Annotated in this window: 56 protein-coding genes, 1 other RNA gene and 3 pseudogenes (2 of these 60 only partly in view); 20 read left to right on the forward strand and 40 right to left on the reverse strand. The window is 64.0% G+C overall.

The window, feature by feature from the left end; translation table 11 throughout:
- The 4 genes from trhA to LB553_RS04025 form a co-directional block, all read left to right on the forward strand.
- Nucleotides 1-540, forward strand: the 3' portion of a protein-coding gene (trhA, locus tag LB553_RS04010) for a PAQR family membrane homeostasis protein TrhA (protein ID WP_224510873.1). 153 nt of this gene lie to the left of the window's left edge; only the last 540 of its 693 coding nucleotides appear in the window; the start codon falls outside the window, past its left edge; it ends in the stop codon at nt 538-540.
- Between the two features lie 112 nt (nt 541-652).
- A complete protein-coding gene (locus LB553_RS04015) occupies nt 653-1675 on the forward strand; it encodes a MotA/TolQ/ExbB proton channel family protein (RefSeq protein WP_224510875.1) in 1023 nt (340 codons plus the stop codon).
- 1 nt (nt 1676) lies between these two features.
- Entirely contained in the window at nt 1677-2705 is a 1029-nt protein-coding gene (locus LB553_RS04020; RefSeq protein WP_224510877.1) for a peptidoglycan -binding protein, read from the forward strand.
- Between the two features lie 251 nt (nt 2706-2956).
- Nucleotides 2957-3382, forward strand: coding sequence for a hypothetical protein (locus LB553_RS04025; protein WP_224510879.1), 426 nt, complete (start codon nt 2957-2959; stop codon nt 3380-3382).
- Between the two features lie 166 nt (nt 3383-3548).
- On the opposite strand, the gene LB553_RS04030 is transcribed toward LB553_RS04025, so the two are convergent.
- Nucleotides 3549-3902, reverse strand: a complete 354-nt coding sequence (locus LB553_RS04030; RefSeq protein ID WP_224510881.1) for a DUF1304 domain-containing protein — start codon at nt 3900-3902, stop codon at nt 3549-3551.
- 146 nt (nt 3903-4048) lie between these two features.
- Between LB553_RS04030 and LB553_RS04035 the strand changes: the two genes are divergently transcribed.
- Nucleotides 4049-5533, forward strand: a complete 1485-nt coding sequence (locus tag LB553_RS04035) for a carboxypeptidase M32 (RefSeq protein ID WP_224510882.1) — start codon at nt 4049-4051, stop codon at nt 5531-5533.
- Between the two features lie 36 nt (nt 5534-5569).
- Here the strand turns inward: LB553_RS04035 and LB553_RS04040 are convergent, their stop codons facing one another.
- Nucleotides 5570-7372 carry an ABC transporter transmembrane domain-containing protein gene (locus tag LB553_RS04040; RefSeq protein ID WP_224510884.1) on the reverse strand — a complete coding sequence of 601 codons (1803 nt, stop codon included), beginning with the start codon at nt 7370-7372 and terminating at the stop codon, nt 5570-5572.
- A 206-nt stretch (nt 7373-7578) separates the two neighbouring features.
- Between LB553_RS04040 and rpmE the strand changes: the two genes are divergently transcribed.
- Nucleotides 7579-7800, forward strand: a complete 222-nt coding sequence (gene rpmE / locus LB553_RS04045; protein ID WP_040974396.1) for a 50S ribosomal protein L31 — start codon at nt 7579-7581, stop codon at nt 7798-7800.
- A 195-nt stretch (nt 7801-7995) separates the two neighbouring features.
- On the opposite strand, the gene LB553_RS04050 is transcribed toward rpmE, so the two are convergent.
- Entirely contained in the window at nt 7996-8637 is a 642-nt protein-coding gene (locus LB553_RS04050) for a TetR/AcrR family transcriptional regulator (RefSeq protein ID WP_224510886.1), read from the reverse strand.
- Between the two features lie 117 nt (nt 8638-8754).
- Between LB553_RS04050 and LB553_RS04055 the strand changes: the two are divergent.
- A pseudogene (locus tag LB553_RS04055) lies at nt 8755-9230 on the forward strand (DUF1772 domain-containing protein).
- A gap of 35 nt (nt 9231-9265) precedes the next feature.
- Here the strand turns inward: LB553_RS04055 and LB553_RS04060 are convergent.
- The 3 genes from LB553_RS04060 to LB553_RS04070 all read right to left on the reverse strand — a co-directional run bounded on the left by LB553_RS04060 (nt 9266) and on the right by LB553_RS04070 (nt 10872).
- Nucleotides 9266-9577: a SelT/SelW/SelH family protein gene (locus tag LB553_RS04060; protein ID WP_224510888.1), complete on the reverse strand. Its 312-nt coding sequence runs from the start codon at nt 9575-9577 to the stop codon at nt 9266-9268.
- An 18-nt stretch (nt 9578-9595) separates the two neighbouring features.
- The gene (locus LB553_RS04065) at nt 9596-10345 is read right to left on the reverse strand and encodes a YebC/PmpR family DNA-binding transcriptional regulator (RefSeq protein WP_140841722.1); all 750 of its coding nucleotides are present in this window, start codon (nt 10343-10345) and stop codon (nt 9596-9598) included.
- A gap of 203 nt (nt 10346-10548) precedes the next feature.
- Entirely contained in the window at nt 10549-10872 is a 324-nt protein-coding gene (locus tag LB553_RS04070; RefSeq protein ID WP_224510890.1) for an ArsR/SmtB family transcription factor, read from the reverse strand.
- A gap of 51 nt (nt 10873-10923) precedes the next feature.
- Here LB553_RS04070 and LB553_RS04075 point away from each other — a divergent pair, with 51 nt between their 5' ends.
- From LB553_RS04075 to LB553_RS04090, 4 genes and pseudogenes are all read left to right on the forward strand, one after another.
- Entirely contained in the window at nt 10924-11406 is a 483-nt protein-coding gene (locus LB553_RS04075; RefSeq protein ID WP_224510892.1) for an SRPBCC domain-containing protein, read from the forward strand.
- 43 nt (nt 11407-11449) lie between these two features.
- The gene (locus LB553_RS04080) at nt 11450-11842 is read left to right on the forward strand and encodes a VOC family protein (protein WP_224510894.1); all 393 of its coding nucleotides are present in this window, start codon (nt 11450-11452) and stop codon (nt 11840-11842) included.
- 30 nt (nt 11843-11872) lie between these two features.
- Entirely contained in the window at nt 11873-12235 is a 363-nt protein-coding gene (locus LB553_RS04085) for a hypothetical protein (RefSeq protein ID WP_224510895.1), read from the forward strand.
- Between the two features lie 23 nt (nt 12236-12258).
- Nucleotides 12259-12670: pseudogene (locus tag LB553_RS04090) on the forward strand (SRPBCC family protein); the annotation flags it as partial.
- Between the two features lie 53 nt (nt 12671-12723).
- Here the strand turns inward: LB553_RS04090 and LB553_RS04095 are convergent.
- From LB553_RS04095 to ssrS, 4 genes are all read right to left on the reverse strand, one after another.
- Nucleotides 12724-13491, reverse strand: a complete 768-nt coding sequence (locus LB553_RS04095; RefSeq protein WP_224510896.1) for a TerC family protein — start codon at nt 13489-13491, stop codon at nt 12724-12726.
- An 80-nt stretch (nt 13492-13571) separates the two neighbouring features.
- Entirely contained in the window at nt 13572-14396 is an 825-nt protein-coding gene (locus tag LB553_RS04100) for a YmdB family metallophosphoesterase (protein ID WP_140546534.1), read from the reverse strand.
- Nucleotides 14397-14462: 66 nt separating this feature from the next.
- A complete protein-coding gene (locus tag LB553_RS04105) occupies nt 14463-15050 on the reverse strand; it encodes a 5-formyltetrahydrofolate cyclo-ligase (protein ID WP_224510898.1) in 588 nt (195 codons plus the stop codon).
- Nucleotides 15051-15194: 144 nt separating this feature from the next.
- Nucleotides 15195-15350: non-coding RNA, 6S RNA (gene ssrS, locus LB553_RS04110), on the reverse strand.
- Nucleotides 15351-15498: 148 nt separating this feature from the next.
- Here ssrS and LB553_RS04115 point away from each other — a divergent pair.
- The 4 genes from LB553_RS04115 to msrB all read left to right on the forward strand — a co-directional run bounded on the left by LB553_RS04115 (nt 15499) and on the right by msrB (nt 18568).
- Nucleotides 15499-16338 carry an AAA family ATPase gene (locus tag LB553_RS04115; protein ID WP_224510900.1) on the forward strand — a complete coding sequence of 280 codons (840 nt, stop codon included), beginning with the start codon at nt 15499-15501 and terminating at the stop codon, nt 16336-16338.
- Nucleotides 16339-16426: 88 nt separating this feature from the next.
- The gene (locus LB553_RS04120) at nt 16427-16873 is read left to right on the forward strand and encodes a GNAT family N-acetyltransferase (protein WP_224510902.1); all 447 of its coding nucleotides are present in this window, start codon (nt 16427-16429) and stop codon (nt 16871-16873) included.
- A 6-nt stretch (nt 16874-16879) separates the two neighbouring features.
- Nucleotides 16880-18070: a vWA domain-containing protein gene (locus tag LB553_RS04125; RefSeq protein WP_224510904.1), complete on the forward strand. Its 1191-nt coding sequence runs from the start codon at nt 16880-16882 to the stop codon at nt 18068-18070.
- Nucleotides 18071-18163: 93 nt separating this feature from the next.
- The gene (gene msrB / locus LB553_RS04130) at nt 18164-18568 is read left to right on the forward strand and encodes a peptide-methionine (R)-S-oxide reductase MsrB (protein WP_041004627.1); all 405 of its coding nucleotides are present in this window, start codon (nt 18164-18166) and stop codon (nt 18566-18568) included.
- A gap of 53 nt (nt 18569-18621) precedes the next feature.
- On the opposite strand, the gene LB553_RS04135 is transcribed toward msrB, so the two are convergent.
- The 13 genes and pseudogenes from LB553_RS04135 to LB553_RS04195 form a co-directional block, all read right to left on the reverse strand.
- A complete protein-coding gene (locus LB553_RS04135) occupies nt 18622-18918 on the reverse strand; it encodes a hypothetical protein (RefSeq protein ID WP_224510906.1) in 297 nt (98 codons plus the stop codon).
- A 10-nt stretch (nt 18919-18928) separates the two neighbouring features.
- Complete coding sequence (locus tag LB553_RS04140; protein WP_224510908.1) at nt 18929-19369, reverse strand: hypothetical protein; 441 nt, start codon at nt 19367-19369, stop codon at nt 18929-18931.
- A gap of 22 nt (nt 19370-19391) precedes the next feature.
- Nucleotides 19392-19652, reverse strand: a complete 261-nt coding sequence (locus LB553_RS04145) for a DUF2312 domain-containing protein (RefSeq protein ID WP_095767239.1) — start codon at nt 19650-19652, stop codon at nt 19392-19394.
- Between the two features lie 150 nt (nt 19653-19802).
- Nucleotides 19803-23261, reverse strand: coding sequence for a pyruvate carboxylase (gene pyc / locus LB553_RS04150; RefSeq protein WP_224510910.1), 3459 nt, complete (start codon nt 23259-23261; stop codon nt 19803-19805).
- 270 nt (nt 23262-23531) lie between these two features.
- Complete coding sequence (locus LB553_RS04155) at nt 23532-24647, reverse strand: branched-chain amino acid ABC transporter substrate-binding protein (protein WP_224510912.1); 1116 nt, start codon at nt 24645-24647, stop codon at nt 23532-23534.
- 136 nt (nt 24648-24783) lie between these two features.
- Nucleotides 24784-25131: a DUF6867 family protein gene (locus tag LB553_RS04160; protein ID WP_224510914.1), complete on the reverse strand. Its 348-nt coding sequence runs from the start codon at nt 25129-25131 to the stop codon at nt 24784-24786.
- A 117-nt stretch (nt 25132-25248) separates the two neighbouring features.
- Nucleotides 25249-25977, reverse strand: coding sequence for an ABC transporter ATP-binding protein (locus LB553_RS04165; RefSeq protein WP_224510916.1), 729 nt, complete (start codon nt 25975-25977; stop codon nt 25249-25251).
- A gap of 17 nt (nt 25978-25994) precedes the next feature.
- Nucleotides 25995-27170 (reverse strand): annotated as a pseudogene (locus LB553_RS04170) (ABC transporter ATP-binding protein); the annotation flags it as partial.
- Nucleotides 27170-28765, reverse strand: a complete 1596-nt coding sequence (gene livM, locus LB553_RS04175; protein ID WP_224510918.1) for a high-affinity branched-chain amino acid ABC transporter permease LivM — start codon at nt 28763-28765, stop codon at nt 27170-27172. The pseudogene LB553_RS04170 and the gene livM, both read right to left, overlap by 1 nt.
- A gap of 5 nt (nt 28766-28770) precedes the next feature.
- Nucleotides 28771-29673 carry a branched-chain amino acid ABC transporter permease gene (locus tag LB553_RS04180; RefSeq protein ID WP_140841756.1) on the reverse strand — a complete coding sequence of 301 codons (903 nt, stop codon included), beginning with the start codon at nt 29671-29673 and terminating at the stop codon, nt 28771-28773.
- A 335-nt stretch (nt 29674-30008) separates the two neighbouring features.
- Nucleotides 30009-31010, reverse strand: coding sequence for a 4-hydroxyproline epimerase (locus tag LB553_RS04185; protein ID WP_224510921.1), 1002 nt, complete (start codon nt 31008-31010; stop codon nt 30009-30011).
- A gap of 13 nt (nt 31011-31023) precedes the next feature.
- Entirely contained in the window at nt 31024-32334 is a 1311-nt protein-coding gene (locus tag LB553_RS04190) for an NAD(P)/FAD-dependent oxidoreductase (protein WP_224510922.1), read from the reverse strand.
- 14 nt (nt 32335-32348) lie between these two features.
- Nucleotides 32349-33284, reverse strand: coding sequence for a dihydrodipicolinate synthase family protein (locus tag LB553_RS04195; protein WP_224510925.1), 936 nt, complete (start codon nt 33282-33284; stop codon nt 32349-32351).
- Nucleotides 33285-33353: 69 nt separating this feature from the next.
- Between LB553_RS04195 and LB553_RS04200 the strand changes: the two genes are divergently transcribed.
- A complete protein-coding gene (locus LB553_RS04200; protein WP_224510927.1) occupies nt 33354-34058 on the forward strand; it encodes a GntR family transcriptional regulator in 705 nt (234 codons plus the stop codon).
- 26 nt (nt 34059-34084) lie between these two features.
- On the opposite strand, the gene LB553_RS04205 is transcribed toward LB553_RS04200, so the two are convergent.
- From LB553_RS04205 to LB553_RS04215, 3 genes are all read right to left on the reverse strand, one after another.
- Nucleotides 34085-34402 carry a hypothetical protein gene (locus LB553_RS04205; protein ID WP_224510929.1) on the reverse strand — a complete coding sequence of 106 codons (318 nt, stop codon included), beginning with the start codon at nt 34400-34402 and terminating at the stop codon, nt 34085-34087.
- A gap of 265 nt (nt 34403-34667) precedes the next feature.
- Nucleotides 34668-34970, reverse strand: a complete 303-nt coding sequence (locus LB553_RS04210; RefSeq protein WP_224510931.1) for a hypothetical protein — start codon at nt 34968-34970, stop codon at nt 34668-34670.
- A gap of 417 nt (nt 34971-35387) precedes the next feature.
- Nucleotides 35388-36884: a CoA-acylating methylmalonate-semialdehyde dehydrogenase gene (locus tag LB553_RS04215; protein WP_224510933.1), complete on the reverse strand. Its 1497-nt coding sequence runs from the start codon at nt 36882-36884 to the stop codon at nt 35388-35390.
- Nucleotides 36885-37248: 364 nt separating this feature from the next.
- Here LB553_RS04215 and LB553_RS04220 point away from each other — a divergent pair, with 364 nt between their 5' ends.
- The 3 genes from LB553_RS04220 to LB553_RS04230 all read left to right on the forward strand — a co-directional run bounded on the left by LB553_RS04220 (nt 37249) and on the right by LB553_RS04230 (nt 41095).
- Nucleotides 37249-38130 carry a LysR family transcriptional regulator gene (locus LB553_RS04220; protein ID WP_224510935.1) on the forward strand — a complete coding sequence of 294 codons (882 nt, stop codon included), beginning with the start codon at nt 37249-37251 and terminating at the stop codon, nt 38128-38130.
- 365 nt (nt 38131-38495) lie between these two features.
- Complete coding sequence (locus LB553_RS04225) at nt 38496-38936, forward strand: hypothetical protein (protein WP_224510937.1); 441 nt, start codon at nt 38496-38498, stop codon at nt 38934-38936.
- A complete protein-coding gene (locus LB553_RS04230) occupies nt 38933-41095 on the forward strand; it encodes a phospholipase D-like domain-containing protein (protein WP_224510939.1) in 2163 nt (720 codons plus the stop codon). The genes LB553_RS04225 and LB553_RS04230 overlap by 4 nt, the downstream gene beginning before the upstream one ends.
- 230 nt (nt 41096-41325) lie before the next feature.
- Here the strand turns inward: LB553_RS04230 and LB553_RS04235 are convergent, their stop codons facing one another.
- The 10 genes from LB553_RS04235 to rsfS form a co-directional block, all read right to left on the reverse strand.
- Nucleotides 41326-42588: a D-amino acid dehydrogenase gene (locus tag LB553_RS04235; RefSeq protein WP_224510941.1), complete on the reverse strand. Its 1263-nt coding sequence runs from the start codon at nt 42586-42588 to the stop codon at nt 41326-41328.
- 22 nt (nt 42589-42610) lie between these two features.
- Entirely contained in the window at nt 42611-43147 is a 537-nt protein-coding gene (locus LB553_RS04240; protein ID WP_224510942.1) for a nucleoside-diphosphate kinase, read from the reverse strand.
- Nucleotides 43144-43557 (reverse strand): nucleoside diphosphate kinase regulator, encoded by a 414-nt coding sequence (rnk, locus tag LB553_RS04245; protein ID WP_224510944.1) that lies wholly within the window; start codon nt 43555-43557, stop codon nt 43144-43146. Before rnk ends, LB553_RS04240 begins: the two co-directional genes overlap by 4 nt.
- Before the next feature lie 272 nt (nt 43558-43829).
- Complete coding sequence (gene alr / locus LB553_RS04250) at nt 43830-44981, reverse strand: alanine racemase (RefSeq protein ID WP_224510946.1); 1152 nt, start codon at nt 44979-44981, stop codon at nt 43830-43832.
- 64 nt (nt 44982-45045) lie between these two features.
- Entirely contained in the window at nt 45046-45561 is a 516-nt protein-coding gene (locus tag LB553_RS04255) for an RNA pyrophosphohydrolase (protein WP_263483916.1), read from the reverse strand.
- 49 nt (nt 45562-45610) lie between these two features.
- On the reverse strand, nt 45611-46801 hold the full coding sequence (locus tag LB553_RS04260; protein ID WP_224510948.1) for a divergent polysaccharide deacetylase family protein: 1191 nt from the start codon (nt 46799-46801) through the stop codon (nt 45611-45613).
- Between the two features lie 181 nt (nt 46802-46982).
- Entirely contained in the window at nt 46983-48314 is a 1332-nt protein-coding gene (locus LB553_RS04265) for a S41 family peptidase (RefSeq protein WP_224510950.1), read from the reverse strand.
- Between the two features lies 1 nt (nt 48315).
- The gene (locus tag LB553_RS04270) at nt 48316-49650 is read right to left on the reverse strand and encodes a murein hydrolase activator EnvC family protein (RefSeq protein WP_224510953.1); all 1335 of its coding nucleotides are present in this window, start codon (nt 49648-49650) and stop codon (nt 48316-48318) included.
- 202 nt (nt 49651-49852) lie between these two features.
- The gene (rlmH, locus tag LB553_RS04275) at nt 49853-50335 is read right to left on the reverse strand and encodes a 23S rRNA (pseudouridine(1915)-N(3))-methyltransferase RlmH (RefSeq protein ID WP_224510955.1); all 483 of its coding nucleotides are present in this window, start codon (nt 50333-50335) and stop codon (nt 49853-49855) included.
- Between the two features lie 60 nt (nt 50336-50395).
- Nucleotides 50396-50773 carry a ribosome silencing factor gene (gene rsfS / locus LB553_RS04280; RefSeq protein WP_224510956.1) on the reverse strand — a complete coding sequence of 126 codons (378 nt, stop codon included), beginning with the start codon at nt 50771-50773 and terminating at the stop codon, nt 50396-50398.
- A 245-nt stretch (nt 50774-51018) separates the two neighbouring features.
- Here rsfS and LB553_RS04285 point away from each other — a divergent pair, with 245 nt between their 5' ends.
- Entirely contained in the window at nt 51019-51870 is an 852-nt protein-coding gene (locus LB553_RS04285; protein WP_224510957.1) for a mechanosensitive ion channel family protein, read from the forward strand.
- A 20-nt stretch (nt 51871-51890) separates the two neighbouring features.
- On the opposite strand, the gene LB553_RS04290 is transcribed toward LB553_RS04285, so the two are convergent.
- The 4 genes from LB553_RS04290 to proB all read right to left on the reverse strand — a co-directional run.
- The gene (locus LB553_RS04290) at nt 51891-53177 is read right to left on the reverse strand and encodes an MFS transporter (protein WP_224510958.1); all 1287 of its coding nucleotides are present in this window, start codon (nt 53175-53177) and stop codon (nt 51891-51893) included.
- A gap of 93 nt (nt 53178-53270) precedes the next feature.
- Nucleotides 53271-53858, reverse strand: a complete 588-nt coding sequence (locus LB553_RS04295; protein ID WP_224510999.1) for a nicotinate-nucleotide adenylyltransferase — start codon at nt 53856-53858, stop codon at nt 53271-53273.
- Nucleotides 53859-54105: 247 nt separating this feature from the next.
- A complete protein-coding gene (locus LB553_RS04300; RefSeq protein WP_224510959.1) occupies nt 54106-55392 on the reverse strand; it encodes a glutamate-5-semialdehyde dehydrogenase in 1287 nt (428 codons plus the stop codon).
- A 78-nt stretch (nt 55393-55470) separates the two neighbouring features.
- A protein-coding gene (gene proB / locus LB553_RS04305) for a glutamate 5-kinase (RefSeq protein ID WP_224510960.1) crosses the window boundary here: on the reverse strand, nt 55471-55474 show its end. It continues 1136 nt past the right edge of the window; the window shows 4 of its 1140 coding nt (coding positions 1137-1140); its start codon lies beyond the right edge, outside the window; it ends in the stop codon at nt 55471-55473.

Consider the following 55474-nt stretch of genomic DNA (forward strand, 5'->3'; position numbering starts at 1 on the left):
TTCCACTCTGGCCCGGGCGAATATGTCGCCGCGGTGTTCTATGTGGTGTCACTGCTCACCGTGCTCTCGGTTTCGCTGGCCTATAATCTGTGGCCGGTGTCTTGGCCGGCGAAATGGATCCTGCGCCGTTTCGATCATGCCGCGATCTATCTTTTGATCGCCGCCACCTATACGCCCTTCCTCGCCCAGCTCGACAACTCGCCCCTGGCGCTGCCCATGATCATCGTCGTATGGAGCGCGGCGGCGGCCGGCATCGCCATCAAGATGTTCCTGCCCGGCCGCTACGACCGGCTGGCCATCGTCTTTTATCTCGCCATCGGCTGGAGCGGCGTCGTGCTCGCCGGACCGCTGGTCCAGACGCTGCCGACGACCTCGGTGGCGCTGCTCGTCGCCGGCGGCATCGTCTATTCCTTGGGCGTCATCTTCTTCGCCTGGAAGGGCCTGCGCTTCCACAATGCCGTCTGGCACGGCTTCGTCGTCACCGGCGCCGGCCTCCACCTGGCCGCCATGGTCGACTGCCTAGTCGTCAACCGGTTCTAGGCCTGTGGCGCGGGCCCTATCGGGCCATATTGCCAAGCGCCATTCAATTTGGTCACAATTCCGTTTAGAGTCGCGGCAATTCTGCGGCGGTGGCATCGGAAACGGGGCACGGATGGCTTTTCTCAGATCCTTCGGCAGGCGATCGGACGTCCTGGTCTATGATCCCCACAAGCTGTCGAGCCCGCAGGTCTTCCTGCTCACCATGGTGATCTTCCTGATCATCGTCGCTTTCATCGCCGCCATCCTCACCCGCCAGATCTCGACCGCCTTCTCCAGCAATCCGGGTCTCAACGGGTTGATCGTCGGCGTGCTGGCGGTCGGCATCCTGCTTGCCTTCATCCAGGTCGGACGGCTGTTCCGCGAGGTGCGGTGGGTCAATTCCTTCCGCGCCGGCTCCGAAACCACCGAGCCGGTGCTTTTGGCGCCGATGAAGGCGATGATCGGCCGCTCGTCGACGATCGCCTTCTCCACCTCGTCGATGCGCACGATGCTGGATTCCATCGCCACCCGCCTCGACGAGAGCCGTGACACCTCGCGCTATCTGGTCGGCCTGCTTGTGTTCCTCGGCCTCCTCGGTACCTTCTGGGGTCTGCTCAACACCATCGCTTCGATCCGCGAGACGATCGAGGCGCTGGACCCGGGCACCGGCGATGCCGCCGCCGTGCTCGATGCGCTGAAGCAGGGCCTGTCGGCGCCGCTCGCCGGCATGGGCACCGCGTTTTCGTCCTCGCTGTTCGGCCTTTCGGGCTCTCTGGTGCTTGGCTTCCTCGACCTGCAGGCCGGCCGCGCCCAGACCCGCTTCTATACCGAGCTCGAGAACTGGCTGTCCTCGGTCACCGATCTGTCGTCGGACATCGTCGTGTCCGACACGTCGAAAGCCACCGAATCCTCCGAGGACATCCGGCTCTTGTCGGAGCGGCTGCGCAGCCTGCAGGAGAATGGCGGCGGCTCCAATCCGCGCGTCGCCACCGCCATGGCCAATCTTGCCGACGGAATCTCTGGGCTGGTGAAGAACATGCGCTCCGAGCAGCAGATCATGCGCGACTGGGTCGAGGCCCAGTCCGACGAGCAGAAGGCCATGCGCAACACGCTGGAAAAGATCGCCGACGCGCTGAAGAAGCAAGGGGTCCACTGACGTGGCGCTGGCAAGACGGCGCACCGACCGCCGCATCGACTATTGGCCGGGCTTCGTCGACGCCTTGTCGACGCTGCTGCTGGCGATCATGTTCCTGCTCACCGTCTTCGTGCTGGCGCAGTTCCTGCTCAGCCGCGAGATCTCCGGCAAGGACGCGGTGCTGAACCGCCTCAACTCGCAGATCAACGAGCTGACCCAGTTGCTGGCGCTTGAACGCACGAACAGCCAGGATAAGGAGGATACGCTCGCCAATCTCCAGGCATCGCTCTCGGCCGCGCAAGCCGAAAAGAGCCGCCTCGAACAATTGCTGGCGCAGGGGGCCGGCGCCGGCGACGCGGCCAACAAGCGGGCGGACCAGCTTTCCGGCGAGCTCAGCAACCAGCGCCAGATCAGCCAGCAGGCGCTGAGCCAGGTCGAGATCCTCAACCAGCAGATCGCGGCGCTACGCAAGCAGATCGGCGCGCTGGAAGACGCGCTCAACGTCTCCGAGCAGCGCGACCGCGACTCCAACACCAAGATTGCCGATCTCGGCCGCCGCCTGAATGTCGCGCTGGCGCAGCGCGTGCAGGAGCTCAACCGCTACCGCTCCGACTTCTTCGGCCGCCTGCGCGAGATCCTCGCCGACCGCGAGAACATCCGTATCGTCGGCGACCGCTTCGTCTTTCAGTCGGAGGTCTTGTTCCCGACCGGCTCCGACGTGATCAACGACGCCGGCAAGGTCGAGATGAAGAAGCTTGCCGACGCCATCATCGAATTGCAGAAGGAAATTCCGCCCGAGATCAGCTGGGTGCTGCGTGTCGACGGCCATACCGACAACAAGCCGCTCTCCGGCACCGGCCGCTATCGCGACAATTGGGAATTGTCGACCGCGCGCGCCACCTCGGTGGTGAAGTTCCTGATCGAGAACGGCGTGCCCGCCAACCGGCTGGTGGCCGCCGGCTTCGGCGAGTTCCAGCCGCTTGATCCTGCCGACACCGACGAGGCGCGCAGCAAGAACCGCCGCATTGAACTGAAGCTCACCGAACGGTGAGCTATCATCACGCCAAGTCACGGGAAGTTGTTCGTCGGCTGAATACTTAGCGTGCCAAGTCCCGTCGGCAAGCCCTGTAAACATTATCTTTTTTTAATTACACTTCGCAAATCGACGCACCTAATTTGCTGGGCAGGGCCGGGAACCGCCGGCGGTGCCACCCATCGCGACGCGACGGAACCGGACGGCCCTGAAAGGTCGGAAGGCAATGCGGCAGGGCCGCTACCTTCCCTATCGGAGGATGCGCCGCCATGCGCGCTTCAACATCTCTCACGACAGTAATCCTGGCTGCTGCGCTGATCGCGGCCCCGCTCGCCGGCGCCTATGCGGCCGGGCACCACAAGGGACTTCTCGACGCGACCCCTCCAGCCGATTTTGTCGGACCCCGCGTGAGCGGTCTGATCGATCAGGTCCAGGGCGTGGATCAGGGCATCGCCGACGCCCGCCAGGCAAACAACATTTCGGCCGCCGAAGCGCAGCGGCTGCATATGCGCACCGCGCATATCAGCCAGGCCGCGGAGCACGTCGCGGCTTCGGATCACGGCAGGATACCGTCCGCGCAATACCGTCAGTTGCTGCGCCGCCTCGACAATGTCGACCAGAGGCTGATGAACGACACCGGCAGCGGCATCATGATGGGCGACGGCTCCGACGGCGGCAATTACCCGAACGGCTGACCTCTTCGGAGGAAACGGAAGGGACCACCTGGCGCCCACGGGACCTGGCCCGGGGGCGCCAATTTTCGACCGCGTCCTGCTTCGATTGGAGCAATTCCAGGAAAAGTGCGAGCGGTTTTCCGTCCGGAATTGCGTAGAAACAAAGAGATAGAGCGGTTCGGCGTTTCTATAGGCCGAGCCAAAGCGCGATGATGGCAAGTACCGCCGGCGCCGTCTGGACGAACAGGACCTTGCGGCCGACGGTCGCCGCGCCGTAGAGGCCGGCGATGGCGACGCAGAGCAGGAAGAACATCTTGATCTGAAACCCGCCGGCGCCGAGATAGAGACCCCAGATCAGGCCCGCGGCGAGAAAGCCGTTGTAGAGCCCCAGGTTGGCGGCGAGCACCTTCGAGGCGCTGGCGAACTCCGGCGTCAGCCCGAACGCCTTGCAGCCGCGCGGCGTATCCCAAAGCACCATCTCCAGATAGACGATATAGCAATGGATCAGCGCCACCAGCCCGACCAGGATATCGCCGATCATCGTCTCCTCCGCTTGTTCGGACAAGCATTGACTACACGTCCACGCCGCCGCGCAAGACAGGCCGACCCTGGCCTTGCCGACCAGGGTTGCCAAGCTTCGCGCCTTGGTATCTTTTCGCGCCAGCCCATTTACAGCCGGAACCCATCATGTCCTTCCAGAAACTCGATCAACTCGGCCACAAGCTCGAAGCGCTCGAGCATGCTTTGGCCATCCTCGGCGCCGACGAGGCGACGCATATGGCGGTCGGCGGCGGCGAAAAGCGCGCCGAGGCGATGTCCTTGCTTGCCGGCATGCTGCACGCCCAAGCGACCGCGCCGGAGATCGGCGACTGGATCGCCGCCGCCGAGGCCGAGCCGCTGAACGACGAGCAACAGGCGGCGGTCAGGGAACTGCATCGCCAATACACCAACCTCACCTGCCTGCCTGTCGAATTCGTCGAGCGCCAGACGGTGGCGCGCATGCGCTCCGAGCAGCTCTGGCGCGACCTGCGCGCCAAGAACGACTGGGCGGGCTTCTTGCCGGCGCTGGAAGGTGTCGTGACCCTGGTGCGCGAGGAAGCCGCCTTGCGCGCCGACGCGCTCGGCCTGGCCCCCTATGACGCGCTGATGGAGCAGTACGATCCCGGCAACCGCGCCGCCGACATCACGCCGGTGTTTGCCGAGCTGAAGGCCTTTCTCAAGGATTTCCTGCCGCATGCGCTGGCCGTGCAGGATGCGCGGCTGGCGAAACATCCGCTGAAGCCGCTCTCCGGCAGCTACGCCATTGACCGGCAACGCGAGCTCGGCCTTGCCATGATGGCGGCCGTCGGCTTTGACCTCACCCATGGGTCGCTCTCGGTGTCGCACCATCCCTTCTGCGGCGGCGTGCCGAGCGACGTGCGCATCACCACCCGCTACAAGACCTCCGACTTCCTGTCGGCGCTGATGGGCGTACTGCACGAGACCGGTCATGCGCTCTATGAGCAAAATCTGCCGAAAGCCTGGTCGCATTGGCCGCTCGGCAAGGCGCGCGGCATGGCAGTGCATGAGAGCCAGAGCCTGTTCGTCGAAAAGCAGATCGGCCGCAACCCGGCCTTCTGGCGCTGGGCGCTGCCGGTAGTCGAAAAACACCTCGGCGAAGCCTGGTCGATCGACGACATCCTGCCGCATGTCCACCATGTCGAGCGTGGCCTGATCCGGGTCGACGCCGACGAGGTCACCTATCCGCTGCACGTCATCCTGCGCTACGAGCTGGAGCAGGAGCTCGTATCCGGCCGGCTGGAGGTCGCCGACCTGCCGGAGGCATGGGATGCCAAGATGCGCGACTATCTCGGCCTCTCGACCATCGATAATCCCGCCGACGGCCCGATGCAGGATGTGCACTGGCCGGGCGCCGCCTTCGGCTATTTCCCCTCCTACACGCTGGGCGCCATGATGGCCGCGCAGCAATGGGCAGCGCTGACCAGGGAGCATCCGTCCGCCGACCAGGACCTCGCCAAGGGCGATTTCAGCGCCATCAACGACTGGCGTCGCGCAAAGATCTGGTCGCAGGGCTCACGCTGGTCGACGCCGGACCTGCTCAAGCGCGCCACTGGCGAGAAGCTCAACGCTTCCTATTTCACCGAACATCTGCGCAAGCGCTACGGGAACTGACCCGCGGCAGGTTGAAACCAGCTGGGTGCGGCGTGCCTACTCCGCCGCGCCTTTGAAGGCGCTGGCTCCGGTCTCGAACTGCAGCTTGGCGAGCCGCGTATAGATGCCGCCCTTGGCGACCAGGCTCTGATGCGTGCCTTCCTCGACGATGCGCCCGCTGTCCATGACCAGGATGCGGTCCGCCTTGAGCACCGTCGCCAGCCGGTGCGCGATGACGATGGTGGTGCGGCCGCGCATCAGCCGCTCCAGCGCTTTTTGCACCAGCGTCTCACTCTCGGCGTCTAGCGCCGAGGTCGCTTCGTCGAGCAGAAGGATCGGCGCGTCGCGCAGAATGGCCCGGGCGATCGCGATGCGCTGGCGCTGGCCGCCGGACAGCGTCACGCCGCGCTCGCCGACCTGGCTGTCATAGCCCTTGTCGAGCCTGGCGATGAATTCATCGGCAAGGGCCGCCTTGGCCGCGGCCTCGATCTCGGCTTCGCTGGCGCCCTGCCGGCCGAAGCCGATATTGTCGGCAGCACTTGCCGCGAAGATGGTGACGTCCTGCGACACGATCGCGATGCGTTGGCGGATGGCGGCCGGATCGGCCTCGCGTACATTGACGCCGTCGATGAAGACGCGGCCGCTCTCGGGGTCGTAGAAGCGCAGGATCAGCGAGAAGACGGTGCTTTTTCCCGCGCCCGAAGGCCCGACGATCGCCACCGTCTCGCCCGGCTTCACCTGGAAGCTCAGGCCATGCACCGCGGCGCGGTCCGGCCGCGCCGGATAGGAGAAGGAGACGTCGTCGAAGCTGATCGCGCCCTTGGCCGTGGCCGGCAGCGGAACGGGATCGGCAGGCCGCTGGATCGTCGGCGTCTCGGCCAGGATCTCGGTCAGCCGCTCGGCGGCACCCGCCGCCTGCGACAGCTCGCTCCACACCTCCGACAGCGCGCCGAGCGCGCCGGCGGCAAACACCGAATAGAGCAGGAACTGGCCGAGCGTGCCCGGCGACAGCGTGCCGGCAAGCACATCGCGCGAGCCGAACCACAACACCGCCACCACCGAGGAGAAAATCATGAAGATGGCGAAGAAAGTCAGGAACGAACGCGCGAACACCGATGCCCGCGCCGCCTCGAAGGCGGCGTCGACAGCGTCCGCAAAACGGCCGGTGACCAGCTTCTCATTGGTGAAGGCCTGCAGCGTGCGCACCGCGCCGATCTGCTCGCTGGCATAGGCGGTGGCTTCGGCGAGCGTATCCTGCGCTTGCCGAGACTTGCGCCTCACCGAGCGGCCGAAGGCGACCAGCGGCAGCACGATCACAGGGATTGCTGCAATGACCAGGCCGGAGAGTTTTGGGCTGGTGACGACCATCATCGCCACCGCGCCGAGGCCCAGGATCAAGTTGCGCAGCGCGACCGAGGCGGTGGCGCCGACGGCCGACTTCACCTGGGTGGTGTCGGCGGCAAGCCGCGACACGATCTCGCCCGAATGCGCGCGATCGAAGAAGGCGGGCGACAGTGTCGTGACATGGGAGAAAACGTCGCGGCGGATGTCGGCGACGACCCGCTCGCCGAGCGTGATGACGAAATAGTAGCGGCTGGCCGAGGCGGCCGCGAGCAGCGCCGCCATCAGTACCAGTGCCGCGAAATATTCCGCGATAAAGGTGGAACCCGCGGCCTGGAAACCGTGATCGATCATGCGCCGCACGGCCATCGGCAAGGCGAGCGTCGTCACTGCCGCCACGATCAGCGAGATGATGGCGCCTATTACCAGCTTCCGGTAGCGGGTAACGTAGGGAAAGAGGCTGCGGAGCGGCCGGACCGAGCGTCTGCGCTCGCTTGCGCTGCCACCGATTTCCGCCATGAGCGTTTCCTCTGGCCGCTTGGCGGGACAGCGCTTCAATATGCGCCCGCCGCGGCCTTGTGATTCAATTCCGGCTGATGTATAGGCTCGCCGACCGTTTTAGAAGCCGTGGCTTTTCATTAGCTGCGGCTTCGAGTTTTAAAAAGGGGCGCATCGACGCAGGCCTTTAGGCCCGTTGCCAGCGCCGGCAGCCAGGAAACACGACAATGAAGGCCGATATCCATCCCGACTACCACACCATCAAGGTCGTCATGACCGATGGCACCGAATACCTGACCCGTTCGACCTGGGGCAAGGAAGGCGACACGATGAACCTCGACATCGACCCGACCACGCACCCGGCCTGGACCGGCGGCCAGCAGACCCTGCTCGACCGCGGCGGCCGACTGTCGAAGTTCAAGAAGCGTTTCGAGGGCTTCGGGCTCTAGCCGGATACATCGGCAGATTTGAAAAACCCGCCTTCGAGGCGGGTTTTTTGTGGCCAGTTTCGTTCTTCTCCCCGTTCTACGGGGAGGTGCCCCGAAGGGCGGATGAGGGGCAGCGCCGGCGCTTGAAAGTTCAAGGTTCCTCGCCCCACGAAGTGGGGAGAGGTGTCCAAGCCTTGCGACGCTGCGGAATCGTTCCTACCCGCCCACCAGCTCTCTCAGCGCCATGCGCTTGTAAGCCGCGACCAGCCTGTCGCCCTCGTCGCGGTCGACCGAGATCGCCAGCCGCATGGCCGCCTCGCCCGTCTGCCAGACGAGAAACGCGGTCGTCTCCAGTTCGACCGGATCGGCATCGGGGCGAATTCGTTTCAGCGCCGCAACCAAAAATTCGGCATTGGCCCGGCTGTCGGCCAATTCCAGTTCGCGCAGCGCCTTGTCGGCCTGCGTGCCCGACCATATGTCGCGCATCACCGGCTCGGCCAGGAACAGCTGGTAATAGATATCGACCAATTCCGAAAACGACTTCCGTAGGCCTTCAGCATCGCTGACATCCTTCAGCGCCGTGGAAATGCAGGCCTGGCTTTCGGCCGTGTAGCGCTCGGCCAGCGCCCAGACGATCGCCCGCTTGTCCGGGAAGAACTGGTAGAGCGAGCCGATCGACACCCCTGCTCGCTCCGCAACCTCGCCCATGCGCATCGCATCGCTGCCCTGCTCGGCAATCAGCGCCGAGGCGGCGGCAAGCATGCGCTCGACCCGCTCGCGGCTGCGTTGCTGGCTCGGCGAGCGACGCGGCGAAGCGATGGCGGCCTGGTCCGGCTTGGCGGTGACTTTATCATCCATGGCTCTCTCCGGCGATTTTCCGAAAACCGGCTTGACTTGCAAAATACGAGGGTTCATCACATTTTGCAAATATGAGGATTTATCACGCTTCGTAACCCAGCACCTGGAGCAACTGAGATGATGAAACTTCTTCCTACCCTCACCTTCATCGCCGCGATCGGCTCCGGCGTCGTCGGCGGCGTCTTCTTCGCCTTCTCGAATTTCGTCATGGCAGCACTTGCCCGGCTGCCCGTCCCAAGCGGCATCGCGGCGATGAATTCGATCAACGTCACGGTGATCACGCCGACCTTCATGACCGCGCTGTTCGGCACTGGCCTGATCTGCCTGGTGTGATTGCCGGTGTTTTCTTCGGCTGGAGCCAGTCCGGCTCGTACTGGCTGCTTGCCGGCGCCGTGATCTATTTCGTCGGCAACCCGATCGTGACCATAGTCTTCAACGTGCCGCTCAACGACGCTTTGGCCGCCGTCGATCCGCAGAGCGCCAACGGCGCCGCCGTGTGGGCGAACCATCTGAGCCAATGGGTGATGTGGAACCACGTCCGGGCCATCACCGCGATCGTGGCGATGGCCTGCTTCATCATGGCATTGATCTGAGGTGAGCAGCCCGCGCGAATGCAAAAGACCCCGCCTCAGGCGGGGCCCGTCTTCTTGTGCGGTTTGCGATCAGCGTGGCCGAGATCCCGCTCCGGGTCGATGACGTCGCGAACCAGCTGCTTGAGTTTTGCCGCGTCCGGAAAACCGCCGTCGCGCTTGCGCTCCCAGATGAGCTGATCGTTGCAGGCAATGGTGAAGATGCCGCCGGTGCCCGGCACCAGCGTCACCTCGCCGAGATCGGTGCCGAAGGTCGAGAGCAGCTCCTGCGCCATCCAGCCGGCCCGCAGCAGCCAGTGACATTGCGTGCAATAGGTGATACGGATGACGGGCAACGGCTTCTCGCTCATGTCGTGTCGCGTAGCCGGTCAGGCCGCGCTGAGCTTGGCCATCGTCTCGTCGTCGACCTCGAAATTGGCATAGACGCTCTGCACGTCGTCATCGTCCTCGAGCGTGGCGACCAGCTTCATCAGCGACTGCGCCCGCTCTTCGTCGACCGGGACGTTGTTCTGCGGCTGCCAGATCGGCTTGACCGATTCCGCTTCGCCGAGCGCGGCCTCCAGCGACTTCGACACTTCACCGAGATTTTCGAAGGCGCAATAGATCGTGTGACCTTCCTCGTCCGACTCCACATCGTCGGCGCCGGCCTCGATTGCGGCTTCCATCACTTTGTCGGCGCTGCCGGCCGAGGCCGGGTAATAGATTTCGCCGACGCGGTTCCACATGAACGACACCGAGCCGGTTTCGCCGAGCGCCCCGCCGGCCTTGGTGAAGGCGGCGCGCACATTGGAGGCCGAGCGGTTGCGGTTGTCGGTCAGCACTTCCACGATCAGCGCTACGCCGCCGGGGCCGTAGCCTTCATAGCGCACGGCCTCGTAATTTTCCGCGTCGCCCGCGGACGCCTTGTTGATGGCGCGCTGGATGTTGTCCTTCGGCATCGACACGGCCTTGGCGTTCTGCACCGCAAGGCGCAGCCTGGGGTTCATCGCCGGATCCGGCGTGCCGGTCTTGGCGGCGACGGTGATTTCGCGCGCCAGCTTGGAAAACATTTTCGACCGCACCGCGTCCTGGCGGCCCTTGCGGTGCATGATGTTCTTAAACTGCGAATGGCCAGCCATGGCACCCCTGTCGTGTTCGGCTAGAGCATCTCGAAGCGAGGTGTCGTCACCGCATCTTCGGCAAAATGCTCGAATTCAATCTTTCAGAACGTCCCGGGCATGCCTGCTAAGGCACGCGGCGCTCTTTGTCGGAATGGCCGGCTTATAGATAAATCGGCTCAATTCGTCCAGACGCGCCTTTACTTCGGCGTTGAGCCGGCCCCTCACCCCTCCAGATCGGACCTCAGCCGATCGAGAATGCTGATGGCGTGGCCGGCATACTGGCTGATCCAGCGGTCGTGGATCTGCTTGATCGGCAGCGCATTGAGATGGTTCCAGCGTTCGCGCCCCTCACGCTTCGCCACCACCAGATCGGCCTCCTCCAGCACCTTCAGGTGCATCATCACGGTGCAGCGGTCCATGTCCGGGAAAGCCTCGCACAGCGCGCCGGTGGTCTGCGGCTGATCCTTCAGGCGATCCAGCAATTCACGCCTGCGCGGGTGCGCCAAGGCCTTGAAAACATGGTCGTCGGAGGTTTGACTTGACATGTTATATTTCTATAACATATCGTCTCGAGCAGCAAGGAAGGAGCTGTGGATATGTCCTTGGGATTCAGGATTTCCGGACGCATCGGCAAACCGGTCGGCGAGGTCTTCGATGCCGTCGTCAATCCGACAAAGCTCAGCGGCTATTTCACCACCATAGGCGGCGCTTCGGCTCCGCTTGTCGCCGGCACCACTGTCACCTGGTGGAAGTCTGTCCCGGTGGAGGTCGGCGAGGTAACGAAGGACAAGCGCATCGTGCTGCGCTGGGACGCAACAGACGCCGACGGCAAGCCCGCCTACAAGACCCGTATCGAAATGAATTTCGAGCCGCTTGAGGACGGCGGCACCTTCGTCACCATCGCCGAGTCCGGCTGGCATGAAGGCGAGACCGGCCTGAAGAAATCGTACCTGAATTGCGAGGGCTGGTCGCAGATGCTGGCCTGCATGAAGGCCTATCTCGAATACGGCATCAATCTGCGCGACGGCTACTACTGCAGCGAGCTGCGCGGCGAGCCGGCCAACGAGACCAACACCTGAGGCTGACATTCAGGTCCCGATATCCGGCAGGAGAGGTCGCCCGATGACGAAAGCAACGCCATTCCTGATGTTCGAGGGAAAGGCCGAGGAGGCCATGACCCTCTATTGCGAGACCATTCCCGACAGCCAGATCCTCGACATCATGCGCTATGGCTCGGGCGAAGACGGGGCCGAAGGAATGCTCAAGCTGGCGCGCGCGTTAATCGGCGGCGTCGAGGTCAGGATCTACAACAGCCCCGTCCACCACGCCTTCACCTTTACGCCGTCCCTTTCCTTCTTTGTCGACTGCTCGTCCGAAGAGGAGCTCGAGCGGATCGTCGGCGTTCTTTCCAAGGACGGCAGCTTCCTGATGCCGACCGGCAATTACGGCTTCAGCCAGCGTTTCGCCTGGCTCAACGACCGCTTCGGCGTCTCCTGGCAGATCAACCTGCCGTAACGACATCCAACGCAATCAAGAGGATCGGCAATGGACACCGAGATTACCGGCGGCATCAACATCGCCATGAAGGTGCCGTCGCACCAATACGAGGCAACGATCGCCTTCTATCGCGATGTTGTGGGGTTGAAGCCGTTTACGGCCAAGGCGCCGGCGATCGGTTTCGAACTTGGTCCCAATCGCCTCTGGATCGACGAGGCGCCGATGATGAGCCAGGCTGAAATCTGGCTGGAGCTTTTCACACCGGACTTCAAGAGCGCGGCCTCGCATCTTGCCAAGGCTGGTGTCGTGCGCTGCGACGCAATAGAGCCTTTGGGTGAAGGCTTTCGTGGCGGCTGGATCACCAACCCGGCCAACATCATTCACCTGGTGCGTGAGCCGGACGCCTGGTGAATCCTGTCGGAAAGGAAAGTCGTATGGAGCTCAGAGAACCTCCCATCGCCGAAACCGCCATGTCGACCGGTCGCTGAGGTGTTCGAAGCCATCGTCGATCCGGCGGTCACCACGAAATTCTGGTTCACGCATTCCAGCGGCCGCCTGGATGAGGGCAAGCCGGTCGAATGGGAGTGGCGCATGTATGGCGTCTCGACCAAGGTCGAGGTGAGCGAGATCGTCACCAACGAGAAGATCGTCATGCGGTGGAGCGATCCGCCGACCACCGTCGTCTGGACCTTCGCCAAATTGCTCGATGAAGCGACCTTCCTCGAAGTCCGCAATTTCGGCTTCGCCGGTTCCGCCGACGAACAGGTCAAGCAGGCGGTCGGATCCACCGACGGCTTCTCGCTGGTGCTCGCCGGCGCCAAGGCCTGGCTGGAACAGGGCCTGACGCCGTCACCCGAAGGGTGTTTCGGCCTAGCGGCTCGCCGGCGTGGTGGCAAGCCTCAGTGCCCCTCGCCAGACCTCTGCCTCTTACGCCGCCGCGCCAGCATGTTGAGGCCTTCGACCAGCGCGGAAAAGCCCATGGCGGCGTAGATGTAGCCCTTGGGCACGTGATAGCCCATGCCGTCGGCGATCAGCGTCATGCCAATCATCAAAAGGAAGCCAAGCGCCAGCATGACGATAGACGGGTTCCTGGCGATGAAATTGGCGAGCGGCGTCGCCGCCAGCATCATCACGCTCACCGCCACGATGACCGCGATATACATGATGGCGATCTCGTCGGTCATGCCGACGGCGGTGATGATGGAATCTATCGAGAAGACAAGGTCGAGCAGCAGGATCTGGAAGATCGCGCCGGCAAGGCTCATCTGCAGCGTGCCTCCGACCATCGTGTCCTGATGGTCTTGCGGATCGACCGTGTGATGGATTTCCTTGGTCGCCTTCCAGACCAGGAACAGGCCGCCGGCGATCAGGATCAGGTCGCGCCACGAAAAGCCGTGGCCGAAGGCGGTGAACACCGGCGTCGTCAGCTGCACGATGATCGAGATCGTGGCGAGCAGGATCAGGCGCATGATCAGCGCCGCCGAAATGCCCAGCCGGCGCGCGCGGGCGCGCTGCGCTTCCGGCAGCTTGTTGGTCAGGATCGAGATGAAGATCAGATTGTCGATGCCGAGCACGACCTCGAGCACCACGAGGGTCAAAAGTGCGACCCACGCGGTCGGATCGGAAACAAAATGAAAGTGCGGCGCCAGAAATTCGACAAGCTGCATGAAGGTCGTCCCCTCTACGATCTAGAGCAGTTTTCGCGGGTTTCGTCGCCAGTTAGGTATTGATCTCGCTTATATCAATGTCACGACCAGAAGGACGGCGCCGTTTCTTCCAGCCGCGGCCCGCGACGAAACGGCGCGATTTTTTCGGCAAGCCCGGTGCGGTCGGAAATATCGACGCCGACGCCGCAGAGCGTCGCGGGCCCTGACGACGCCTCGAAACGGCCCTTCGGCACCTTGGAAAGGAACCGGTTGAGCGGCTCTTCCTTATCCATGCCGAGCGAGGAATCATAATCTCCGCACATGCCGGCGTCCGAAATATAGGCGGTGCCGCCATTGAGTATCTGATGGTCGGCAGTCGGCTGGTGCGTGTGCGTGCCGACCACGAGGCTGGCGCGGCCATCGACAAAATGCGCGAAGCACATCTTCTCCGACGTCGCCTCGGCGTGGAAATCGATGACCGCCGCATCGGCCTGCTCGCCGAGCGGACAGGCCGCAAGCTCACGCTCGCCGGCCTGGAACGGATCGTCGAGTTCGGGATGCATGAAGACGCGGCCCATGATGTTGGCGACCAGCACGCGTGCGCCATTGCGGGCAATGTAGACGCCCGAACCGCGGCCAGGTGTGCCCCTGGGAAAATTGGAGGGACGCAGAAAACGCTCCTCGCGCGGCGCGAAGATCAGCGCGTCGCGCTGGTCCCAGACGTGGTTGCCGGTGGTGACGACATCCGCGCCGGCCGCGAGCGTCTCGCGAAAGATCTCCTCGGTGATGCCGAAGCCGCCGGCGGCGTTCTCGCCATTGACGATGACGAAATCCAGCTTGAAGTCGGAAATCAGCCCCGGCAGCTGCTCCCAGACTGCCGTGCGCCCTGTTTTGCCAACCATATCGCCGAGGAAGAGAAGTCTCATACGATCCCGAGCCGAAGTCTGCCAAGCTGCATGACTTCCGCGAAGACCATCAGCCTCGCCGACTATCTATAATTGGGGCGCGAAGCGGCGCAACCCGCTCTCGGTCAGTATTTCCGGAATGATCACGTCATGGTTCTCGTCAGGGACCATTTCAACTTCCTGGCAGTTGAAGGCGATGCCGATCAGCCTGGGCGCGATGCCCTTTTCGGCCAGCCTGGCGATCGCGCGGTCATAGTAGCCGGCGCCATAGCCGATGCGGTGGCCGCGGGCGTCGAAGGCGGCGAGCGGCACCAGCATGAGCGTCGGGTCGAGCACTTCCGCCTCTTCATGCGGCCCGACCGTGCCGAAGCCCATCTCGACCATCGGCGCGCCGCGCACCAGCTCGCGAAAGACGATCGTGGTCTTGTCCAGGATCGCCGGCAGGCAGAGCCTGGCGCCCTTTTCGCGCAGCGCGAACATCAGCGGACGCACATCGACCTCCGAGCGCATCGGCCAGAAGCCGGAGACGACCTCGCCGGGTTCGAAGTCGATTTTTTCCTTCGCGGTTTCGGCCATTTCGAGCGCGATCTCGACGCGCCAGAACTCGTCGAGCGCATCGCGGCGCGCCAACGCTTCCTTGCGAAACTGTTTTTTCAGGTCTTTGGAAGAGCTCATGCGCGGACGCTAGAAAAAATCGGATTTGGATGGCGTTTTAGGAGCGACGTTTCTAGCGCAATTCCAGGAAAGTGCGCAGCGGTTTTTCCGTCCGGAATTGCGTCAAAACAGAGAGAACGCGCATGTCTCCCGAAATCGGGAAAGCGACGATCCACACAACCGGTGGAGAGGTCGATCCCGGGTGCCTACAAAGTAGGTGGGCGCCGTGTGAGAAAACCCACGGGTCTTCCCAGGGACAGCTCCCTAAGGATCGATAAGGCCCCGGGGATAAGTTTCTCCTGCCGGGAAGCGCAGACCGCCGATAGCAAATATAGGCCGATCGTTAGCCGCGCGCCAGAAGGATAGCTCGCCGGCCCTGTAAATTCTTGTCGCGCGCTCCGCGGCGTCGCCACGCCTTGCGCAGGCCGGCCAGCATCCTTACGGTCCAGCCGCACGGACAGGAGAAAGAATGCGTTTCGAAGGCACTGCGGCTTACGTCCCCGACAAGGATCTTATGGTCGCGGTCAACGCCGCGATCGCGCTGGAGCGGCCCCTGCTGGTCAAGGGCGAGCCCGGCACCGGCAAGACCGAGCTTGCCCGCCAGGTGGCTTCGGCGCTTGGGCTCGATTTCATCGAATGGAACGTCAAATCGACCACCAAGGCGCAGCAGGGCCTCTACGAATACGACGCCGTCTCGCGGCTGCGCGACAGCCAGCTCGGCGATCAGCGCTTCAACGACATCGCCAATTATATCAAGCGCGGCAAGCTGTGGGATGCCTTCGCAGCGCAGAAAAAAGTCGTGCTGTTGATCGACGAGATCGACAAGGCCGACATCGAATTCCCCAACGACCTCCTGCAGGAGCTCGACCGGATGGAGTTCTTCGTCTACGAGACCGGCGAGACTATCCGCGCCGCGTTCCGGCCCATCGTCATCATCACCTCGAACAATGAGAAGGAACTGCCGGACGCCTTCCTGCGCCGCTGCTTCTTCCATTATATCCGCTTCCCCGACATCGACACGCTGCACCGGATCGTCGAGGTGCATTACCCCGGCATCAAGCAGAATTTGGTGCGGGCGGCACTAACCCAGTTCTACGAGGTCCGCGACGTGCCGGGCCTGAAGAAGAAGCCCTCGACCTCGGAAGCGCTCGACTGGATCCGCCTGCTGGTCGCCGACGACATCGCACCCGACGACCTGCGCGCGGATCCGAAGAACATGCTGCCGAAACTGCACGGCGCGCTCTTGAAGAACGAGCAGGACGTGCACCTGTTCGAGCGGTTGGCCTTCATGGCCAGACGGCAGCAATAGGCCAACAGCAACAGCATTTTCGCCGGCTGTGGACCGTTGCCCGCACGGGACATCTGCCGCAGCCTCGCGCCAAAGCTTGGAGGAAGAAATGTCCGAGATCGTCGTCCGCCCGCTCGATCAGTCCGATCACGCCGACTGGCGGAGGCTGTGGACCGCCTATCTGACCTTCTACGAGACCAAGCTGCCGGAGGAGGTTTACGACGTCACCTGGAAGCGCCTGTTCACGGAAGGCGAGTTCGAACCGAAGGGCTTCATCGCCACGTTTCACGGCAAGGCCGTAGGCCTGACTCACTATCTCTATCACCGCTCCTGCTGGTCGCAGGTCAACAACTGCTATCTGCAGGATCTGTTCGCCGACCCTGAGGTGCGCGGCAAGGGCGTGGGCGCGGCGCTGATCAAAGCCGTGCAGGACGAGGCCGGCAAGATCGGCGTCAAGAATGTCTACTGGATGACGCACGAGACCAACGCCACGGCGCGTAAGCTCTACGACCATGTGGCGCGGCGGACCGGATTCATCGAATACGATCTGCTGTAGGCACTGATGTTCATCCCCTTCTTCCTCGAACTGAAGGCCGCGCGGGTTCCTGTTTCGCTCAGGGAATATCTGTCGCTGCTGGAGGGACTGGAAGCGGGGCTCGTCGACTATGACGTCGAGGCTTTCTACTACCTCGCCCGCTCGGCCCTGGTGAAGGATGAGCGTCATATCGATCGTTTCGACCAGGTCTTCGCGCATGTCTTCAAGGGTGTCGAGGCGCTCGGCGGTCCCGATGCCGTCGATGTTGCCAACATCCCCGAGGAATGGCTGCGCCGGCTGGCGGAAAAGCACCTGAGCGAGGAGGAAAAAAAGCTGGTCGAAGCGCTGGGCGGTTTCGACAGACTGATGGAGACGCTGAAGCAGCGCCTCGAGGAGCAGAAGGGCCGGCATCAGGGCGGCTCGAAATGGATCGGCACCGGCGGCACCTCGCCCTTCGGCGCCTATGGCTACAACCCCGAAGGGGTTCGCATCGGCCAGCATGAAAGCCGCCATCGCCGCGCGGTGAAGGTCTGGGACAAGCGCGAATTCAAGAACTTCGACGACACCGTCGAGCTCGGTACCCGCAACATCAAGGTGGCGCTGAAGCGGCTGCGACGCTGGGTGCGCGAGGGCGCCGAGGAGGAGTTCGACCTGCCCGGCACCATCCACGCCACCGCCGAGCATGGCTATCTCGACGTCAAAACGCGGCCCGAGCGGCGCAATGCCGTGAAGCTCCTGATGTTCTTCGATGTCGGCGGCTCGATGGACGACCATATACGCGGCGTTGAGGAGCTGTTTTCCGCCGCGCGCGCCGAGTTCCGCCAGCTCGAATATTTCTACTTCCACAATTGCCTTTACGAGCGCGTCTGGAAGGACAACCGCCGGCGCCTGGCCGAGACGATCCCGACCTTCGATCTCATCCACAAATACGGGCCGGACTATAAGGTGATCGTCGTCGGCGATGCCTTGATGAGCTCTTACGAGATCGCGCATCCGGGCGGCTCGGTCGAGCACTGGAATCCGGAGGCGGGCAGTGTGTGGCTGGCCCGCCTGTTGCAGCAATGGCCAAATGCGATCTGGCTGAACCCCGAAGCCGAGAAGAACTGGCGCTACACCCACTCGATCCAGTTGATCAGCGACATCTTCGGCGGCCGCATGTTCCCGCTGACATTGGCCGGGCTTGAGGCAGCGACTAGGCAGCTGTCACGCAAGCATTAGCTCGCTTTCGCTGGAAGCACCTGTAACAAGGGCCTATATTTGGGCGAATATCCGTTGCAAGCAACAACGAGCCGCCAAGGCCAAGGAGATTTCATGGACACCCACGCCTATCCCGTGACCCGCACCGATGCCGAGTGGCGCGCCCGGCTGACGCCGGAGCAATATGCCGTCATGCGCAATCACGGCACCGAGCGCCCCGGCAGTTGCGCCCTGCTCTACGAGAAGCGTGCCGGCACCTTCTATTGCGTCGGCTGCGACCAGCCTTTGTTCGAATCCAAGCTGAAATTCGAGAGCGGCACCGGCTGGCCGAGCTTCAACGATCCGGTCCCGGGCTCGATCGAGACCACCGTCGACCGCAGCTACGGCATGGTCCGCACCGAATGCCACTGCTCGCGCTGCGGCAGCCATCTCGGTCACGTTTTCGAGGACGGCCCGCCGCCGACCGGCCTGCGCTATTGCATCAACGGCGTGGCGCTGCGCTTCGAACCGGCAGCTTGATGCCTTGGAAATGGCTTTGCAAAGGGCGGCTTCGGCCGCCCTTTTTCGTATGGTCATGCCACGACTGTCGCGATCAGCCAGAGCGCGGAACCGAGCATCATCAGTTGCGCCTTGAAACCCCCGACCTTCTCCGCGGTCCGCCAGACGGTGATCGTCAGGAAGATGTTGTAGGGAACGGGGAGGAAATGCACCGCCAGCACCAGCCAGAGCGGCAGCTTCAATCCAAGCAGGATCAGCGCCAGCGCCGAAGAGGCGACGCTCAAGATCGTCCCGACCAGCAGCATGTCGCGCCAGAACAGCCGGTCGAGCGGCACTTCGCCCCTCCACCGCGTCCGGAAAAAACCCGTCATCGCCGGCGACCTATCGCTGCCCGAGAACGTCGGTCACGGCTTCTTCGAAGCGCGAGCATTCTTGCACCAGCCAGTCGCTCATGGCCGGCCAATTGTCCTCGGCGTAGCAGTTCACCCGCCACATCGAGTTGATGCCGAGACCTTCGCAGCTCTGCTCGGGCCTGAGCTTCAGCCTGGATTCGATCGCCGGCTGGAACGGTTTCAGCCGCGACCAGGACTCCGTGGCGCCGAACTTCTCATTGCGCCCGAAGAAGACGCCGACATGGTTCTGCGCCGGCGCGACATACATCGAAAGGACCAAAGCGAAATCCGGCAGCCCGCGCTGCCAGAACCAAGGCCCGCGTCGCGCGAGCCTTTGCCTTTCTTGCGGGTGCCGTTCGGCGAACAGCGCCCAGAAGCCGCGATGGCGGAACTCCGAGGCGCGACGGCCGCCGAAGTCGAATTCGTTCATGGCCGGTCTCCGGCCATGAGGCTTACGCCATGCCGAGGGCGGCCTTGTAGAGATCCAGGATCGATTCTTCCTCCTGGCGCTCGGCCTGGTCCTTCTTGCGCAGCCGCACGATGGTGCGGATCGCCTTGGTGTCGAAGCCGGTGCCCTTGGCTTCGGCATAGACATCCTTGATGTCGTCGGAGATCGTCTTCTTCTCTTCCTCGAGCCGCTCGATGCGCTCGATGATGGTGCGCAGCTGGCCGGCGGCTACAGTCTGGCTGGTCTCGGTGATTTCGTCGGCCATTTTTCTCTCCGCGTCTTCTGAAGCGATGGCGATTCCCGCCACGGCGAATTAGAGCGGGTTCCCTGCCCGAGCGGGCGCGGCGGGTCAAGACACTTGTCGAGCGGCTGTGGACGGCTGCTGTCAATCGTCCGTTCGACGTCCCGATCGCACCTACTTGAAGGCGATCAAGAGATCCTTCGCATCGATCTGGTCGCCGGCCTTGACCAGCACCTCGGCGACCTCGCCGTCGCGTTCAGCATGCAGCGCGGTTTCCATCTTCATGGCCTCGATCGACAAGAGCACGTCGCCCGCCTTGACCGCTTGTCCGGCCGCCACGGCAAGCGCCGACACGACGCCGGGCATCGGTGCGCCGACATGCGCCTCATTGCCGGGCTCGGCCTTGCGGCGCGCCTTGGCGGCGGAAGCGCCATGCGCCCTGTCCGGCACCTTGACGCGGCGCGGCTGGCCGTTGAGCTCGAAGAACACGGTGACCATGCCCTTGTCGTCGACATCGCCGAACGCCTGGCAGCGAACCACCAGCGTCTTGCCCTTCTCGATGTCGAGGAAGATCTCGTCTTCCGGCTTCATGCCGTAGAAATAGGTCGGCGTCGGCAGCACGCTCACCGGCCCGTAGGTCTCCTGCGCCGCGGCGAAATCGGTGAACACCTTGGGGTACATCAGCCAGGAGGCGAACTCATATTCCGAGAGCTTGCGGTCGAGCTTGCCCTCGATGTCCTTGCGGCTGGCCTTGAGATCGGCTGCTTTTAGCAGCGAGCCGGGCCGCACAGTGATCGGCTTCTCGCCCTTCAGCGCCTTCTTTTGCAGTGCCGCCGGCCAACCGCCGGGCGACTGGCCGAGGTCGCCGCGCAGCATCGACACGACCGAATCCGGGAAGGCGATGTCCTTGGCGGGGTTCTCGACATCGGCGACGGTGAGATCCTGGCTGACCATCATCAGCGCCATGTCGCCCACCACCTTGGACGACGGCGTCACCTTGACGATGTCGCCGAACATCAGGTTGACGTCGTGATAGGCCTGCGCGACCTCATGCCAGCGCGTCTCCAGGCCAAGCGAGCGCGCCTGTTCCTTTAGGTTGGTGAACTGGCCGCCCGGCATCTCGTGCAGGTAGACTTCGGAGGCCGGTCCCTTGAGGTCGCTCTCGAAGGCGGCGTACTGGTTGCGCACCGCTTCCCAGTAGAAGGAAATGCGGCGGATCCATTGCAGATCGAGACCGGGATCGCGCTCGGTGCCCTTCAGCGCCTCGACGATCGAGCCGAGGCAGGGCTGCGAGGTGTTGCCGGAGAAGGAATCCATCGCCGCGTCGATCGCGTCGGCGCCGCTCTCCACCGCCGCCAGCACCGTCGCTGCCGAAAGCCCCGACGTGTCATGCGTGTGGAAATGGATCGGCAGGTCGGTCGCCTCGCGCAGCGCCTTGAAAAGCACGCGCGCCGCGGCCGGCTTCAACAGGCCGGCCATGTCCTTGACGGCGATGATATGCGCGCCGGCGGCTTCCAACTCCTTGGCCAGCCCGACATAGTATTTGAGGTCGTATTTGGCGCGGGCCGGATCGAGGATGTTGCCGGTATAGCACATCGCCGCCTCGACCAGCTTGCCCTCGGCGCCGACCGCGTCCATGGCGACGCGCATGTTCTCGACCCAGTTCAGGCAGTCGAAGACGCGGAACAGATCGACGCCGCCGGCTGCCGCTTGGGCGACGAAATGCTGGACGACATTGTCGGGATAGTTGGTGTAGCCGACGCCGTTGGCGCCGCGCAAAAGCATCTGCAGCAGAAGATTGGGCGCCGCCTCGCGCACTTTGCTCAGCCGCTCCCACGGATCCTCGGTGAGGAAGCGCATGGCGACATCGAACGTCGCGCCGCCCCAGCATTCCAGCGACAAGAGCTGCGGCAACGCCCGCGCATAGGTGCCAGCGGTGCCGACGATGTCATAGGTGCGCATGCGCGTGGCGAGCAGCGACTGGTGGCCGTCGCGCATCGTCGTGTCGGTGACCAGCACCTGGCGCTGCTCGCGCATCCAGGCCGCGAATTTCTCGGGGCCTAGCGCATCGAGCCTCTGCTTGCTGCCGTCCGGAACATGGCCGTTGAGGTAGGGCACCACGGGTGCGGCCGCATTCGCCTTCGGCATCGGCCGGCCGCGCGTCTCCGGATGGCCGTTGACGCTGACGTCCGCGAGGTAGTTGAGCAGCTTGGTAGCCCGGTCCTGCCGCTTCACCTGCTCGAACAGCTCCGGCGTCGTGTCGATGAACCTGGTCGTATAGGAATTGTCGGCGAAGCGCGGGTGGTTGATGATCGCTTCGAGGAAGGTGAGGTTGGTGGCGACGCCACGAATGCGGAACTCGCGCAGCGCCCGGTTCATGCGCGAAATCGCCTCGCCGGGCGTCGGCGCCCAGGCTGTCACCTTTTCCAGCAGCGGATCGTAGAAACGGGTGATGACCGCGCCCGAATAGGCGGTGCCGCCGTCGAGCCGGATGCCGAAGCCTGCCGCCTCGCGATAGGCGGTGATGCGGCCATAGTCCGGGATGAAATTGTGCTCCGGATCCTCGGTGGTGATGCGGCACTGGAGCGCATGGCCGTTCAGCCTGATGTCCTTCTGCGCCGGCACGCCCGATTGCTTGGTGCCGATGGCGAAGCCGTCGAGGATGTGGATCTGCGCCTTGACGATGTCGATGCCCGTCACCTGCTCGGTGACGGTGTGCTCGACCTGGATGCGCGGATTGACCTCGATGAAGTAGAACTTGCCGGTGTCGGCGTCCTGCAGGAACTCGACCGTGCCGGCGCCGATATAGCTGGTCTCGCGCGCGATCTTGAGCGCGTAGCCGCAGAGCTCCTGGCGCAGCTCTTCGCTGAGATAGGGCGCCGGCGCACGCTCCACGACCTTCTGGTTGCGGCGCTGGATCGAGCAGTCGCGCTCGAACAGATGCACCGCATTGCCGTGAGTGTCGCCCAGCACCTGCACCTCGACATGCCGCGCGCGCTCGATCAGCTTTTCGAGATAGACCTCGTCCTTGCCGAAGGCGGCCTTGGCCTCGCGCTTGCCTTCCATCACCTCGCGCGCGAGGTCGGCTTCGGAACGGATAGCGCGCATGCCGCGGCCGCCGCCGCCCCACGAGGCCTTGAGCATCACCGGATAACCGATTTGCGCCGCGAGCTTCTTCACCTCGTCCATGTCGTCCGGCAGCGGATCGGTTGCCGGCACGACCGGCACGCCGACCTCGATCGCCAGGTTGCGCGCGGCGACCTTGTTGCCCAGCCTGCGCATCGTTTCCGGCTTCGGCCCGATGAAAGTGATGCCGGCTTCGGCGCAGGCTTCTGCGAATTCCGGGCTTTCCGAGAGCAGGCCGTAGCCGGGATGGATGGCGTCGGCGCCCGACAGCCTGGCGACGCGGATCACCTCCTCGATCGACAGGTAGCTCTCGATCGGCCCCATATCCTTGGCGAGATGCGGTCCGCGCCCGACCTGATAGCTCTCGTCGGCCTTGAAGCGGTGCAGCGAATATTTGTCCTCCTCCGCCCAGATCGCCACGGTTTTGAGGCCGAGCTCGTTGGCCGCGCGGAACACGCGGATGGCGATTTCGGACCGGTTGGCGACGAGTATCTTCGTGATGGCCAAGGACTGGGCTCCAGCAGCGGAAGGGAGATGAACCGGCGCAATGATTAACGGGAAAATGCTGCAGCGCAAACAAATTTGCGCGACAGCTAAAACGATTTAAGTCGCCTGTTTGCGCCAAATCGTCATTGCTGTTGTTCGAACATCGGCAGTCGGCGGTGGACGGCAAGTCCACGACATGCCACGGAGCTTTCCGGCCGGCCGCAAATCCGCAAACGAAAATGCCCGGCGCAAGCGCCGGGCATTCCGAACAGTCGGCTTGAGTTTGCCGGCTTATTTCTCGAAGTAGCTGTACTTGCCGTCGTCGCCCTTCTTCCACTCGTAGATGACATAGTCGGGACGGGTGATGTCGCCCTTGGCGTCGTAACCGATGTCTCCGATGGCCGTCTTCCAGGTGTTGGCCCTGATCGTCTCGGCGACCTTCTGCGCATCGTCGGCCGAGCCGGTCTTGGCGATGGCCTGGGCGATGATCTGCACCGCGGCATAGGAGTAGAGCGTGTAGGCTTCCGGCTCGAAGCCGTTGGCGCGGAACTTCTCCACCACTTCCTTGGCGGCCGGATTCTTGCGCGGATCCGGAGCGAAGGTGTTGAGCGTGCCGGCAACGGCATCACCCGCGATCGAGGCCAGTTCGTTGGAGACGATACCGTCGCCCGAGAACAGCGGCGCCTTCAGGCCCTGGTCAGCCGACTGACGGATGATCAGGCCGGCTTCGGTGTGCAGGCCGCCCCAATAGATGAGCGTGACACCGTTTTCCTTCATCTTGGCGATGAGGGCCGAGAAGTCCTTGTCGCCGACATTCACGCCTTCATACAATACTTCCTTGATGCCGTTGGCGTTCAGGTTCTTCTTGGTCTCGTCGGCAAGACCCTGGCCATAAGGCGTCTTGTCGTGGATGATGGCGATCTTGGCATCCTTGAAGTTCTTGGCGATGTAATCGCCGGCCACCTTGCCCTGCTGGTCGTCGCGACCGCAGGTGCGGAAGGTGTTCCACATGCCGCGCTCGGTGAACTTCGGATTGGTCGCGGCCGGCGTGATCTCGAGGATGCCGTTCTCTTGATAGACTTCCGACGCCGGGATCGAGACGCCCGAATTGAAGTGGCCGTCGACATACTTGACGCCATCGGCGACGAACTTGTTGGCGACCGAGATGCCTTGCTTGGGGTCGGAGACGTCGTCACCGATCTCGAGTTTGAGCTGCTGGCCGAGGATGCCGCCCGCCGCGTTGATGTCGGCGATCGCCTGTTCCGCGCCCTTCTGCAACTGCGCGCCGAAGGCGGCGTTCGGACCGGTGATCGGACCGGCGACGCCGATCAGGATGTCGGCCCACGCGCTGCCGCTGAACGCGACGAACGCGGTCAGCGCCACGGCGGACAAAAGTGATTTTTTCATTGAAACGCTCCCATTTACGGAGTGGGCGTGGATGATACTTTCATGCGATGCCCACCCTTATCGCAGAAAGCATAGAATGCCGATTTTCAGGCACTTGTCACGCCGATTCATCCCCGAAACGGCGTAATGGTGAACGTCAAGCTTTCGGTTTCCAGCTTAACAAGGAAGCTCTTTCATAGAGCCAGTTATACTGTGTGACCATTTGGTTGGTGCGTGTGTATTGATAGCCGACGAAGCCGAAAATCATCAGCACGATGGTGTCGACGATATAGTAATGCAGCGAGAACATCGTGCCCTCGAACAAAGCGTGATGGATGAACCTGACGCCGATGCCGAGACCGAGCAGGTAGAAAAACAGCTGCAGATACGTGCTCCAGGTCTGAGCCGCCGCCTTGCCTGTCATCCATGCCGCCCCGCCGCCAAGCAGGCCTGTGACGAACAGGAACTGCCAGATCGTGGCCTCTTCATAGATAATACCCTGCATGGTTGATATCCCCAGATCTTAGCATGATCCCGAAAAGTTGCAGACTTTTCGGAGAAGGTCATGCTTCAAGAACAAAGCCTTAGAGCGGGATGGCGATCTTGGGAAAGTCATCGCGCTCTAATGATGTCCGCCTTCGAGATAGGCGGCCCGCACTTCCGGATTGGCGAGCAGTTCCTTGCCGGTGCCGCTCATCGTCACATTGCCGTTGACCATGACATAACCGCGCGTGGCCAGTTTGAGCGCGCCGAAGGCGTTCTGCTCGACCAGGAACACGGTCAGCCCCTGCGTCTTGTTGAGCTCGCGGATGGCGTCGAAGATCTGCTTGACGATCAGCGGCGCCAAGCCCAGCGACGGCTCGTCCAGCAAAAGCAGTTTCGGCCGCGCCATCAGCGCGCGCCCGATCGACAGCATCTGCTGCTCGCCGCCCGACAGGGTGCCGCCGCGCTGGGTGATGCGCTCCTTCAGCCGCGGGAACAGCGTGAACACCTTTTCGACGTCCTCGTCATAATGTTTGAGGTTGTCGAGGCTGGCGCCCATCTGCAGGTTTTCCATCACCGTCATGCGCGGGAAGATGCGGCGTCCTTCCGGCGACTGGGCGATACGCAGGCGGGCGATCTCGTGCGTCGGTAGCTGGGTGATGTCGGTGCCGGCGAAGGTGATGGTGCCGGTCCGCGCGCGAGGAGCGCCGAAGATGGTCATCATCAAGGTCGACTTGCCGGCGCCGTTGGCGCCGATAAGCGCCACGATCTCACCCTGGTTGACCTGCACATTGACGCCGTTCAGCGCGCGGATGTTGCCGTAATAGGTCTCGACGCCCTTGATGTCGAGCAGCGTTGTGCCGGCCATTATTTGCGCCCTCCGCGCTTGCCCGCTGTGGGCTTGGCCGCTGTGTCCTTGCCCTTCGAAGCACTGCCGGCTTTCGCGGCGGGCGCCTTGGCAGCCGGCTTGTTAGGTGCCGCTTTCGCAGTGCCGGATTTCGCGGCCGGCTTGGCTGCCGATTGGGGCTTGCTGGCTACCGAAGCGGCGCGCGCGTCGACCTGCGCCGCCTTCGAGGCGCCCTTCGACACGGTGACCCGCTCGCCCTCATTCGCATGTTCGACGGAATCGGAAACCGGCCCCGCCATCATCGAAGCGGTATTGCCGGGCCCATGCGCGGAATCGGGGCCGGTATCGAGCTGCTCGATCACGTCCTCGTCGCCGACCTCGGTCAGCACCGTCTCGACCTCTTCGTCGTCGACGCCGAGATAGGCGGCGATGACGCGCGGGTCGGTCCTGACCGATGCCGGATTGCCGTCGGAAATCTTGCGGCCGTATTCGAGCACGACGACATGGTCGGAGATCTGCATCACCACCGACATGTCATGCTCGATGAGCAGGATCGACGTGCCGGTGCTTTTGATGCCCATCAACAGCTCGTTGAGCGCGGCCGATTCCTTCGGATTGAGGCCGGCGGCCGGCTCGTCCAGGCACAGAAGCTCCGGCCCGGTGCACATGGCGCGCGCAATCTCCAGGCGCCGCTGCGCGCCATAGGGCAGGTCGCCGGCGGGATCGTCGGCGCGGTCGACGAGATCGGCCTTCTCCAGCCAGTGCCTGGCGAGTTCGATCGATTCGGCCGAGGCCTGTCGATAGCTCGGAAAGCCGAATAGGCCGAGAAGGGTATAGCCCGATGCCTTCATCAGCTTGTTGTGCTGAGCAACGAGCAGGTTCTCGAGCAGCGTCATGCCGGAGAACAGGCGGATGTTCTGGAAAGTGCGCGCCACCTTGGCGCGCGCCGGGATCTCATGGTTGGGCAGGCGCTCGAGCAGATAGGTCGAGCCGTCGTTCCGGTTCAGCGTCATCATGCCTTCGGTCGGCTTGTAGAAGCCGGTGATGCAGTTGAACACCGTGGTCTTGCCGGCGCCGTTCGGGCCGATCAACGCGGTGATCTCGCCGCGCCTGGCCTGGAACGACAGGTCGCCGATGGCGACCAGGCCGCCGAACTTCATCGACAGATGCTCGACCTGCAGGATGAAGTCGTTCGAGGAAGGGGTCGCGTTCATCAGCCGTGGCCCTCCTTGGTGAAGGAGGCCGAGACCGCTCTTCGCTGCTTGAGGAAGGCCGTGGGCTCGCGGCTGCCGACGAAGCCGCGCGGCTTCCACAGCATGACGATCACCATGGCCATGCCGAACAGGAGCATGCGGTAGAGTTCAGGCGTGAAATCGGGACCGAAGACCCGCTTCAGGAAGTCGAGTTCTCGCAACGCTTCAGTGCCGCCGATCATCACCAGTGCCGCTATGGCGATGCCGATCAGCGAACCCATGCCGCCAAGCACGACGATGGCAAGGACGATCGCCGATTCCAGGAAGACGAAGGATTCTGGGCTGACGAACCCTTGCCGTGCGGCGAAGAACGAGCCGGCAAAGCCGCCGAACATGGCGCCGGTGGCGAACGCCGTCAGCTTGGTAGTGGTGGTGTTGATGCCGAGCGAGCGGCAGGCGATCTCGTCCTCACGTAGCGCTTCCCACGCCCTGCCGACCGGCAGACGGCGCAGTCTGACGGTGACGAAGGCGGTGAGGAGGCAGAGCCCTAAGATTAGATAATAGAGGAAAATCTTGTAGTAGGCGCTCGATGTGGCGATGTTCAAAACCTTAGCGATGTAGTTCGGATCGGAGACGTTGAACGTCATCAGGCCGAAGAACGAGACTTTCGGAATGCCGGAGATGCCGGCCGAACCATTGGTCACTTCGCGCCAGTTGATCAGCACGAGCCGGATGATCTCGCCGAAGGCGAGCGTGACGATCGCCAGATAGTCGCCGCGCAATCGCAGCACCGGAAAGCCGAGCATGACGCCCCAGAATGCGGCCATGCAGCCGGCGGCCGGAAGCAGAATCCAGAAGGACAGGCCGAAATGCGTGCCGAGCAGCGCGTAGGCATACGCGCCGACAGCATAGAAGGCGACATAACCGAGGTCGAGCAGTCCGGCGAGGCCGATGACGATGTTCAGCCCCCAAGCCAGCATCACATAGATCAGGATCTGTATGCCGAAATTGTCGACCCACTTCAGAGAGCCCTGAAAACCTCCCGCCATCGACCCTGTCATCAGCGCAAGCACCAGCACGACGACGACCGGATAGAGCGCCAGCGCGCTGATGCCCAACGCCGACAAGTGGGCGTGGATGAAGGCCCGGAAATAATACATTACCCAGGCGACGGCATAGATGATCGCCAACGCCCGCACGAAGCGTGCGTAGCCGGCAAGGTCGGGTCCGAGCAGCCCGTCAAGCGAGCCGGCCAGCACGAACAGCAAGGCTGCGATAACGACCGCGGCTATGAAAAAAGGCATCCTGAAGAAGCGTGCCGCCACGGTCTCGGGCAGCAGGCCTGTGTCGATGTCGGCGACCTTCAGACTCGCCAGGAAGGGCTGGCCATAAGCAACATACAGGAAGCGGCCAACGGCAGTGGCAATGACCACCAGGGCGAGCAAGCCCCAGCGCTGCACCAGGATCAGTTCGTTGCTGATGTTCTGGTCGGTCCTGAGACCGATGAAAAGCACGAACAGGCCGAGCGAAATGGCGCCGGCGTAAAGCGCCTCGCGGAAAGCACGTTGGATGGGAGTAGCGACGGCGTCGCGCTCCGAAGACACGGTAGCGGCCATGAGGATCAGACCTTTTCGACTTCAGGCCGGCCGAGGATGCCGGAGGGCAGGAAGATCAGCACGATCGCCAGGATCGAGAAAGCGGCGACGTCCTTGTAGTCGATCGAGAAATAGGCCGACCACATGCTCTCGATGAAGCCGATGAGCAATCCTCCGAGCACGGCGCCGGGCAGGGAGCCGATGCCGCCAAGCACGGCCGCCGTGAAGGCTTTCACGCCCGGCACGAAGCCGTCCGAGAACACCACGACGCCGTAATACATCAGGAACAGCGTGCCGGCGACCGCGGCAAGGGCCGCGCCCATGATGAAGGTGATGGAGATGGTGCGGTCGACGTCGATGCCCAGCAGCGCGGCCATCTTGCGGTCCTGTTCGCAGGCGCGCTGCGCCCGCCCGAGCGCCGTTCTGTTGACGAGATACCAGAAGATCGCCAGCAGTATGACGGTGACGATCACGATGAGGATCTGCTTCAGTGAAACGCTCACGCCATCAACAGTGTAGACTTGGCTGACCAGCGGCGGAATCGGCTTGTTGCGCGGCCCTTGCGTGACCTGGACGAAGTTGGACAGCGCGATCGACATGCCGATGGCGGTGATCAGCGGCGCCAGGCGGAACGAGCCGCGCAGCGGCCGGTAGGCTACCTTCTCGATCGTCCAGTTGTAGAGGCTGGTGAGAAGCATCGCCACGATCATCATGATCAGGAGCGCCACCACGACCGGCACCGAATAGAACAGCGCGCCAAGGATCAGGAAGACGATGAGCGCCGTGAAGGCGCCGACCATGAAGATGTCGCCATGGGCGAAATTGATCATGCCGATGATGCCGTAGACCATCGTGTAGCCGATCGCGATCAGCCCATAGATCGATCCCAGCGTCAGCCCATTGATAAGCTGCTGGACGAAATACTGCATATTTATGCGGCTCCCCTGGAATGTCGCCTTTCAGGACGCATTCCTTTTCGTATTGCCCCTAGTCGTAAAGTTTCGAGCCCGGATTGCAACGTGATTTTTCAATCGCTCCGCGTGGTTTGGAAGCACGCCGTCCGATTGCCCGTTTTTTCGCGCCCGACCCCTGGACTATCGCGGACCCTATCATTGGCATAACGCAATGTCTTTGACGATTCACCCCTATAATGCCCGTCCTTTCGAAGAAAGTGCCGTCAAAAGAAGGTGATGTGAAGATTTCTTGCGCGAACGAAGGCACTCCATTTTAGCCGGAGCGCCTTCCGTTGCGCGAGCTATGACGCTTATGTGACGATGAACCCGTGCGCGAACGGATCGCGGTCGTCGATGAAGATGGTGTTCAACCCGGTCATCCGTGCCCAGCCGCCGATCGAGGGGATGATCGCCGGCTTGCCCGCCACGCTGACCTCCTTTTCGACCCTACCCTTGAACAGCGAGCCGATGATCGATTCATGCACGAAACTGTCGCCGGGCTTGAGCTTGCCCTTGGCATGGAGCTGCGCCATGCGTGCCGAGGTGCCCGTGCCGCAAGGCGAGCGGTCGATCGCCTTGTCGCCATAGAAGACGGCGTTGCGCGCATCGGCCTCGGCATGTTTCGGCTTGCCCGTCCACAGCATATGCGAGAGCCGGTTGATGCCGGGGTTCTCCGGATGCACGAAAGAGTATTTCTCGTTGAGGCGCTGGCGCACCACCGGGCTCCAGGCGATGAGGTTGCCCGCCGAGTAATCGGCCATGTCCCGATAATTCTTCTGTGGCTCGACGATGGCGTAGAAATTGCCGCCATAAGCGACGTCGACGCTGATCTCCCCGAGCACCGGGCAGTCGACGGTCAATCCTTCGGCATAGAGGAAGGACGGCACGTTGGTGATGCGCACCTCCTCGACATATTCGCCGACCTGTTTGTATTCGGCGATGACAAGGCCGGCCGGCGTGTCGAGTCTCAAGACGCCCGGCGTCTTTGGCTTCACCAGCCCGTGTTCGATCGCCATCGTGACGGTGCCGATCGTACCATGGCCGCACATCGGCAGGCAGCCCGAGGTCTCGATGAACAGGATGGCGATGTCGCAGTCCTCGCGCGTCGGCGGGTAGAGGATCGAGCCCGACATCACGTCATGGCCGCGCGGCTCGAACATCAGCCCGGTGCGGATCCAGTCATATTCGGCGAGGAAATGCGCCCGCCGCTCCATCATGGTCGCCCCCTCGAGCAGCGGCCCGCCGCCGGCGACCAGGCGCACCGGGTTGCCGCAGGTGTGGCCGTCGATGCAGAAGAAGGATTTTTTCGCCATGATGCACTCTTTTTCAGAAACGCTGCGGACTGAAGGGCGTGAGATCGAGCGGCGGAGTCTGCCCGAGAACGAGATCGCGGATCAAGCGGCCGGTCGCCGCCGACTGGGTGAGGCCAAGATGGCCGTGGCCGAAGGCATAATAGACGTTCGGCGCGCGCGCCGCGCCGATGACCGGCAATGAATCCGGCAGTGATGGACGATAGCCCATCCACTCGCGGCCGCCGGACGGGTCGAGCCCGGGCAGGAAACGCTTCGCCTTCTCCAGCATCGCCTTGGAACGGGCGAAATTGGGTGGCCGCTCGATGCCGCCGAGCTCGACGGCGCCGCCGACGCGCAAGCCGGTTTCGAGCGGCGTGATGACGAAGCCATGCCCGGAAAAGATCAGCTGCCGCCTCACGTCGAAAGCCGACACAGGCAGCGTCGTGTTATAGCCGCGCTCGGTTTCGAGTGGGATGCGGTCGCCGAGATTTCTTGCCAGGAGATGCGACCAGGCGCCGGCGGCGATCAGGAGCTTCTTGGCCGTGCGCCTGCTGCCGTCGGCCAGGATGATCGTCGCGCCGTCTGCGCTGGCCTCGATGCGCTCGACCCGCGCATGCTCGAAACGGGCGCCGAGCTTTTCCGCATAGGCCCAGATCGCCTTGCCGAGCAGCTTCGGATCGGCGACCGTCTTCCAGCCCGGCACGAAGGTGGCCTTGACGAAGCGCGGCGAAAGCCCCGGCTGGAGCGCGGCCATCTCTTCGTCCTCGACATGGCGGAAGCCAATGCCGAAACGCTGGCGTTCCGCCCAGCCGGGCAGCGAGGCGCGGAACTCCGCCTCGTTCTCATAGAACTCCAGCGAACCATCCTCGCGCAGCATCGGCCGCGTGCCGGAGCGGTCGAGCAGCGCCATCCATTCGGCCTCGGCCAAGCTCATCATGCCGGCCTGCGTGGCAAAGCTCGCTTCGTAGTGCTTGGGCGCGCCGGCCCGCCAGAAGCGGATCAGCCAGGGCAGGAGTTTCGGCAGATAGGCCGGCGGAATGGTCAAAGGCCCGAGCGGGTCGGCGAGCCATTTCGGCAATTGCCGGATCATCCCCTTATGCGCCAGCGGCAGCACGTCGGAGAAGGCGAAGGCGGCGGCATTGCCGGAGCTCGTCTCCTCGCATATGCCGGTGCGGTCGAAGACGGTGACGCTGCGCCCCGCTTCCGAGAGCAGGGTGGCAGCGCAGATGCCGATGATGCCGCCGCCGATGATGGCGATGTCTTCCGCTTCTCCCCGCGCACGGGGAGAAGGTGCCCCAGTGGCGGAGCGCCGCTCCTGTTCCAGGGATTTGGAATTTCCTTGCACGTCAGGGCTGTCCCTTATTCGGCCGCCACCAGCTTGTTTGTCGATCGAGGAGACGTCTGCAGCGGCGGCAGCTTCGGCCGCACCGCCAGCGCATCCCGGACGATCTTTTCGACCGCCTTGCGGCGTTCACCCGACAGCGGCTGGCGCGGCATGCGCACTCGATCATTGGTACCGATCGCCAGCACTTCGGCAAGCTTGATGTTTTGGACCAGATAGGTCGAGACATCGAGGTCGAGCAAGGGCCGGAACCAGCGATAGATCGCCAGCGCCTCGTCGCGGCGGCCCTGCCGCATCAGCTGGTAGATCGCGACCGTCTCGCGCGGGAAGGCGGTGACAAGGCCGGCGACCCAGCCGATTGCGCCGACCGACAGCGCCTCGAAGGCGAGGTTGTCGACGCCGGTGAAGAGGTCGTAGCGGTCGCCGAACCGATTGATGATCTCGGTCGAGCGGCGGATGTCGTCGGAGGATTCCTTGATGGCGACGAAGCGTCTGTCCGACGCCAGCTCCTCCATCAGGTCGACGGTGACATCGACGCGGTAGGCGAGCCGGTTGGAATAGATCATCACCGGCAGGTCGCCGGCTTCCGCGACGGCGCGCAGGGCGGCGACCGTCTCTTGCGGGTTGGTGTGGTAGATCGGGCTCGGCACCACCATCAGCCCATCGGCGCCTTCCTTGGCGGCGCGTTTGGCGATAACAGCCGCCTCGCGGGTGCCGGGCTCGTTGACGGTCAAGAGCACCGGCTTCTTGCCGGCGATTTTCTGCGCCGTCTTCAGCACCTCGATCTTCTCGTCAGGCGACAGCATCGGCCCCTCGCCAAGCGAGCCGCAGACGATGATGCCGTCGCAACCGGCCTCCATCTGCAGAGAATAGCAGCGCTCCATCTCGGCATGATCCAGGCGGTCGTCGGCGGTGAATTTGGTCGTGACGGCGGGGAAAACTCCGGTCCACATAGCTGTCTCTCCAATTGATATATCAGGCGTATATCTATTAAGAGCTGGCTCGTCAATGCTGAACCCGTTATGATATATGAAAAATATATCAGGAGCCGACCTTTGATCTCGCCATTGATATCCGCTGAATCGAACGCGGCCTTCGAACCGGCGGCGACCAAGGCCTATCGCGCGCTGGAGCACATGATCGTCACGCTCGAGCTGGCACCGTCGAGCTTCGTCACCGAAGGCGCGCTGATCGATCGGCTGGGCCTCGGACGCACCCCGGTGCGCGAGGCGATCCAGCGGCTGGCCTGGGAAGGGCTTCTCGACATCAGACCCCGCGCGGGCATCGCGGTCGCGCCGCTTCACGCCGGCGACTGGTTGCGGGTGCTGGATGCGCGGCGCGGCATCGAGGTCGTGCTCGCCCGTTCGGCTGCCCGCTTCGTGACCCGCGAGGCCGCTGACCTGTTCCACGAGGCGGCCCTGGCCATGCAGAAGGCGGTGATCTCGACCAACGTGCTTGCCTTCATCCAGGCCGACAAGGCGCTCGACGAGGCGTTGGCCATCGCCGCCGACAACCCCTTCGCGGCGCGCGTCGCCGCCCCCCTGCAGACCCACAGCCGCCGCTTCTGGTACCGCTACAAGGCCGACACCGGCCTCGCCGAATCGGCCGAGCACCACGTCGCTTTGATCCGCTCCATCCTCGACGGCGACGAAGAAGCCGCCGCCAAGGACGCCAAGAAGCTGATAGCGCTGCTGCGCGGTCATGCCGAGGTGGCCGCCACGCGCTGAGCAGGATCGGCGCCTGCTCGAGGCGTTCAGCCGCCCGGCTGCCCGACCGCGCTGGCCAGCGTGTCTTCCCACCCCTCGCCGGCGGCCAGGATGCAGCTCTGGCCTTTGACGTCGGTCATCAGGATCGTCCAGGTTCCGCCGGCCGAGACGAACACCTCGAAGATGGCGACTTGTCCGGCCACGCCATAGCCCAGCCGCTTCTCCTCGAATGCCTCCGCCAACCTCGCGACCAGATAGTCATGGCCGCCGCAGATGACTTGCGCCCGCGCCGGAACTGCCGAAAGCGCCATCATGGCGCCAACGGCCGCAAGCTTGACCCATTGAAACGAAAATTCGCGTGCCATGGGGCACCTCCTTTGCCTTCGCATTCCGGCAAGGGAGGCACATTCGGCCGCCTCAGTGTGCCGGAAGGCTCCAGGCCGGATTGGACGTCTTCATCGCGTCATTCCTTCTGGCTTCCGGTCTGTCGTCGGGAGATCATGACTCTGGATTCGATATGGTGAAGCTCCGCTCCATAAACAAGCGGCGCCATGGGAAGCGCCTTCCTTGGCGCGACTTGACGCTCCGCCGCAGGAGCCGTTGTGGCACTCACCCCGGCTCCTGGCGTTTTCAGGCGCCCGGCATCGCCGCGGTGATCGTCGGGCTATCCCAGCCCTCGCCGACGGAAAGGACGCAGCTCTGGCCCTTGGTGTCGGAGGCCAGCACCGTCCAGCTTCCCTGGTCGGAGACGAAGATCTCGAGCACGACGTTCGGATTGATCAGTCCGCGCCCGGCTTCGGTTTCGTGGAACTTGTCGCCAAGCGCCTTGATGATGTCGGCGCGTGGCGCACATTGAGCCGCCGCGCTCGCCGGCGCGGCTCCAACGGTGATCGCGGCCGCCGCCAATATTGCCGCCACAAAAAATCGTGTCATCTGACACCTCCTCGCGCCAGACGAGAACCCCGGCTTGAACCGGCGCTGCTTGGTTGCCTGCCCGCATGGCAGGAATATAGCCTAAGGCAGATGGTGGTCTGTTGGTTCCATCACACGGCGATGGAATTATCAGAAGGTGCAGATGCTTTCCCGACGTGCTTTCCAGAGACCATGCACCTTGAGTTGTGCTGCTGACGCCACGAACCTGCAAACAGCAAGATTTAAAGGGCGGCTGACCCGCTTGACGCCATAAAAAGGAAAGCGCGGCTTGCGCCGCGCTGCTCCTCAATGTTGATTTGGAAAATCGTCCGGGGTCAGTTCATCGTCGGGATGACGAACTCGGCGCCGTCCTTGAGGCCTCGCCGCGCGCCCGCAGCCACGAAGTGGCGAGGACGCGCAAACGAGGAAACCGTCGGGCTAGTTCATCGTCGGGATGACGAATTCCGCGCCATCCTTGATGCCCGACGGCCAACGCGAGGTGACCGTCTTAGTCTTGGTGTAGAAGCGGAACGCGTCCGGGCCGTGCTGGTTGAGGTCGCCGAAGGACGACGCCTTCCAGCCGCCGAAGGTGTAATAGGCGATCGGAACCGGGATCGGCACGTTGATGCCGACCATGCCGACCTGGACTCTGGAGGCGAAATCCCGCGCGGCGTCGCCGTCGCGGGTGAAGATGGCGACGCCGTTGCCCATCTCGTGGTCGTTGGCGAGCTTGATGGCGTCCTCATAGCGCGGCGCGCGCACAACCGAGAGCACCGGCCCGAAGATCTCTTCCTTGTAGATGCGCATGTCCGCGGTCACGTTGTCGAACAGGCAGCCGCCCATATAGTAGCCGTTCTCATAGCCCTGCATCTTGAAGCCGCGGCCGTCGACGACAAGCTTGGCGCCTTCCTTGACGCCGATATCGACATAGCCCTTCACGCGCTCCAGCGCCTGTGCGGTCACCAGCGGGCCGAAATCAGCGGAAGAATCGGTCGAGGGGCCGACCTTCAGGCTTTCGACGCGCGGCACCAGCTTTTCCATCAGCCGGTTGGCGGTGTCGTTGCCGACCGGGACGGCCACCGAGATCGCCATGCAGCGCTCGCCGGCCGAGCCGTAGCCGGCGCCGATGAGCGCATCGACCGTCTGGTCCATGTCGGCGTCGGGCATGATGATCATGTGGTTCTTGGCGCCGCCGAAGCACTGCACGCGCTTGCCCGATGCCGTGCCGCGCGAATAGATGTAGTGGGCAATCGGCGTCGAGCCGACGAAGCCGATCGCCTTGATGCCCGGATCGTCGAGGATGGCGTCGACCACTTCCTTGTCGCCATTGACGACGTTGAGGATACCGGCAGGCAGCCCGGCCTCGATGAAGAGTTCGGCGATGCGGATCGGCACGCCCGGATCGCGCTCGGACGGCTTCAGGATGAAGGCGTTGCCGCAGGCGATGGCCGGCGCGATCTTCCACAGCGGGATCATCGCCGGGAAGTTGAACGGGGTGATGCCGGCGACGACGCCGAGCGGCTGGCGCATCGAATAGACATCGATGCCGGGGCCGGCGCCATCGGTGAACTCGCCCTTCATCATGTGCGGCGCGCCGATGCAGACCTCGACCACTTCGAGGCCGCGCTGGATGTCGCCGCGCGCATCGGCGATGGTCTTGCCGTGCTCGCGCGCCAGGATATCGGCCAGCTCGTCATAGTCGCGCTGGACCAGCTCGAGGAACTTCATCAGCACGCGCACGCGGCGCTGCGGGTTGGTGGCCGCCCATTTCGGCTGTGCCGCCATGGCGTTCCCGACCGCGGCGCGCAGTTCTGCCTGCGAGGCTAAAGCCACCGTGCCGCGCACGGAGCCGTCCATCGGCTGCATCACATCCTGCTTGCGCCCGCTGGTGCCGGCGACACGCTTGCCGCCGATGAAATGACCGTATTCGATCATGCTTCTCTCCCTTGTTTGGTGATGACGCATTGTCCGCCTTCGCGGCGGCGATGGCAACGCGAGGAAGATCGCAACCGTTGTGCGGAAAATAGACAACGATCCCGAGCTGTGCATTAATTGCCGCAAATGACGGATTGCCGAAAAGGCCGAAGCTTGCGTTCCTTCACACCCCCCTCTGGCCTGCCGGCCATCTCCCCCGCAAGGGGGGAGATCAGACGCCACGAGGGCTTTCGCCAATCACCAACCATTGAAAAGAAGCGCCATCAAAGAAGCTGCCAATCTCCCCCCTTGCGGGGGAGATGTCCGGCAGGACAGAGGGGGGTGGGCAGGAACGCGGCGCTGCCGGTTAAAACGGATCACTCCCATGAACTGGGATGACGTCCGCATCTTCCTCGCCGTGGCGCGCGCCGGGCAGATCCTCGGTGCGGCCAAGCGCCTGGAGCTCAACCACGCCACCGTCTCGCGCCGCATCGCCGCGCTCGAGGAGGCGCTTCGCACAAAACTCTTCCGCCGTCTGACCACCGGCAGCGAACTGACGCCGGCCGGCGAGCGCTTCCTCGACATAGCCGAGCGCATGGAAGGCGACATGATCGCCGCACGCTCGGTCATTGCCGGCGAGGGCGACGACGTTTCGGGCACAGTGCGCATCGGCGCGCCTGACGGCTTTGGCGTCGCCTTCCTGGCAAAACGACTGGGCGAGCTGACTGGGCTGCACCGCGAGCTCACCATCCAGCTGGTGCCGGTGCCGCGCTCCTTCTCGCTGTCGCGCCGCGAGGCCGATATCGCGATCACCGTCGAGCGGCCGACCGAAGGGCGGCTGGTGGCGGGCAAGCTGGTCGATTACACGCTCGGCCTCTTCGCCTCCCGCACCTATGCCGAAGCCAACGGCCTGCCGAAAGCGCCGGCCGAGCTCGGCCGGCACACGCTGATCGGCTATGTGCCGGACCTCATCGTCAGCCCCTCGCTTGACTATGCCGCCGAGTTCAGCCCCGAATGGCGCACCAGCTTCGCCATCTCGTCGGCGCTCGGCCAGGCCGAAGCGGTGCGCTCCGGCGCGGGCATCGGCATCCTGCACACGTTCGTCGCCCGTTCGATGCCGGAGCTGGTGCCGGTCGACATCGTCGCGCCCATCCGCCGCGCCTATTGGCTGGTCTATCATGAATCGGTGCGGCCGTTGCGCCGCGTCCAGCTCGTGGCCAACTTCATCACCAAGGCGGTGGAGCGCGAGCGCGGTCTTTTTGTCTAATCCGCTTGTCTAATCCGCGTCGAGCATGAACGAGCTCACGATCTTGTTGGCCTCATCCGCAAGCGGCGCCCATTTGCGCGCCGCCGCAAAAAGAAAAAGACGCATCCCAAAGTCCCCTCGCTTCGGCAATCCTATCACAGGCAGTTGGTCGTTGCCGCCTTGCCTGCGCCACAAATTCGGCGACTGTGGCACCAGCGCGCTTCGCCATGCTGGAGCAATTCCAGGAAAAGCGTGAGCGGTTAGGCTCGGCGCCTTCGCCGTAGCCTTCCGTCTGGAATTGCGTCAAACAAAGAGATAGAGCGGTTCGCCTTTCCGTGAAACGGTGAAACGCTCTGGGGGACAATCTTCGGAACGCCGGCGGAGAAATGCGAGCCGTTCTTGCCATTCTGCCGCTGCTTTTCCTGTCGGGCTGCGCCAATCCCTGGACGAAGGTTCCGGAAGCGGAACTGCCGAAGCCGATCCGCTATGCCATGTCGCGCCCCTCGCCTTTCGTCATCGGCAATTATTGCGGCCCTGGCACGCGCACCGGCGATCTGTCGGCCAAGCCGGTCGACCGTCTCGATGCCGCCTGCCGAGTCCACGACGCCTGCTACATTGCCCGGCACAATCATTGCGACTGCGACGGCGCGCTCGTCGCTTCCGCCAGGAAGATACGCGACGACAGGACGGCGCCGCGCAAGATGCGCAGCGAAGCCGGGCTGCTGATCGCCACTTTCGCCTTTCCCGTCTGCAGGATCTTTCCACAAGGCTTCCTGCCGCCACGTGATCCTGCCGAGCTCAAGGCCATGAACGGGGCGGCCGGATGAGCCTCAGGTCGACTGTCGCCAAGGCATTGCTTGGGTTGGCGCTGGCAGCATTTGCCGGTTGCGCCGGCATGCCTGGACATTCGGCCTGCGCCGTCTTTCCGGGCGACGACGCCTGCGGCCGCCTGCCTGTCTCCGCGGACAGCGGCGGCGAGGAGATAGCCGAGGCGCATTATTTCGCGAACGACGGCAACAGCGCCTACGAGAAACAGTTCCAGGCACTGCTCGCGCAAAGCCGCCTCCATGCGCTCGACCGCGCCAACGGCACAGGCCGCTTCGGCCGCGACTGGCGCGACGTCCAGAACAGCGGCTTCCATGCGACCTATCCATTGCTGCAGCGGTTGGCCAGACCGCTCGACGACACTGAGCTCGCGCCGGCGCAGGGCAGGCCGGGCGAGGGCAGCTTCACCGGCCGCTGGCGCGTGTCGCGGCAGACGCTCTATCTCGACGCCGCCGCGCGGCCCTTGGCGCCCAAGACCTTCAGCTTCTCGGGCCTCGAGGCGCGTTCGGTCGAGATCGTGCTGCGCCAGGCAGGTCAGCAGCCTATCGAAGTCGGCGGCACCTGCAACGGCTCGCTCGCGATCCGCGCATCGGGCCGATCCATCACGGTAGCCAAGGCCGCGCCACTCCATCTCAGCCTGCCGGCCGACGAGACCTCGGTCAGCCTGTTTCCGGACCAGGCGGTGACCCGCTGCGATCTTCGCGTCACCTCGACCCTGGCACCGGCCGGCGCGCCGCTGATCCTGCTGCGGGAGGAGAGCGCCGATCCCTGGATCGCGAGGCTCGACAGCCGCTACGACCGATGTCCGGTGCCCGATCCGGCGGGTATGGAGGAGCTCGACCGCGCCTTCTATGCCGGCCGCTGGCTTTCGCAGACCTGTGCGCTGCCATTGGGGTCGCCGACCCTGCTGCGCAAATCGCGCGACGGCTTCAATGCCAAGGTCGAAGCCCTGCTCGGCAGGACGCTGCCGGACAGGGCCTTCGACAGGGCGGACCCCGAGCTGCCGCTCGATTTCTCCAACGCGCCGAAGCTCAGGCTGATCTATCTGTCGTCGCTGGAGTTCAAGGCAGACTTCTCCGGCCGTATCATGGAGCGGCTGATCCGCCATCACGCGGCACTTGGCACCAAGGTGCGCATCCTGGTCACCGACGTGCTGGAGCGGGATAAGGACGACGCCATGCTGCACCGGCTGGCATCCGAATTCCCCAATGTCGAGTTGCAGGAATATCGCTGGCAAGCCGATCACGGCGCGCCATTCGACGAGCAGTTCTCCCAACTGCACAAGACCCACCACATCAAGATGCTGGCGACGCTGGCCGAGCAGCCCGGTCGCTCGCGCGTCATCATCGGCGGCCGCAACATCCATGACGGTTTTCTGTTCCACAAACCGGTCGACCTGACCCGCTATCCAGAGCTGGAACAATATGGCAGGACCGACGGCTTCTCGCTGAACTACTACTCCAACTGGAGCGACTTCGACATCGAGATCGCCGACCCGGCGACCGTCGAGACGCTGGCCGCCCATCTGTCGACCGTCTGGCTGCGCGATGCCGACACCAATTTGTCGCGGCCGTTCTCCGTTCCGGTCCGTTCCGGCGCGGCCCCGCGCGGCGTAGCGCGGCATTTCATTTCCGTGCCCTATGAGGACGGGCACGCGCTGGAGGCCTATTTCGTCGAACTGATCGACACCGCCGAGCATCGCATCGAGATCGTTAATCCCTACCTCAACCTGACGCCCGATATCGCTCGCGCCTTCGACCGGGCGCTGGCCAGGGGCGTCAAGATCGATGTGGTCGGCCGCATCGACCTCAAGGGCGATATTGGCGGCCGGTTCCTCACCGCTCTCAACAAGTTGTTCGTCGAGAAATATGGCGACCGCATCAACATCCGCGAGTTCAAGGCGCCGGATGTCGTCTTGCATTCCAAGATCATGATGATCGACGAGAGGTTGGTCGCAATCTCCTCGGTCAATCTCAACAACCGCAGCTTCTTCCATGACTCGGAGAACGGCATGGTCGTGCTCGATCCGGCCTTCTACCGCCGCATGAAGCCGGTCTATGAGGATTACCTCGCCCATTCGCGCCCGGTCGACAGCAATGTCACGATCGGCTGGGCCTACCGGCTGCTGTTCAGCGACAGTTGGGTCAGGCAGGCGTTCTGATCGCGAACCGCTCGACATGAATTAAGGTGTGTTGAGATTCAGATCAGGCCGAGTCGGAAATGACGATTTCCGAGAACCGCCCTACGCCGGCCGTAGCCTTCATAGAGCGGAGACCCTGATGAGGGCTTCGGCCGGCGTAGGCCGGAGCGGAGCGTACTTGAAGTACGTGAGCACCGGCAGCGTAGGAGATCGGCATTTGCAGGCCGGCCTCACCTGAACATCAGCGCACCTTAAATGGGTTTCAGATACCGTTCCGGGCTCAGGTCGCGCGCGTTGATCTCCGGCACCCGGTTGGACATGATGTCGGCCAGCACCTTGGCCGAACCGCAGGCCATGGTCCAGCCGAGCGTGCCGTGGCCGGTATTGAGGTAGAGATTGGCAACCTCGCTCAGTCCGACCAAGGGCGGTCCGTCCGGCGTCATCGGCCGCAAGCCGCACCAGAAGCTCGCCGCCTTGAGGTCGCCGCCTCCGGGAAAGAGGTCGCCGACCGAATGTTCCAGCGTGCGGCGCCGCGATTCATGAAGGCGAAGATCGTAACCCGAAATCTCCGCCGTGCCGCCGACGCGGATGCGGTCGCCGAGCCGCGTGATCGCCACCTTGTAGGTCTCGTCCATGACCGTCGACACAGGCGCGGCGTCGGCATTGGTGATCGGCACCGTGATCGAATAGCCCTTCACCGGATAGACCGGAATCGGGCGCCCCAGCGAGCGCATGAATTGCGCCGAATAGCTGCCCATCGCCATCACGAAGGCGTCCGCCGTTCTCCATCCGCCGTCCGTAAGCACATTGGTGAGGCGGTTGCGGTTCCTGACGATGCGCCGGATGGTCGAGCCGTATTCGAAGGTGGCGCCGCGCGCCACGCAGAGCTCGGCGAGCTTGTCGGTGAACATCTTGCAGTCGCCGGTCTCGTCGCCCGGAAGCCTGAGGCCGCCGACGAATTTCTCACGCACCGCCGCAAGCGCCGGCTCGGCGGCGACACAGCCGTCGCGGTCGAGGATCTCGTAGGGAACGCCATATTTCTTCAGCACCTCGACATCGCCGTCGGTGCCGTCGAGCTGCTTCTGCTTGCGGAAGAGCTGCAGCGTGCCTTTGGTCCGTTCGTCGTAAGTGATGCCGGTCGCCTCGCGCAGCGCCTTCAGCGTGTCGCGGCTGTATTCGGCAAGCGGCACCATGCGCGACTTGTTGAGCGCATAGCGTTCGGCCGTGCAGTTGCGCAGCATCTTGAGGAGCCAGCTCCACATATTCGGATCGAAAGCCGGCCGCACCACCAGTGGGCCATATTTCATCAACAGCCATTTGACGGCTTTGATCGGGATGCCCGGACCGGCCCAGGGCGAGGCATAGCCCGGCGACACTTCCCCGGCATTGGCGAAGCTGGTTTCGAGCGCCGGCCCCGGCTGGCGATCATAGACGGTCACTTCGTGGCCGGCCTCGGCGAGGAAGTAGGCGGTGGTGACCCCGATCACGCCGCCGCCCAGCACGATGACTTTCATTCTATGCTCCCTCAAAAGCCGATCATGCCGCCGAGGGGCCCGGATCGTCTCCGCCTGTCTGCCGGATTCTGCCGCGCCCGCCAAGGGGCCAATCAGCGGCAGGCACGCTGTGGACCAGCTTGAGAATGGGGCGACGGTGCTCGGCGGTGCGATCCCGGGCCGATCGCAGCGCGGCCTCCGGCTGATAGGCCACATCCTCGAGAAGCACCTCCTCGGCAGGGCCGTCGGGCCGCTCGGCCAACGCCGATTGGCCCGCCCTCATGCCAAGCAGGCAGAGGCCGAGCCACGAGGCGACCGGCAGGCCGGAGCCAACGGGAGCGGATGCTTCGGCCTGCACCAGCGTGCGCGTTTGCGATGAACCGCCGCCGACCCGGAAAATCACCCGGCTATTGAGCGTGGCAAGGTCGGGCTCGACAGCCCCCGTCGCAACGACGCGGCTGTCGGCGAGCTTGCGCTCTAGCATCGGCGTGACCGGATCGGCGAACGCGCGACGGCGCATCAGCATCGCCTCGATCACCGAGAAGTCCTTGGCGGTGAGGCGGTAGCGGGTCCTGGTCATGACGCCCTCCCGGCTTGTTCGACGGCGTGGATCGTTGCCGAGAGAACCCGGCTGTCGCGGCTGCGCCAGGAAACCGTACGTCCGGCCCGCGCGCCGATCAGCGCGGTTCCAAGCGGCGTCAGCACCGATATGCGTCTTTCGGCAATGTCGGCCTCCGCCGGATAGACCAGCGTCACCGTCTGAAGGCTTCCTTCCGGGTCCTGAAGCGTCAGGGTCGAGCCCATCCGCACCACGTCGGCGGGCATTGCCGCCTCGTTTGCGACCCTAGCGCGATCCATCTCGGCAAGCAGGTCCTCGGCCATTTCGGGCGTACGCTCGAGAAAGGCCCTTGCGAGACTGCTCAACCGGTCGTGATCCGCCGTGCTGACAAGGATGGTGTTTCGCGAACGCGATTGCGTTGCTGCATGCATGGCATACCTCATGTGCTGGCGCATCGGTTTCCGAATGCGCGCAAGCCGCCACGTCCAAGGCGGCGAACAAAACCGGACCGCAAAGGGCCTCGGCTCGACGACAATGTCTGGAATTAAACGCCCCGGTTCACGCGTCCGCCGGCATTGGCGGCCACGCCGGGGCTACGCTCCCGCGATGGGGCAAACCCTGAAGCAGGTTTTGGTATAAGCGAGGTTGCTCATGCCCCGACCCTTGCCGAGAAGCCCCGGCTTGTCAAGCAAAGGCGCCTGCCTCAAACCCCGATGTAGCGGCGGTGAAAGCGCGCACCCAGGCTGGTCAATATCTCGTAGCCGATGGTGCCGGCATGGCCGGCCGCTTCATCGACGCTTTGCGACGGGCCGATGAGCTCCACGAGGTCGCCTTCGCCGAGCCGGCCGGCGGGAAGCGCCGAGACGTCGAGAATGATCGAATCCATCGACACGCGCCCGACGAAGGGCAGCCGCACGCCCTCGAACCAGGCGGCCGAAGCGGCGCGCCGGGGCCAGCCGTCGCCATAGCCCAGCGAAATGGTCGCCAGCCTGAGCGGCCCGTCCGCATGATGGGTATGGCCATAGCCGATGCCGGCGCCGGCGCCGACCTGCCGCGTCTGCGCCACCTTGGCCTGCAGCCGTATGACCGGCAGCATCGGGTTGGGCGCGTGCGGCGTCGGGTTGACGCCGTAGAGCGCGGCCCCCGGTCGGGCAAGGTCGTAATGATAGGCCGGTCCGAGAAAGATGCCGGACGAGTTGGCTAGGGAGGCTGGCGCCGCTGGCAGCATCTTGCGCAGCCGTTCGAATTCGCGCCGCTGCCTCTCGTTCGCCGCCTGTTGCGGCTCGTCGGCGCGGGCGAGATGGCTCATCACATATCGGATGTCGATGCCGTGGAATGCGCCCGCCTCCCCCGCGACCGCCTCGACTTCCGCCGGCGCCATGCCGAGCCTGGCCATGCCGCTGTCGACCTGGACGGCGGCAGGCAGGCCCTGGCCCATGCCCCGCGCGGTCTCGCGCCAGGCCTTCAACTGTCTAACACTGTTGATGACCGGGCAAAGCCCGGCCGCCACGGCTTCCGGTTCCGAGCCGGGCGGCAGCCCGTTCAGCACGAAGATCTCGGGCCCTGGCCCGATCGCCTCGCGCAGCGCGATGCCCTCGCCGAGCAGCGCAACGAAGAAGATGTCGCAGCCCTCTTTCACCAGCGCCGACGCCACTTGGGAGGCGCCGATACCATAACCGTTGGCCTTGAGCACGCCGGCACAGCGGACGCCGCCCAGCCGCGCCTTCAGCCGGCGGTAGTTCTCGCGGATGGCCCCGAGGTCGATCGTCAGGACCGCGCCCGCGGCCACCTCGCTGACCGCAGAACCAATGTTTGCATCATGTGCCGGAAACCCGCGTCCGGTGTCGTCGTTCATGGCGACCCCCGCTCATTGCATCGGCAATCAATACGATCACGGCGCCGCGGCGACAACCGGGTGGCTATATGGCTAGGTGCTCAAACGCCGCCACCACTTGCTCATAGACCTTGCGCTTGAACGGCACGATTAGGTCTGGCAGCTCCCGCATCGGTCGCCACGCCCATTCATCGAATTCGGCCGTGTGGCCACCGGGCGGCGGGTTGATCGCGATCTCGCTTTCATCGCCCTCGAAGCGGTAGGCGAACCATTTCTGCGTCTGGCCGCGATAGCGGCCCTTGAAGGCGACGCCGACCAGATGCGGCGGCAGGTCGTAATTGATCCAGTGCGGCGCCTCGGCCATCAACGACACGCTGCGCATGCCGGTCTCCTCGTAGAGCTCGCGCCCGGCGGCCTCGATCGGCTCTTCGCCCTTGTCGATGCCGCCCTGCGGCATCTGCCAAAGCTGCGTCGTGCCGGCGAACTCGCTGTCCGGTTCGGCGATGCGGTGCCCAACCCAGACCAGGCCGGCTTTGTTGAGGATCATCAGCCCGACGCACGGACGGTAAGGCAGCGTTTCGGGATCGATCTTCTTGACCATAAGGATTTCCAGCCGTTTTGAGAATTGACTGCGGCAAGGCGGGAGAGCGTTATCTCTTTTGCGGATCGATGGCCACCGCCGAGATCGGCACGATCTCGATGCCTCGCTTCTTCGCTTCGGCAATCCAGGACGTCACCGTGTCGACGGTGATGTCGAAAGCCGAACCGATGCCTACCGCGCTGCCCTTGGCCCGCGCCGTTGCTTCCAAGCTGTCCAGCTTCTTCAGGATTTCGCCGCGGTCCTGCACGGCATCGATCGCCATGTCGCCGGCGATGAAGGGAACGCCGTCCTTCAAGGCAAGCTCAGGCGCAACGCTGCGCGCGGAAGACCCGTCGTCGATATAGGCAAGCCCCCGCTTGCCAAGCTCGGCCATGAACGGTTCCATCGCCGCAGCGTCGGCCGAGAAACGCGCGCCCATATAGTTCATGACCCCGGTGTAGTTTGTCGTGCGCGACAGCGCCCAGTGCAGGCTCTTCAGGTTCTCCTCCGGGCTGGCCGACACCGTCAGCGTGTTGCGGCCCGGATTGACGTTGGGATAATCGAACGGCTCGAGCGGCACCTGCATGACGATCTCATGCCCGCTCTGCCTTGCCGCCTGCATCCAGCGGCCGATGCTGTTGCCTTGCGGCGCGAAGGCCAGCGTCACTTCGGCCGGCAGCTTGGCGATCGCGGCTTGCGTCCCGGTCTGCGAGACGGCAAGCCCGCCGATGACGATCGCCACCCGTGCCCCGCGCGCGCCGGACCATGGCCGCGCATAGACATCGAACGGCCGCCGGCCGTCGGCGCTGCGGATCGGCAGCGGACCGGTATCGCTGGCCTCGATCAGCGCCCTGTCCGGGATATGGGCGACCTTGAGATTCTGGCCGAGCGTCGCGGGATCGCGGATGACGATCGCGGCCTTCGGCGGGCCGTCGCCCTCCTCGGTCTGGACGTGGATGATCTGCGGCCTGCCGCTCTTCATCGGCGTACTGGCCTGTGTCGCAGCCGAAACCGGCGCGGGCGCTGGCGCCGCTGCCGCCGCAGGAGCAGGCTCAGCCGTGACCTTCGGCGTCGACACGGCCGCTTCTTCCGGCTTGCGGAACGGCCTTTCACGCAGCGCAATAGCGCCGGAAACACCGATCACGCCAAGTACGGCCAGCACAGCGGCGAGCGAGCCGGAGCCGATGCCACGCGAAGCCTTGCGCTGAGGCCGGAGCGTCTGTCCGAGCGGGCGTTCGATGTCCTTGCCGATCTCAGCCAAGTCGTTTCCCCGGAGCACGTCAGGGTCACTTTTTCGTGACATCTCGCGTAAGCTTCACAATCGCTGGCGCGATACCCCACACGCGTAGCGCCCCAACCGCAGTCCCCGAATCAAACTGCCGGAACCTCGCGGCCCCGGCAGCATTGCATTGCTTCGAGCAGCCGGCCAGAGCCGGACCGCATTACTGGTTCAGCACAGCCTTGTCCGGGTTCGGCGGGAACGACGGATCGGTCTTCTCGCCGCGCAGAAGCTGCTCGGCATAGATCAGCTGCAGGTCGTTCTTCGGATCCGGCGGCACATAGGCTGCCGAGCCCGAGCCGGTGGAACTCTCGTCGGCGCCCTTGATGTGGCCCTTGAGGTCGGATTCGCCACGAGTCAGGTCGCGGCCCTGGAGATCCGGCGGCAGCGGCTGATCGACCTTGATGTCGGGCGTGATGCCCTTGCCCTGGATCGACTTGCCCGACGGCGTGTAATAGAGCGCCGTCGTGAGCCGGAGCGCGCCGTTCTCGCCGAGCGGAATGATGGTCTGCACCGAGCCCTTGCCGAAGGACTGCGTGCCGACCACCGTGACGCGGCGCAGGTCCTGCAGCGCGCCGGCGACGATTTCCGAGGCGCTCGCCGAACCGCCATTGATCAGCACGATCATCGGCTTGCCGTTGATGTCGTCGACCTGCTTCGGCTTGGCATCGAAGCGGGTGACGTCCTTCGGATCGCGGCCGCGCGTCGAGACGATCTCGCCGCGCTTGAGGAAGGCGTCCGACACGCTGACCGCCTGGTCGAGCAGGCCGCCCGGATTGAGCCGCAGGTCGAGCACATAGCCCTTCAGCTTGTCGTTCGGCACCTGCTTCTTGATGTTCTCGATGGCATTCTCGAGATCGTCATAGGTCTTCTCGGTGAAGGAGGTGATCTTCATATAGCCGATGTCGTTCTCGACCCGGTACTTCACCGCCTTGACCTTGATGATGTCGCGCACCACCGTCAGCTCGATCGGCTTGTCGGCGCCCTGGCGCAGGATGGTGAGCTTGATCGGCGTGTTGACGGGCCCACGCATCTTCTCGACGGCGTCGTTGAGGGTGAGGCCGCGAACCTCCTCGCCGTCGATCTTGGCGATGTAGTCGCCCGACAGCACACCCGCCTTGGCGGCCGGCGTGTCGTCGATCGGCGTGATCACCTTGACAAGGTCGTTCTCCATGGTGACCTCGATGCCGAGGCCGCCGAACTCGCCCTTGGTCTGCACGCGCATGTCCTGCGCCTGCTCGGCGTTCATATAGGAGGAGTGCGGGTCGAGCGAGGACAGCATGCCATTGATGGCATTCTCGACGAGCGACTTGTCGTCCGGCGGCGTCACATAATTCGCGCGCACGCGCTCGAAGATGTCGCCGAAGATCGCCAGCTGCTTGTAGGTTTCCGAACCCGCAGCATTCGCCGCCGAACCCGGTGCGCCGTAGACCAGGCTCATTGCCGATGCGCCCATCAGCGCGCCGGCAAACAGAAGCGACAGTTTCCGCATCATTTCACGTCCTTCCAGAGAATCGATCCGCCCACCATGGGGCCGGATCGACGGGTTTTCCATCCTTGCGGAACTCTACATAGAGTTCCGGTGTCGCATTTCCATTCCGCGAGGCCGAGGTGCTTGCCACCCGAGCCTCTCCCATCGCGCCGATCGGCTCTCCTGCGAGCACCGACTGTCCGGTCGCGACGCTGATTCTGCTCATCCCCGCCAGAACGACATGATACCCGTCGCCCGCATTGAGGATCAAGAGTTGACCATAGGAGCGAAACGGCCCCGCATAAAGCACGTTTCCATCTGCCGGCGCGGTGACGATGGCTCCCGATTGTGTCGCAACCATGTCGCCTTGCATCGCCGCGCCATTGCCGTCGTCGGCGCCGAAACGCAGTTTGATCTTGCCGATGACCGGCAGCGCGATCTGGCCTTGCAATGCCGAGAACGGCGCCGATCCCGTGAGGCGGTTCGCCTCCGGCACCGGCAGCGCGGCGAGCTCGGTGGTCGAGGCCGTTGTGTCGGAGTCGGTTGATTTGCGCTCGCCCGCCTTGGCCTGGTCCTGCGCCTTGCGCGCCTTGTCGGCCTCCAGCGAGGCGATCAGGTCCTTGAGGCTGCTCGCCTTCGCCGCCAGCTGCCGCGAATGCTGCTGCTCTGCCGCCATCGCGGCCTGGGTGTCGGCCTGCAGCTTCTTCTTGGCTTCGAGCAGCATGGTGAGCCGCTTCTTCTCCGCCGTCTGGTCGGTGACGGCGGTGGTGAGCCTGGCCCGCTCGGCCTCGATCGAGGCCGTCACACGCGTCTGCTCCTTGAGATCGGCCATCAGCCGGTCGGTCTGCTGGCGCAATTCCGGCACCACCGCGCCGAGCAGGATGGCGCTGCGCACCGACGACAGCGCATCCTCGGGCTTGACCAGGATCGCCGGCGGCGGATTGAGCCCCATGCGCTGCAGGGCCCCCAGCACTTCGGCCAGCACGTCGCGCCGCGCCATGAGCGAGGCCCGCAGCTTACTTTGCTCGGCCTTCAGCCCTTCGAGCTTGGCGCCGATATCCTCAATGTCCTGGCCGAGCTTCTGCTCCGTCATCGCCGACTGGATGAGGGCTGCGGTGATCGAGGCATAGTCCTTCCGCACCGAAGCGATGTCGGCGGCGAGCTTGGCCAGCCGCTCCGACGAGAGCGTGATTTCCTTGGAAACCTGCTCGTACTCGGCGCGGCTTTGATCCGGATCTGGCGCGAGGTCGAGCGCGTTCTCGGTCGCCCGAACCGGCCCGAGCGCGACCAGGGCGACGGCAAGCGTCAAGCCGCAGCGGCTGCGCCAGGTGCGCGTAATCGAAGTCCAGCCTTCAGACATCAGGCCTCTAATCTATCCACCGCTTCGTTAACGAACCATCAACCATGTTGGAAGCGCCGCTCAGAGCAATTCCAGGAAAAGTGCGTAACGTAACGGTTTTCCGTCCGGAATTGCGTAAAACAGAAATACCCCGTTGCCGCGCGATTGAGGCAGAAATTCTGGCGCGGGCCGGCAATTCCCAGCTTCTTGGCCGTCGAGCCATTCACGAACGATGATACGGGTGCCCCGCCAGGATCGTCGCAATCCGGTAAAGCTGCTCGCCCAGCATGACGCGCACCAGCTGGTGCGGCCAGGTCAGCGCGCCGAAGGACAGCACCAGGTCCGCCTGCTCGCGCAAGGATTTGTCATGGCCGTCGGCGCCGCCGATGGCGACGACCAGCGCCTTGCGGCCGCCGTCGCGCAACTGGCCGATGCGGGTGGCCAGGTCTTCCGACGAAACCGACTTGCCGCGTTCGTCGAGCAGTATGAGAACGGTACCGGCCTGCAACTGCGCCTGCAGCTTCTCGGCTTCCTCGCGGCGGCGCTCGGCGGCGCTCTGTCCGCGGCTCTCGGGGACCTCGACAATGCCGGCAAACTCCAGCCCGACCGCGGGCCCGCTCTTGGCGAAGCGCTCGAAATAGCGCTCGGCGAGTTCTCTCTCGGGGCCGGTCTTCATCCGGCCCACGGCATGAACGGTGATCTTCATCCTCGCCCCGGCAAGCTTCCTAATGCGTACCGTGACGGTTCACGGCACGCGGATTAAGGCTCAGTGCAAGGTCTCTTCCTCCAGGTCCGGCGCCTGCCACATCTTTTCGAGATTGTAGAATTCGCGGACTTCGGGGCGGAAGACATGGACGATGATGTCGCCCGAATCGATGAGGACCCAGTCGGCACTGGCCAGCCCCTCGACGCGCGCGTTGCCGAGGCCGGCATCCTTCAGCGCCTTGAGGAGATGATCGGCGACAGCCGAGACATGACGGTGCGACCGACCCGAGGCGATGACCATATAGTCGCCGAGGCTCGATTTTCCCTGGATGTCGATTGAGACGATGTTTTCGGCCTTGGAGTCTTCCAGACTGGCAAGGACTGTGTCGATGGCGAGGAACGCAGCGTCGTTTCCGCTGATCCCGGCCGGCGAAGGCATGATGTCAGCCTTCTTCCGCAGTGCTGTTCTCAGTGTGTTTCCTTTCCCAACAAGAACAACCAAATCACCCATGCAAATCAGGTGACACCACTTAGATAGGCAGAGTTGCATTGCAGTTTCAAGACGACCGCTCCGAAAGTGTGATCTCCACGCAATGGTCCAGGAGGTCTTCCGCGACGCTGCAAAAGGCGGAACCGATCCCGGGCGCATGGGTTATCGGCGCACCGACCAACGGAATCCCCGCCATGCCCACCGACCCGCAAAGCGCATTGCTGACCATTCAGGCCGGGCTTGCGCAGCTGAGCACGCTGATTGTCTCCTATTCCTTCTCGGCCGTCGGCGCCGTCATACTCCTGGTTGTCGGCTATCTCGTCGCCGGGCTTGCCGAGCGCTCGATCTATGCCGGCCTCGGCCATATCCACGGCTTCGATGAGACGTTGCGGCATTTCTTCTCGCAGGTCGTGCGCTACGCCATCCTGATCCTCGTCGTCATCATGGTGCTCGGCCAGTTCGGCGTGCAGACGGCCTCAATCATCGCCGCCATCGGCGCTGCCGGCCTGGCCATCGGGCTGGCGCTGCAGGGCACGCTGCAGAACATCGCCGCCGGCATCATGCTTCTGGCGCTGAGACCCTTTCGCATCGGCGAAAATGTCGAGGTCGGCTCGATTGCCGGCAAGGTGGAGGAGATCGGCCTGTTCGCCACCAAGCTGCGCACCGTCGAAGGCGTCTACATACTGGCGCCCAACTCCACGCTGTGGAACCAGCCGGTACGCAATTTCACCCGCAACGGCGTGCGGCGCGCCGACATCACCTTGAGCATCGGCTCGTGGAACGATATCGACCGTGCGCAAAAGACACTGCTTGCCATCGCCGGCGCCGAAAAGCGCATCCGCCGCGAACCGGCGCCGATCGCCTTCGTGGCCGGTCTCGGCGACGCGACGGTTTCGCTAACCTTGCGCTACTGGACATCGGCCGCCGACTACTTCTCGACCCAGATCGACATGACCAAGCGCGCCAAGCAGGCTTTCGACAGCGAAGGCATCTCGATCCCGCTGCCGCCGCCGGAGGTGCCGGCGCCGGAAGCACGCAAGCAGTAGCCCGATCGGTGCTTCCCGGATCAGTGCTTGGCTGCCGTCTCGTCCGGAGCGAAGGCAAGCTCCACCGGCAAGGGCGTCTGCGCCGACATCGGCGCGAAACTGCCGCTTATGGGCGCAGGCGTCGGCCGTCCCGCCATCACGCGCCACAGCACGAACAGGCAGAAGGCCGATGCAATCACGATGCCGACATAGATGAAGGTCGCGGTGCCGAAGACGGCGGAAAGCGCGGTGACGAGACCCGGCACGATGAAGCCCGCAAGCGACCAGGCAAACAGCATCGAGCTCGACAGCGCCAGAAGCTCGTCCTTGGCAGCACGGTCGGCGGCATGCGCGCTGGAAAGCGCATAGATCGATTCCGCCGCACCGTCCCAGAGGAGATAAATCACCACCAGCACCGTCAGCGCGCCGCCGTCGAAGACGATGGCAAGCACGCTGGCGACGGTCGCGAGCGCCGCCGCGCCCGCCAGCACGTAGCGCCTGTCGGTGCGGTCGGAAATCCAGCCGAGAGGTATCTGCAGGATCAGCGTGCCGACCGGCATTGCCGACAACAGCAGCGCCACATCGGCCTGGCTGTAGCCCTTGGCGGTGGCATGGATCGGCGCGAAGCCGGAAACGATCATCGACAGGCCGCCGACGGCGAGCATGCCGGCGACGCCGACCGGCGAGATGCGCCAGGCGCGACGCAGCGCCACCGATGCGGCCTGCGGGGCCGGCGGCTGGGCGAGCCGCGTCATGCCGACCGGCAGGATGGAAAGCGCGGTGAAGGTGATGCCGATCAGCGCCGCCGCGGCCGTATGGATGTCGACCGCGGCGAGCGTCGCGTAGCCGACGCCCAGCCCGGCGATATAGGCGACGTAGAACACCGCCATGACCCGGCCGCGGATCGAATTGGGCAAGGCGTCGTTCAGCCAGCTCTGCGCGACGATGAACAGCCCGCAAATGGCGAAGCCGTAGAGCGCTCGCGCAGCGATCCACAGCAGCGGGATCGGCCCGGCGCCGATCGCGGCGTTGGAAAGAGCGATCAGCGCCGACAGCACCATGAAGGCGCGGGCGTGCCCGACGCGCCTGACCAGCGGCCCGGTCAGGATACAGCCGGCCAGCCCGCCGGCCGAAAGCCCGGTGACGATCAGCCCGGCCCAGGTCGGGTCGAACCCGTCGGCGCCGAGACGCACCGGGATATAGGCGAACATCAGCCCATTGCCGATCGCGATCAGCGCCATCGACACGATGACACTGGCAATGGCGATCAGCGGCGCCGATTGCACGGTACGGCTAGGATCGGTCGCGGTGGGGTTCTGCTTCAGCATGCTTGTGCAGCTTGGCTGATCGGTGTGGGAAAAGCCGCCGTAAAAGCGACATGGCCGGACTTCCCTTCCCCCCTTGCGGGAGAAGGAGGGCGCCTACCCCTCCGCCGCCTTGCGGATCGCGGTGGAGGAGAGCGACGAACGCGGACCGTGGATGAAGGTCCAGGCCGGCGCCTGCATGCGGGCAAGCAGCGGCGCGTCGCCCTCGTCGATGCGGGCATAGTCGAAGGTCTTGGCGACCACCGACGACAGGAAGGAGAGCGTGGCGCCCGGGCGATCGATGACCGCGATCGGGAAGGTCAGCACGATCTCGCGCCAGCGCTGCCAGCGGTGGAAGTCGCGCAAACTATCCGCGCCCATGATCCAGACGAAATCGACCCCCGGATTGCGCGCCTTGACCAGAGCGAGCGTGTCGGCGGTGTAGCGCACATGCTGCGCCGCCTCGAAGGCGGTGACCTTGATCTTCGGATTCCTGGCGATCTTTTCGGACAGCTCGATACGCTCGGCGAGCGGCGCCAGTTCCCGCGCGTTTTTCAGCGGATTGCCGGGCGTCACCATCCACCACAGCTGGTCGAGCGCGAGCCTTCTCAGCGCGATCTCGGCAACCAGCGCATGGCCGGCATGCGGTGGATTGAACGAGCCGCCGAACAGCCCGACGGTCAGGCCCCTGGCGGCGTGCGGCATGCGGAGGTAGCGGGCGGATACCTGCTGTTCAGGTTGGGAGAGCATGGTGCTAGGCGCCCCCCTCTGCCCTGCCGGGCATCTCCCCCTCAAGGGGGGAGATCAGATGTTGCCTATGCTTTCGCCAATCGCCAACGTTGCAAGCAGAGCGCCATCGACGAAACAGCCAATCTCCCCCCTTGAGGGGGAGATGGCCGGCAGGCCAGAGGGGGGGGCCTTGGCGCAAAGGCTCACACTCTAGCGGCAAGCGTCAAGGCCTCACCTGTCCCGATCCGCGCACGCGGTATTTGAACGAGGTGAGCTGCTCGACGCCAACCGGCCCGCGCGCATGCATCTTGCCGGTGGCGATGCCGATCTCGGCGCCCATGCCGAACTCGCCGCCATCGGCGAACTGTGTCGAGGCATTGTGCAGCAGGATCGCCGAGTCGATCTCGTTGAAGAATTTTTCGACCGCTTGCGCGTCCTCGGCGATGATCGCCTCGGTGTGGTGCGACGAGAAGGTCTCGATATGCTCGATCGCGCCGGCGACGCCGTCGACCAGCTTCACCGCAATGATGGCGTCGAGATATTCCGTCACCCAGTCGGCATCGGTCGCCGGGCTGGCGTCGGCGAAAGCTTTCATCACCTCGGTATCGGCATGGATCTCGCAGCCGGCCGCACGCAGCGCCTCCAGGATCGGCAACAGATGCGTGGAGGCCAAAGCGCGGTCGACCAGCAAGGTCTCGGCGGCGCCGCAAACGCCTGTGCGCCGCATCTTGGCGTTGACCGCGATCTTGACCGCCATGTCGAGATCGGCCGAGCGGTCGATATAGAGATGGCAGATGCCTTCCAGATGCGCGAAGACCGGCACCCGCGCCTCGTTCTGCACGCGCCCGACCAGGCTTTTGCCGCCGCGCGGAATGATGACCTCGAGATTGCCGCCGAGACCTTTCAGCATCTCGCCGACGGCGGCGCGGTCGGTGGTCGGCACCAGCTGGATGGCATCCTCAGGCAGACCGGCGGCCTTCAGACCCTCGACCATGCAGGCATGGATCGCGGCCGACGAATTGAGCGAGTCCGAGCCGCCGCGCAGGATCACCGGATTGCCCGCCTTGAGGCAAAGCGCGCCGGCATCCGCCGTTACATTTGGCCGGCTTTCATAGATGACGCCGATGACGCCGAGCGGCGTGCGCACGCGCTCGATATGAAGCCCGTTCGGCCGGTCCCATGCAGCAATCACATCGCCAACCGGATCCTTGAGCGCGGCGATTTCGCGAATGCCGTCGGCCATCGCCTTGATGCGCGAGGTGTCAAGCTTCAGCCGGTCCATGAAGGAACCGGACAGCCCGGCCTCCTCGCCGTTCGACATGTCGATGGCATTGGCCTCAAGGATCGCTTGCTCCTTGCGCAGGATAGCGTCCGCCATCGCAGTAAGCGCAGCGTTCTTGGCTTTGGTGGAAGCGACAGCCAACGGTCGGGCGGCGGCGCGGGCGCGGCGGCCGATATCGGCCATCAGCGCCACGGTGTCTTCGCCGGATTTTTCATGCAGCTTCAGCATGGATCATCCCTCCGCCCCAGCTCTCTGTTCCACGCAATCCCGAACGGAATACCGCTTCGCACTTTTCCCGGAATTGCTCTAG

It is taken from the genome of Mesorhizobium sp. CA8 (assembly GCF_020164955.1).
Lineage (GTDB): Bacteria > Pseudomonadota > Alphaproteobacteria > Rhizobiales > Rhizobiaceae > Mesorhizobium.

Coding starts and splice junctions, on each gene's coding strand:
- LB553_RS04065 (WP_140841722.1), bottom strand. CDS start 10,345: ATGGCTGGCCATTCGCAGTTTAAGAACATCATGCACCGCAAGGGCCGC.
- LB553_RS04290 (WP_224510958.1), bottom strand. CDS start 53,177: ATGCTGAAGCAGAACCCCACCGCGACCGATCCTAGCCGTACCGTGCAA.
- LB553_RS04100 (WP_140546534.1), bottom strand. CDS start 14,396: ATGAGACTTCTCTTCCTCGGCGATATGGTTGGCAAAACAGGGCGCACG.
- LB553_RS04195 (WP_224510925.1), bottom strand. CDS start 33,284: ATGTGGACCGGAGTTTTCCCCGCCGTCACGACCAAATTCACCGCCGAC.
- LB553_RS04155 (WP_224510912.1), bottom strand. CDS start 24,647: ATGAAAAAATCACTTTTGTCCGCCGTGGCGCTGACCGCGTTCGTCGCG.
- LB553_RS04255 (WP_263483916.1), bottom strand. CDS start 45,561: ATGGTCAAGAAGATCGATCCCGAAACGCTGCCTTACCGTCCGTGCGTC.
- LB553_RS04270 (WP_224510953.1), bottom strand. CDS start 49,650: ATGTCTGAAGGCTGGACTTCGATTACGCGCACCTGGCGCAGCCGCTGC.
- LB553_RS04120 (WP_224510902.1), top strand. CDS start 16,427: ATGTCCGAGATCGTCGTCCGCCCGCTCGATCAGTCCGATCACGCCGAC.
- LB553_RS04220 (WP_224510935.1), top strand. CDS start 37,249: ATGAACTGGGATGACGTCCGCATCTTCCTCGCCGTGGCGCGCGCCGGG.
- LB553_RS04060 (WP_224510888.1), bottom strand. CDS start 9,577: ATGAGCGAGAAGCCGTTGCCCGTCATCCGTATCACCTATTGCACGCAA.
- LB553_RS04200 (WP_224510927.1), top strand. CDS start 33,354: ATGATATATGAAAAATATATCAGGAGCCGACCTTTGATCTCGCCATTG.
- LB553_RS04105 (WP_224510898.1), bottom strand. CDS start 15,050: ATGAGCTCTTCCAAAGACCTGAAAAAACAGTTTCGCAAGGAAGCGTTG.
- LB553_RS04040 (WP_224510884.1), bottom strand. CDS start 7,372: ATGGCGGAAATCGGTGGCAGCGCAAGCGAGCGCAGACGCTCGGTCCGG.
- LB553_RS04030 (WP_224510881.1), bottom strand. CDS start 3,902: ATGATCGGCGATATCCTGGTCGGGCTGGTGGCGCTGATCCATTGCTAT.
- LB553_RS04025 (WP_224510879.1), top strand. CDS start 2,957: ATGCGCGCTTCAACATCTCTCACGACAGTAATCCTGGCTGCTGCGCTG.
- LB553_RS04185 (WP_224510921.1), bottom strand. CDS start 31,010: ATGGCGAAAAAATCCTTCTTCTGCATCGACGGCCACACCTGCGGCAAC.
- LB553_RS04265 (WP_224510950.1), bottom strand. CDS start 48,314: ATGATGCGGAAACTGTCGCTTCTGTTTGCCGGCGCGCTGATGGGCGCA.
- LB553_RS04180 (WP_140841756.1), bottom strand. CDS start 29,673: ATGCAGTATTTCGTCCAGCAGCTTATCAATGGGCTGACGCTGGGATCG.
- LB553_RS04295 (WP_224510999.1), bottom strand. CDS start 53,858: ATGCCGCACGCCGCCAGGGGCCTGACCGTCGGGCTGTTCGGCGGCTCG.
- LB553_RS04210 (WP_224510931.1), bottom strand. CDS start 34,970: ATGACACGATTTTTTGTGGCGGCAATATTGGCGGCGGCCGCGATCACC.
- LB553_RS04070 (WP_224510890.1), bottom strand. CDS start 10,872: ATGTCAAGTCAAACCTCCGACGACCATGTTTTCAAGGCCTTGGCGCAC.
- LB553_RS04240 (WP_224510942.1), bottom strand. CDS start 43,147: ATGACCAGGACCCGCTACCGCCTCACCGCCAAGGACTTCTCGGTGATC.
- LB553_RS04145 (WP_095767239.1), bottom strand. CDS start 19,652: ATGGCCGACGAAATCACCGAGACCAGCCAGACTGTAGCCGCCGGCCAG.
- LB553_RS04015 (WP_224510875.1), top strand. CDS start 653: ATGGCTTTTCTCAGATCCTTCGGCAGGCGATCGGACGTCCTGGTCTAT.
- rlmH (WP_224510955.1), bottom strand. CDS start 50,335: ATGAAGATCACCGTTCATGCCGTGGGCCGGATGAAGACCGGCCCCGAG.
- rnk (WP_224510944.1), bottom strand. CDS start 43,557: ATGCATGCAGCAACGCAATCGCGTTCGCGAAACACCATCCTTGTCAGC.
- LB553_RS04095 (WP_224510896.1), bottom strand. CDS start 13,491: ATGCAGCTTGTCGAATTTCTGGCGCCGCACTTTCATTTTGTTTCCGAT.
- LB553_RS04215 (WP_224510933.1), bottom strand. CDS start 36,884: ATGATCGAATACGGTCATTTCATCGGCGGCAAGCGTGTCGCCGGCACC.
- LB553_RS04225 (WP_224510937.1), top strand. CDS start 38,496: ATGCGAGCCGTTCTTGCCATTCTGCCGCTGCTTTTCCTGTCGGGCTGC.
- livM (WP_224510918.1), bottom strand. CDS start 28,765: ATGGCCGCTACCGTGTCTTCGGAGCGCGACGCCGTCGCTACTCCCATC.
- LB553_RS04160 (WP_224510914.1), bottom strand. CDS start 25,131: ATGCAGGGTATTATCTATGAAGAGGCCACGATCTGGCAGTTCCTGTTC.
- LB553_RS04300 (WP_224510959.1), bottom strand. CDS start 55,392: ATGCTGAAGCTGCATGAAAAATCCGGCGAAGACACCGTGGCGCTGATG.
- LB553_RS04235 (WP_224510941.1), bottom strand. CDS start 42,588: ATGAAAGTCATCGTGCTGGGCGGCGGCGTGATCGGGGTCACCACCGCC.
- LB553_RS04075 (WP_224510892.1), top strand. CDS start 10,924: ATGTCCTTGGGATTCAGGATTTCCGGACGCATCGGCAAACCGGTCGGC.
- LB553_RS04135 (WP_224510906.1), bottom strand. CDS start 18,918: ATGACGGGTTTTTTCCGGACGCGGTGGAGGGGCGAAGTGCCGCTCGAC.
- msrB (WP_041004627.1), top strand. CDS start 18,164: ATGGACACCCACGCCTATCCCGTGACCCGCACCGATGCCGAGTGGCGC.
- LB553_RS04165 (WP_224510916.1), bottom strand. CDS start 25,977: ATGGCCGGCACAACGCTGCTCGACATCAAGGGCGTCGAGACCTATTAC.
- LB553_RS04035 (WP_224510882.1), top strand. CDS start 4,049: ATGTCCTTCCAGAAACTCGATCAACTCGGCCACAAGCTCGAAGCGCTC.
- LB553_RS04050 (WP_224510886.1), bottom strand. CDS start 8,637: ATGGATGATAAAGTCACCGCCAAGCCGGACCAGGCCGCCATCGCTTCG.
- LB553_RS04125 (WP_224510904.1), top strand. CDS start 16,880: ATGTTCATCCCCTTCTTCCTCGAACTGAAGGCCGCGCGGGTTCCTGTT.
- rsfS (WP_224510956.1), bottom strand. CDS start 50,773: ATGCCTTCGCCGGCCGGGATCAGCGGAAACGACGCTGCGTTCCTCGCC.
- LB553_RS04205 (WP_224510929.1), bottom strand. CDS start 34,402: ATGGCACGCGAATTTTCGTTTCAATGGGTCAAGCTTGCGGCCGTTGGC.
- LB553_RS04115 (WP_224510900.1), top strand. CDS start 15,499: ATGCGTTTCGAAGGCACTGCGGCTTACGTCCCCGACAAGGATCTTATG.
- rpmE (WP_040974396.1), top strand. CDS start 7,579: ATGAAGGCCGATATCCATCCCGACTACCACACCATCAAGGTCGTCATG.
- LB553_RS04230 (WP_224510939.1), top strand. CDS start 38,933: ATGAGCCTCAGGTCGACTGTCGCCAAGGCATTGCTTGGGTTGGCGCTG.
- alr (WP_224510946.1), bottom strand. CDS start 44,981: ATGAACGACGACACCGGACGCGGGTTTCCGGCACATGATGCAAACATT.
- LB553_RS04285 (WP_224510957.1), top strand. CDS start 51,019: ATGCCCACCGACCCGCAAAGCGCATTGCTGACCATTCAGGCCGGGCTT.
- LB553_RS04085 (WP_224510895.1), top strand. CDS start 11,873: ATGGACACCGAGATTACCGGCGGCATCAACATCGCCATGAAGGTGCCG.
- LB553_RS04140 (WP_224510908.1), bottom strand. CDS start 19,369: ATGAACGAATTCGACTTCGGCGGCCGTCGCGCCTCGGAGTTCCGCCAT.
- LB553_RS04080 (WP_224510894.1), top strand. CDS start 11,450: ATGACGAAAGCAACGCCATTCCTGATGTTCGAGGGAAAGGCCGAGGAG.